The organism is Sporosarcina sp. USHLN248, assembly GCF_037144575.1.
In the GTDB taxonomy this organism is placed as follows: domain Bacteria; phylum Bacillota; class Bacilli; order Bacillales_A; family Planococcaceae; genus Sporosarcina; species Sporosarcina contaminans.
In genome coordinates this window covers 57,672-102,376 of sequence record NZ_JBBCZC010000007.1, presented here as the reverse complement: position 1 = coordinate 102,376, position 44,705 = coordinate 57,672, and the positions used below count along the sequence as shown (strand labels likewise).

Genomic DNA, 44,705 nt, shown 5'->3' with positions numbered 1-44,705 from the left:
ATCAGAAGTGGTCCTTATTTTTATTCAAAAATAATCAAAGCCTGTGAAATTTTACTCGTCGTAAAATTTCACAGGCTTTTTCATTTCAGAGGAGGGTTTTGTCCCAGCCTCTTTATTTTGCTGAATTTACTGGTAGAATGCTCTCTTCCATTCTCTTTAATGTATAGAATAGCACGTAACGTTGCATACCAACTGCATTGGCGACGGATTGATCCCTTTCAATACGAAAACGCCCACGATCTTTATTTTTCAGCGCTATAATTGCGCTCAATGAATGTTTCATCCACGGAACGGGCACTTTTGATAGAGTGGCAGCAGCAGCTTCTCTATCGTTTTTCATCGCATAGCCGATTCCGCGATAATAATCCTTGTACAACGGATTTGTCATTTGATCAGAAAAAGTAATAAGTTTTTGCCAATCTTTTTGGAAGATAGCCAAGTTTGCCTTGTACACTTCTTGTACCTCAGCTTGTGGATATGCCGCCAAGACACGCTTCAATGAATCAATCACTTCCTCATTATTTTCATGAGACAAAGCGTATGCATATTGAAAAATGGGCTTTTTCTTATGCGTTGTCAAATAACGGCCAATTAATTTCATGTTTTTGGATTTGTAAATGACGTAAAATGGATAACCGATCATTAAAGCAATGATGAATAGGATAATTATGATAATAATCAGCCACTCCGGCATCCCGAAAGTATAGAGAATATACGCGAAAAAAATACTTAATAGAATAACGATTGAATAATTAAAAAATTTATTATGCATTCGGGCACCTCGCATTTTCTTTTAGTATAGCAGAAAAGCTTCAAGAATAAAGGATGAATGTTGTATTTCATAGAAGAACATAATATAATCTAAATACATTGATAGAAAAGGATTTTTGATAATAATAATTCGGAAATGTCCTTCCCATAAATACATTTGCACAATAGGAGGAGTCACGATTGAAAAAGATCTTAGTTACGGGAGCGCTAGGGCAAATCGGATCAGAATTGATTACCAAACTCCAAAAAGAGTATGGTGAAAATAATGTTTTGGCGACTGATATTCGAAAACCCCAACAAGCGCAAAATGGTCCTTTTGCTATTTTGGATGTAACAGATGGCAAAAAAATGCATGAAGTAGCAAAAGAGTTCGGTGCCGATACAATTATGCATATGGCTGCATTGCTTTCGGCGAAAGCGGAAGAGAATCCGCTGCTCGCTTGGAATCTAAATATGGGCGGCCTCGTAAATGCATTGGAAGTTGCCCGTGAATTGAATTTACAATTTTTCACACCAAGTTCAATCGGCGCATTTGGTCCATCCACACCAAAAAATAATACGCCTCAGGATACATTGCAAAGACCGACAACGATGTACGGTGTAAACAAAGTGTCGGGAGAGTTGCTATGCGATTATTATTTCCATAAATTCGGCATCGACACAAGAGGTGTCCGCTTCCCAGGTCTTATTTCAAACGTGGCTCAACCAGGCGGAGGTACGACTGATTACGCTGTAGATATTTATTACAAAGCAATCGAAGAAGGGAAATATACTTCTTTCATTGCCAAAGATACCTATATGGATATGATGTATATGCCTGACGCGCTTCAAGCAATCGTGGACTTAATGGAAGCCGATCCTGCAAAGCTGATTCACCGAAACGCGTTCAATGTGACAGCTATGAGCTTTGAGCCGGAAGAAATTGCTGCTTCGATACGCAAGCATATTCCAAACTTCCAACTTACCTATGATGTGGACCCAGTGCGTCAAGCAATTGCAGAAAGCTGGCCTGATAGCATCGACCCATCGGCGGCAGTGGAAGAGTGGGGCTTTAAAGCAACATACGATTTAGATATGATGACAGCCGATATGTTAGAGCAACTGAAGAAGAAATTGAAAGCATCCTAAAGCCGCGATTACGCGGCTTTTTTGAATGCGGTGCTTTACGCATAAAGTTAAGCGACAGTGCATAAATGACGATTCGGAGCTCAAAAAACTTTATAAAAACTCATAAGGCGGCTGTTAAACCGCATTTTTCCGTCTAATACGCATAACGATCTCAACCCACTACATAAAGCCCCACTAAAGTATAAAAAACCCACCGAAGACCAACTCGGTGGGCAAAGGTCTATTAAAACAACAAATGTGCAACGCCTGCTACAATCGGCAAAGCGATCAATGTACGTAATAAGAAAATAACAATCAAATCCAAAATGTTAATTGGAATTTTCGTGCCTAATATTAATCCGCCGACTTCAGACATATAAATCAGCTGAACGACAGAAACTGTTGCAATGGTGAACAATGTAATGGGAGAAGTGATGACGCCGTCTGCCAAAATGACAGGCAAGAACATGTCTGCGAATCCGACGACCATTGATTGTGCAGCTGCAGCTGCTTCTGGAATGCCTAAAACAGACAGGATCGGTTCAAAAGGCTTTCCTAAAAATGTGAACACGCCTGTATATTCTGCTAAAATCAGTGCAACAGTACCGAATGCCATAACAACAGGTGCAACGCCTAACCACATATCCAATACATTTCGCATGCCATCCGTAAACACTTTGCCGATCGATCGGTTCTTCGATGCGGTCTCCAACGCGTTTTCCAAGCCATGGTTCACTACGTTGTAGCCAGCAGGAAGCTTCTCTTCTTCACCTGTGAATGGGCGGCCATCTATGTATTCCTCTTTTTTGCTGCGCAAAGGATAAATGCGAGGCATTACGAGCGCCAAAACGACTCCAGTTAACAGAATTGTCCCGTAAAACGGCAGGAAATATTGCGACATGCCAACCGTATCGATAATGACGAGAGAGAAAGTAATTGAAACGACAGAGAATGTCGTCGCAATAATTGAGGCTTCCTTTTGTGTGTAATGCCCCTCCTCATATTGTTTGCTTGTCAATAAAACCCCGATTGTCCCATCTCCAATCCAAGATGCCAATGCATCAATAGAAGAACGGCCCGGCAGTTTAAATAAAGGGCGCATAACCTTCACCATCATCGTTCCGAAAAACTCCAAAAGACCGAAGTTTAATAGAAGTGGTAAGAGTAACCCTGCGAATAAAAAGATAGTGAATAAGAAAGATACGAGTCCATCGGGTGCTAATAACAAGCCACCGGTATCCTCACTCCAAATCGCTTCAGGCCCGATTTGAAATGTCACCATAATTGCAAATATCGCCCCGACTACTCTTGTAATTGCCCAAAAAGGTGTTACTTTGAATAAGCTTTCCAAAAGAGTAGGAGCCCCTGTTCCGTCTGCTTTAGGGATGAACAAATAGATCAATGAGCCGATTGCTGCAATGCTAATCAAAATCATAGCTGTCATAGGCATCGCTGGCTCTAAAAAGCCTGACAGAATATCCGCTAATTTAGCGATTGGCACTTTCCATTCTTCACCGAACTTTAATGGAACCATGAATAAAACGATCCCAAGCAAAGAAGGAATTAAGAAGTAAAACCATGTTGATAAACGATGTTTTTTCAAAATATGATTCCCCTTGTTGAATAAATTTACGTATCATATGAATAATTATACATACTATACGTTTATTCGATTCTTGTAAATACAGTATCTCAAATTTTTACTTTTCAGTCACTACATAGTTTCCATAATTAATATAAAATTAGTATTTTATCTCCTTGCTCCGGTATTTTTACCCTATTTAACTTTGTTTCAAACGATGATGAATAGTAGAGCAGAAGGGATTTCAAAACAAAAAACCCATTGGCAACAAACTTTGCCAATGGGGAAGATCACTGTTATTCAAAATCACGGTCCCAGCGGTACGTATAGAAACGTTCATTATGAAGCCATTTGAACGCTTCGGGATCCTTTTCCGCGAGCCGTTTTTCCATGTCACGCATCATCCAAACGGTTTGAGAAGCGTGAGAGTTTAAAGTCGCCAGTTTTTTCTCGGCAACTGCTTCAACGTTGTGATGAACGTCCGGCTCGCCAATGAGCTCTTTTGTATTATTTGCAAAAGCGATTGTGTAAATCGTCGGCCGTTCGTTTTCATTCATCCTACGGACTGCCCGGATTACTGCTCGGCCGGTAGCATCGTGGTCCGGGTGTACAGACAGTCCAGGGTAGAATGTTATGATGAGGGAAGGGTTCGTATCTTCAACTAAATCGGTAACAAGCTGAATCATCTTTTCATCATCTTCAAATTCGATCGTCTTATCCCGCAAGCCCATCATTCGTAAATCCGTTAATCCCATGGATGCAGCAGCATTTTGCAGCTCCTGCTTGCGTATTTGAGGAAGCGTCTCCCGATTCGCAAATGGAGGATTGCCTAAGTTCCTCCCCATTTCACCTAACGTTAAGCAAGCATACGTAACAGGAACGCCCATTTCAATATAAGAAGAAATTGTTCCCGAGACGCCAAATGCCTCATCATCAGGATGCGGAAAAATGACAAGCACATGTCGTTCTTTTTTTAACATTTCAATAAACCTCCTTATGCCTCACATTCGCCGGAGGCTACCTTTGTTTAGCAAATCCATCAGCTATGTGGATTTGGTGGATGAAGCTTCTATTTTGAACACTATTTGTTAAATGAATACAAGCATCAATATGTAAACGGTGTCTCGCTAATCTCAAGCGCAACCGCTAACTTGCCATCCGGATCCAAACCAGCCATAAGCAGTCGATCATGCTCATCTACCGTATAATGCGTAATGCCTTGTGCATAAATCCAGCCAGAAGGTAATTTCAAGCCAATACGATGTGGTGAATCACCAGCTACCTTACCAAGCTCATATTTAACGACAACATTTCGAATAAACGCTCCCGCATTAAAAAAGCCTTCCTTAAAATGGGCAGCATATGCACCGTTTGTCGTTTCGAGATGGATATATACATCTTTGTTTGCATAAGAGTCAAGCAACTCCTGCAGCCGTTCAGGTTTTACGATTTCCATGACAATGCCCCTTTCGATCAATTACGCAACGTAATTGCTTTCGGATTTTTATAGATAAAGTAATAGATTACGTGGATTATGCAGGGATACTCAGAATGTACTGTACTCATTCCGCCTGCTTTATCGTTTGAAAATCCGTTACATCTTTCGGAACCTTCACTAAATTCGACTTGATGGTGTCCTGAAGCTGCACAAATGACTTCGACACGTATCCCTCAGTTAATTGTGGCGGGGACTTTCGCCGAATATAGTTAAAAGCCGATGCTTTTAGTATATAGAAAATGGACCGTGAATGCGATTGACGTGCTTTGAGTTTAAGATGTACATTGGTTTGCAAAGAAAAGTGTGAGGTTTGGCAGGTTAGCGAACGTCATGACGTACGGGTAAGCAATGTGAAAACAATATAACGTGCTTGTCTCACAATATGGTTTGCGCAACATAACATAAATTGTTCGCAACGCAATGTGGATAGAGGGCAACACAATATAAAGGTGTGTAATAAACGTAAGTCGTCCGCAGCGCAATGTAAAAGTTCCGAAACACAATGTAAAAGTTCCGAAACACAATGTAAAGGAGCGCAACACAATATAAAGTGCCCGTATCACAATGTAGTTCGTGCAACAAAACGTAAATCCTTCGCCGCGCAACCTGCCCGGTCTATATCCCACTATTGGCGATTCAATACAATAATGTCCCCGCAAACAAATAAAAAATCGAAAGAACGCAGCGCGCTCCTTCGACTCTTATCAAAGTTCTGTAATCGTAATTTCGGGAGCTCCGAACCGGTTTTTCGCTCCGTGCATAACTGGGCCGACATATTCGTTCAGTTTCCAGCCGTTTGCAATCGCTGCTGTAACGAATTGTTTTGCTTCAATCACTGCTTCTTTTACGTTAAGACCGTTTGCCAAGTTCGCTGTAATAGCCGCTGCGAACGTGCATCCCGCACCGTGGTTATAATGCGTTTCAGTTTTTTCAGCTTCCAATAAAATAAATGATTTACCGTCGAAGAATAGATCAGCAGCTTTATCGTGTTGAAGCTGTTTACCGCCTTTAATGACAACGTTGCGGGCACCTAATGAATGAATTTTTTCGGCAGCCGCTTTCATTTGTTCAATTGTAGAAGGGGTTTTCATTCCGGCTAGTTGTCCCGCTTCAAATAAATTTGGTGTCGCGATTTCGGCTTTCGGCAATAAATATTGAATCATTGCATCGACAGTACCTGGGTTCAACACTTCGTCTTCACCTTTACATACCATAACGGGGTCAATGACGACGTGGTCCAGTCCAGATTCGGCAATTGCCTCTCCGGCTGTTTGAATGACTTCTTCAGTGCTCAGCATGCCCGTTTTAATAGCGTCAATTCCTGTTGAAAGAGCTGTTTTAAGTTGCGCTTTCAATACGTCGATCGGAAGGGAGTAGACGCCATGACTCCAATGATTATCAGGGTCCATTGTCACAACTACTGTAACCGCAGTCATGCCATATGTGCCGTGCTCTTGGAATGTTTTAAGATCTGCTTGTATACCCGCTCCGCCAGATGTATCAGATCCGGCGATCGTCAAAGTCTTTTTCAATGTCATGTCGGAATTCTCCTTCGTGTTGGATTGCATTCACCTTTATCTTAATCAACTTGAAGAAAAAATACAATTGTCGGATATTATCGGATGCTCCGTTAAATATGCTACCGACTTATAGAGAACAGACACGACATGTTGTCGAATTCAGTTGTTTTCCATAAAATAACGGACAATAAAGTTGTTTGTTTAGTAACTTTTCGATAGTCTAAACGTACAACTATTAGCGAAGATTTGTAGAGAATACTTTTATAGGGTAGGTGAAGAGGGAATGAAAGATCACAATAGATCAAAAGAGCATAAAAAAGCAATGTCACAATTAGAAGCTTCCAAAAAGGAGTCAGCTGTAACTTTCGAAGAGGTGGCTGGCCGTAGAAGGCGAATTTGGCGTCCTATGAAAATTTTCTCTACGTGGAGAAAATCAATGATCGTTGTTGCAATTCTTCTCATTCTGTTTGTCCTTTCTCTTCCTTTCCTCACATTTAAATATTTAACATTAGGCAGCACATATACGGAGCAAAAGGGTGTGTTTTTAGAACGCATTCAAGACCTAAAGGAAATTGCGACTGCGGAAGCGTATACGAAAGTTATTATAGAAAGACAGGATAATCAGCTATTTGGACAAGACATCGGTATGGACTTGCCGGGCACGAAGCGGCAACTTTTAGTTGTTGTACCCGGATCGGTCAAGGCGGGTGTGGATTTATCCGGCATGACAGAACAAGACATAGTAGTAGATGAGAATAAGAAGACTGTGAAACTAACATTGCCAACTGCTGAGTTTTTAGGGGGAGCCGAAATTTATTTCGATCAAATTGAAATGTTTTCCTATGAAGGTCTACTCCGGAGCAAAGCTGATATTCAGGAAGGCTATGAAATTGCGGACGAGGCGAAAGATCTGATTATGGAAGAGGCTGCAGCGCAAGGTGTGCTCGATATGGCGAGGTATAATGCGGAGAAAACTTTGAAAGAGATGTTTTCATTCGCAGGATACGACGTGACAATCGAATTTAAGGAGTGAGCAACGTTGGCGAAGCAGATATTTGGAAACGATTGGGACAAAGTTATGGGGGATGAGTTTCAAAAGCCGTATTATCAGAGGCTACGGAAGTTTTTGATTGAAGAATACCGCAATGAAACCGTTTTTCCCTTAATGGAGGATATGTGGACTGCATTTAAGCTGACACCTTACAACAGGGTGAAAGTCGTTATTTTAGGACAAGATCCATACCATGGATTCGGCCAAGCGCATGGGCTTAGTTTTTCCGTAAAACCGGGTGTCAAACTGCCGCCAAGTTTGCGCAATATGTTTAAAGAATTGCAGCAAGACATTGGTTGCGAACTGCCTGAAAACGGTACGCTCACTGGCTGGGCGAAACAAGGAGTCCTAATGTTGAACACGGTTTTGACGGTTCGGGAAGGAAAAGCGCATTCCCATAAAGGCAAAGGGTGGGAGCTCTTTACGGACGAAGTCATCCGAAAATTATCAGCTCGGAAGGAACCAATCGTTTTTATCCTTTGGGGCAGACCGGCTCAAGAAAAAAAGAAGCTGATTGATTTGACAAAGCATGCGGTGATCGAATCGGTTCATCCGAGTCCGCTCAGTGCAAGTCGAGGTTTTTTCGGTAGCAAGCCTTATTCTGCGGCAAATCGTCAATTATTGGAATGGGATGAAAAGCCGATTGATTGGTGCAGGACGTTTTAGTAATGAAATGAAGAGGGATTAAAGATGGCTGTGAATTGTTTTCAATGCAAGTATTTTTATGTTACATGGGACCCGAAACATCCTCGGGGCTGCAAAGCATATGGATTTAAGACACGCGAATTGCCTTCTGTCGTTGTCCGGCGTTCATCAGGGATGGAGTGCATGAAATTCGAAGTGAAGGAAGGGAAGAGGTAAAAATGATTACAACAGATCGTATTCTATTAGAAATAGATCGGCAACTAAATAATGCCAAAGCAGCAAATGATGAGCGCGCGATTCGGGAGTCTTTAACTGCAATCCGATCGCTTTGTGAAGTAGTGCTCGGCAATGAACCTAAAAATGAAACGCCGCGACTGCTAAAAGCGACAGATGTTACGAGCGTACCAACAATCCAAACGGTTTCAGCATTGGAAGGCAAACCGCTTGAAGAAGAGGACGCTAACGGCGGATCAATATTTGATTTTTAATACGTACTTTCTACTTTTAACGCATAAATCGATTTAACAGCGCATAACCTGCTATGATCGACGCATAACTTGATTCTAAAACTCATAATTCTTTTTAAAAACGCATAAAGACTACTGTTGCGCGCATAACACTGCTTATTTCACGCATAAATCATTTAATGGACGCATAAACCGATGGGCGTTTTCTTGGGAATCTTTTTGCGGGGAGTTCATTCGGTTTGCATTTGCTGAATGCGATGAACTCGACTTGTAAACGAGTAATTTTGTGTTGCTTGGTGGGCTATATGCGGGTTGAGGCAGGTTATGCGTTCCAAATGATTATTTCGGACGTAATTATATTAAGCAATCTGAATGGACGGATATGTGGCAGCGGGCGATGAAATTGGATTATACGCCAATCGTGCATGTGGCGAAGGTGAAGCCGAAAGCGGAACGGTGTGGCCGCAGCGTGGGCGTTTTCCAAGCGGGTGCCGAAGCTTATCAGGCTGTTAGCTTGCAAACGCAGTCAAGGCGAATTACGTGGGGCCAGCGCCATAGTGAATGATAGAATGCGTTTTTCTTCCACTTCATGCGTTTTAGAGCAGCATCCCTCGTTCCAACTTCCCACTCCATTTATTAAACCATCCCGCTTCAACTTACATAGCAAAAGAGGTAGTATAGTATACAAGAATTTCATTTTCTGATGAAGAAAGAAGGAAGACAAATGCCATTTTTTATTATAGCAGGGGCAGTGAATGCGGCATTATCTGTCGCATTGGGCGCTTTTGGTGCGCATGCGTTGAAGGAACGCCTGTCTGAGCATTATCTAGCGGTTTGGGAAACAGCTGTGCAATATCAGATGTTCCATGCAATCGGACTCATTGCCGTCGGGATTCTAATGAGCTCATCGCTTCTTGGACCGTCGACCCAATTAAGCTGGGCAGGGTATTTATTGTTAGCGGGTATTATCATCTTTTCGGGAAGCTTGTACGTATTAAGCTTGTCTGGCATCGGTATTTTAGGAGCGATTACTCCAATTGGCGGCGTGGCGTTTATTATTGGTTGGATTCTGCTGATCATCGCTGCCATTCAGTTTGGTAAGTAAAATATAAAATTTCTTCATCCGTCAAGCGCATAATCGTTTGACGGATTTTTTCATAGCATTAAATAACACGGAATAGTCATCATGATGCGTTCACTTCTTTGATATAATAAGCGAAAAGGGAGGGATTCATATGGCTTTATCGAGCGTTTCATCGAAGCAGAAATGGTTGTTTCTTTTACTGTTTATCGTGCTCTTAAGTAATTTTGCTGTTTACAGGCTACCTGCCATTCCACTTCCACAAGATGCTAACGGAGTTGTTCTTGGTTCGTTGTTAGACCTTTCAATCGTTGCCCCATTGCTAATTCTATCGATTACAAGGAAAAAAGGGTACACTGTTAAAAGATTTTTCACCTTCATGGTTCTTGGTTTAGTTGCTGCTCGATTCATTATACCAGCAGAACATTTTGCGCCGTTTCAATTTGTTCCATTTATAGCGGTTGGCTTTGAAGTCGTCATTCTCATAGCGGAAATTGGGTTGCTTTTTCTATTGGCAAAGCATTTACCCGGCATTTTACGAGAGCTAAAAAAAGAAAAACTCAATGGTTTATTCGCTTTTCCAGCGATCGTGAAGGAAAGAGTGTCATCTCATCCGATCATTTCTATCATTTCAGCTGAAATGCTTATGTTTTATTATGCATTTGCCTCATGGAAACGAAAGCCTATTATTGGGGAGTCAACCTTCACGTTACACCAAAAAACAAGTTATATAGCTTTTAACATTATGCTCATCCATGCAATTGTTCTTGAAACGTTTGGTTTGCATTGGTGGCTGCATGATCAATCGATTCTTTTATCCGTTATTCTTCTCATATTGAACGTTTATTCCATCCTATTTTTCATTGGAGACATTCAGGCGGTTCGGTTGAATCCTCTGAAACTGAATCGTAATTATATGCAAGTCTCTTTAGGATTAATGAAGCGTATGGAAATCCCATATTCTAATATTGAAAACATACTTTGGGAAGAAAAGGCTGCTACTTTTTCATTGAAGCAGCGTGGAACGATTGACTTTATTGCCAAAGATTTTGAGGATGTGAAACCGCAATGTATACTTCAATTAAAGCGTCCGATAAAAGCTGTAATGTTTTTAGGATTTGAAAAGGAATTTCATACGGTTGCGCTCCGTGTCGATGAGCTAAGTAGATTTCGGCAACAGCTTGAACATAAAGTCAATGAAAAATCTTCCCGTGAATGATTCCGGGAAGATTTTTCATTGAAGCTTACGGTGTTTGATCGAAATAAGCGAGTTCTTCGTCGAACTCTGCATAGTCGAAGTAGATCATCGGGAAGAGGAATCGATGATCGGTGCCAATTTCACTAATAATGACGTGATCGCGGCCGGCAGCCTCCACTCTGCCGCGGACGGATATTGTGTTTTCTCCCGCTTCGACTGCATGTTCAAAAGAAAAATGAAATACGCCGGGCTTTCCCCTGTTTAGCCTTAGGATGTTTTCAATATAAGATTCTTCTCTGAATCTTCCCCGGCCGGTGGTTGGAACTGGTACTTGCGGCGGTACGACGGGCTGTTGGGGTTGTTGTGGAAAACCAGGGTACCAATAATACTGAACCATTTTTTCATCCTTTCAAAAGTTTGTGGGCAATCTTTTTCGGTAGGGGAATAGAAGCAATGTGCCTTATCTTTTAGGCATTCCATTCGTAATACCATTGGGCTGGGCATGCGTCGGTTGGTTCGAACAATTAGTGTACCGAGGTGTAGAATTTGAATGCACCCTGCCAGTGTTCGCTTCGTATTCCGTCCGTTTTGATAAAGGTAGCATTTTGTTGTTACTTTAAACCGATCAGCCTTTGAAAGGCTATCAGTTGCAACGGTCGGATATCTTTAAAATCCAGGCGGTTTCCGCATATTAGTTTACACCTACATGTTCCAACCATCAGCATTCTAAATTGCCCTTCACCCCTGCTTCAGCACGTAATTATTTTGCTAATACATCCACTTCCTTGTCAGTGGCTTTTAAAACTGCCACAGTTTAACCCCCTCGATAGAACAATATGCTTTTCTATCTTTAATCATGACTTGAAAATAGATATACTATGGGGAAAGGGGGTAATTGCATGAATATTGATAATACTATTCCTGTTTTCATATCTTTTTATAAAACGATTAAACAGTTCTCTTTGGACGATTTGAAAAAATTTCTTAACGACAATGATGCCGTTTATCAAGCATACTTCCCGAATCATTGTCCACGTACAGATGAACGCCTGCAACAAGCGGTAGATCAATATGGAAATAAAATAAGGGAGATCGAAGCTTTTTCGAAGCAATTTCCGGAAATTCTACAAGCTATCGAGCGTCGATTTCAAACTACATATGATTTCGATGTCCCATTACATGCTAAATTGATCGTTGGGACATTTGGATCAAATGCTTTTGTAACGAGTGACAATAAACGTGAATTGTATTTTGCAGCAGAGAAATTATCCGCTAAGCCTGATCATATGCGCGTAATTGCAGCGCATGAAATCGGTCATGTGAATCATTTTTCAATGGCGACAAAAGGAGGCATGGACTGGTCAAAAGTCGATTGGATGCATGGGTTGACGACACTTTATACTGAAGGGGCAGCAACTTACTTTTCTAAGCAGATTGTGCCAGATTTGAAGCAATCAATGTATTTTTCATTTGACGATGAAGGAGATCCTTGGGTGCAATGTTATGAAGAGAATAAAGAAGAAGTAAAACGGCGCTTTTTGCAAGATGCCTCGGCAGGGTGGGATATGCCGAAAGAGAAGGAATGGTTCCGTTTATCGGGTGGAAGTTATTTTGGTAGAAATCGTATCGGTTATTTACTTGGAACGGATTATATTGAAAACTTGGTTGAACGATTTGGAGAGAAAAAAGCATTAACGTTCTGGAACGGTAACGATTTGCATGCGGATGCGATGGAGTGGTTGAAAGCTTAAAAGCGAAGGGGAGTGCCCTTCGCTTATTTATAACTATAAACGGGTTTAAAACTTAAATGATCGTATCGTTTCTTGCAGATCTTCCGCCATTTTTGCCAATGTATCAGAAGCCGCTGAAATCTCTTGCATGGATGCTGTCTGCTCTTCCGCGGCTGCCGCAATATTTTGCGTGTGAGCTGCAGATGCAGTGGAAATCTCGTAAGTTTCGTCCACTATCATTGCGACGTTGTCGAACTGCTGGACATTGTCTTGTAAGGCGCGTGATACGTCCCCGATCTGGGACAATACGTTGTTGACACCTTCAGCGATTTGCTGGAATGCGTCGCCTGCATCATTCACCATGTTGATTCCTTCATTGACAGTGACCGCACTTTGGTTCATTGCAATGACGGAATGGTCGATGTCTTCCTGAATCGTCTTGATGAGTGAACTGATCTGACGTGCAGAGTCCGCTGATTGTTCCGCCAATAATTTCACTTCATTGGCAACGACTGCAAAACCTCGTCCGTGTTCGCCTGCCCGAGCGGCTTCAATTGCAGCATTGAGTGCGAGTAAGTTTGTTTGCTCTGCGACATTCGTAATCATTGATAGGATGTTTGTGATTTCCTTCGATTTGTTACCTAATTCATTGATAGCCAAGGCAGTTGATGTTGTCTCTTGCTGAATGGTTTGCATATGATTGATTGTTTGTGTAATGACTTTGTAGCCGCTTTGAGCAGTACGTGATGTTTCCGTGGAAGCAGCGTCCGTTCTTTTCATGGCGGTGGAAATCTGTTCTAATTCTTTCGCGATTCGGTTCATTGCATCGCTCGAGTCTTTTGTTTTCGCCATTTGAGCATCTGCACCCTCTGCTATGTCTTGAATGGAACTGGTAACCTGTTCAACGGATCGACTTGTTTGCTCGCTGCTAGCGGACAGTTCTTCTGATGTTGCCGCTACTTGCATAGAAGCTGTGGACACTTGCCCAATCATCTGCTTTAGATTGTCCGTCATGCGATTTGTATAACTTGCCAGCTCGCCGATTTCATCTTTATTGCGAATGTTCAGTTGTTCGGATAGCAAATTGCCGTCCGCCACTTTTCCAACCTTCTCTGTAACAAGTTTTATAGGTCTTGATAAATGATTTGAGAACCAGATAATAACGATCGTTCCAACGATCAAGGTGATGCCAAGGACGATGGATAGAGTGATGAGTAAATCATTTGCGCCGCTATTGAAATCTGTTAAATAAGTTCCGGATACGACAATCCATCCCCAAGCAGGGTCCATTTCCGCATATACAATTTTAGGAGAGATCTTTTCGCTATTAGGCAATTCGAAGTCGAATGTGACAAAGCCGCCTCCGTTTTTAGCAGCTTCAATCGTTTCTTTTGTCGTATACATACCATCCGGTGCTTGGGAATCGTACAAATTTTGGCCTTCCAAGGTCGGGTGGACAATGGCATTTCCGTCTTCATCCAACACGAAGTAGTAGCCGTACTCTCCCATGTCGACTCTGTTTTCCAGAGCGCGTGTCCCGTCTGCCAACATTGGACCGACTAACTTCTCCGCAGCTTTGCTTTGCGCCTCTTTTAACGTCAATGTTCCGTTTTGCACATCGTCATTTAGTACGGCAATCATATTAAGCGCCGACATTACATTGTTCTTAATGCCGGTAGTGCCGACTTCATTCAAATGGCTTTTAGCAGTTATGTAGCTGGATAGCCCGATTATCAAACTGGGAACGATTAACAGAGTTGCGGTAATGATGATAAGTTTGTTTCGAATCGTAAATTTCATAGTAAGCCCCCTCGTTTCTTATATCGGAAGAAAAAGTTTGTATGTAATAAAAAAAACTGATGGAGAAACAAAATGTTTCTCCATCAGTTTTATTTAACTCAAACGTTGAAAAACTCGACTTTTTTGTCTCCTTCTAACAACGTGCCGACGAAGAATGATCCGAATACGCCATAGCGCGCGCTCACTTCGTCAAACCTCATTTCATAAACTAATTTTTTGAACTGAAGAACATCATCAGAGAAAAGGGTTACGCCCCACTCGTAATCGTCGAAACCGACAGATCCTGAAATGATTTGTTTCACTTTTCCTGCATAACCGCGGCCGATCATGCCGTGGCTGCGCATCAGTTCTTTTCGGCGGTCCATGTCAAGCATATACCAGTTGTCGTCGCCTTCGCGTTTCTTGTCCATTGGATAGAAGCAAACGTATTGGCTGCGTGGCAATTCAGGATATAGACGTCCGCGCACGTATGGATTTTGGTAAGGATCCTCATTGGATTCGCCTGCAAGGTAATTGGATAATTCAACGACCGAGACGTAAGAATAAGCTGGAATTGTGTAATCTGCAATCGTTAATTTATTGAATTCCGCTTCCAGCTGCTGCAATTCATCCATTGTCGGGCGAAGTGTCATCAGCATGAAATCTGCTTTTTGGCCAACGACAGTGTAAAATGCGTGGCTTCCTGTTTTATTTTCATCTGCTTGTTGGAGCTTATCTAAAAAGGCCATGAACTCTTCAACCGCTTCTTGACGTTCTTCTTTTGAAATCAATTTCCAAGACGCCCAATCCATCGTCCGGAAATCATGTAGGACATACCATCCATCGAGTGTAATTGCTGCTTCGTTCAAGTGAATTCAAACTCCTTTTCGTGAATTTGGTTATACGGTTATTGTAGCACAAAGCATCGGAAAACATGTGATACAACGGCTGTTGTCATCAATTTGACATGATGTATATAATTGTTCCTATGAACAGAACTATTGTATGCTTAAAAGACACGATACTATTTAAAGAGGTGGATGGCAAGTGACGGATGTATTCAGCGAGATAAAACGAAAATTAAGCGGTAAGCGAAAAACGATCATTCTTCCAGAAGGTACGGATTTGCGCATAGTAGAGGCGGCATCCCGTTTGCATTCAGAAGGATTTGTGAAGCCTGTTCTGTTAGGGGATGAAACACAGATTGCGGATACCGCTAAAGGAGCAGGCATTGATTTGACGGATATAGAAATATTGGTGCCTGAGGCGGACCCTGAATTTGAGGAATTATGTGAACGATTCGTTGACCGGAGGAACGGCAAGGCTACGATTGAACAAGCCCGTGAGCTTTTAAAAGATCCGAATACATACGGCACGATGTTAGTATATACGGGCAGAGCGGACGGACTTGTCAGCGGTGCAGTCCATTCGACTGCGGACACAGTGCGACCTGCATTGCAAATTATTAAAACGAAGCCTAACATTTCAAGGACAAGCGGTGCTTTCATTATGATGAGGGGAGAAGAACGTCTCGTATTTGCAGATTGCGCAATAACGGTCAATCCGACTGCGCAGGAATTGGCGGAGATTGCCGTGGAAAGTGCTAAAACGGCTAGAGCATTTGGCATTGAACCGCGTGTTGCAATGCTTTCATTCTCAACGAAAGGTTCTGCTGTCACCGAAGAGACGACGAAAGTAGTTGAAGCCGCGGAAATTGCGAAGAAATTAGACCCGGAATTGTTGCTTGACGGAGAATTCCAATTCGATGCAGCATATGTGCCAGAAGTGGCAAAGAAAAAAGCTCCGGATTCAGTTATTAAAGGGGATGCGAATGTATTTATTTTCCCTTCATTGGAAGCGGGCAACATTGGCTACAAATTGACGCAACGCTTAGGGAACTATGAAGCGATTGGACCAATATTGCAAGGCTTGAACGCACCAGTAAATGATTTGTCGCGTGGATGCTCGGTCGAAGACGTCTACAAACTTTGCCTCATTACGGCAGTGCAAAGCTTACCAGATGAGGAACAATAAACAGTGGGAAATCGAGTGTCAGATGTTCAATTCAGTTTGCAAAAGAAACAATGGCGGCTCATAGACGAATCCATTTCCGCCAAAAAGCGATCAGCGCTTGAATCATTCGCTATGGACGACACACTTTGTCATTTAGTCGGTCAGCAAATGAGCGTGCCGACTGTTCGCACTTGGGTACATGACAATACAGTCGTCTTAGGCATCCAAGATCATCGGCTGCCCTATATTGGCGAAGCATTGCCTCACTTGGAGGAGTCGGGCTATCAATTTATCGTCCGCAATTCAGGCGGCCTTGCAGTCGTTTTAGACGAAGGTGTATTGAATGTTTCTCTCGTTTTATCGGAAAGAGAAGGATCGATTGATATTCCGGAAGGCTATGAAACGATGTTGGAGTTCGTCCGTTTACTCTTCCCGGAAGTTGGAGATAAAATCAAAGCTTACGAAATCGTTGGCTCCTATTGCCCGGGGACATATGATTTAAGCATAGAAGGACGGAAATTCGCCGGTATTTCACAGCGCCGCCTACGCCAAGGCGTTGCGGTGCAAGTGTATTTATGCGTTGAAGGCAGCGGGTCCGAAAGAGCTGAATTGATCCGCAAACTTTATAATGAAGGACTTCGGGGAGAACAAACAAAATTCACTTATCCGACGATCAAGCCGGAAGTGATGGCTTCCCTGTCGGAACTGACAGGAGAGCATCTCACGGTCAACGACATCGTCATTCGCATCCAAATGCTTTTGCGAGCTTTGTCGGAAGAAGAAATTCAAACGGGCGGGCTAACTGCAGAAGAAATGGAACTTTATTCGTTTTACTTGAAACGAGTAGTAGAGCGGAATCAGAAGATGTTGAAGTAGTGTAGCGGAGTAAGTGCCGAGTGAGGAACTTAGGCGTTTAAATAGTGCATATATGCACTATTTAAACGATTTATGAGTAGATTGGAAATCTTTATGAGCTTGTTGAGAGGGTTATGCGTATAGAGAGCAACTTATGAGTCATTAATTTGCTTTATTCGTTTTCAAAGCGACTTATGCGTCTACTGTAGACTTTATACGCAATTGCCATAAGTCATACGTTCATTAATGGGGAAATTGTATTGAATAGGAATGTTTATGGAAGTTTCTGCACTTTTGGTGGAATAGTATCGACAGCTGCTAAGTGAAGGCGCCCCCCAAGCGGAAGGCATCCGCCAGCGCTGAAGCGGTGCAGTTATAGGGGAATTGTATTGAATATAGACTCTTTGCAAACTTTCTATTCTTAAGGGGATGCGGTATCGACTTAACCGGAAGAGAAGGCGCCTCCCAAGCGGCAGCCGTAGCCATAAGACTGTCAGCGTGAAAACGCTGGCGAGTCTTATGGCGGAAGGCATCCGCCAGCGCCGAAGCGGTGCAGTTATAAGAGAATTGTATTGAATATAGGACTCTATGCAAGCTTTCTGCGCTTAAAGGATACGTATCGGCTTGTCCCTGTGCTCAGGAATAAGCGCATGCCCCTTCTAAGCGGTCCCGCTATAAAGTGCAATGCAAGCAGTCTATAAACGCGACAATAGCAATATATGCAAAAAAACCGCCGGATCAATGATTGATCGGCGGTTCTTTTGATACTAAATTTCCATTGCGCTCCATCGTGAAGACCGGCGCGGTCCGCTCCGACTCATCATCCAACGTCACAAGACGTCTTGCCCGGTTCATAATTTGGACAAATTGCTCATAATCATTGCGCAATGTTTTATTTTCTTGGCGAAGCTTCTCGATCTCTTTTTCAAGACCTTCCACTTTATCATTTGCGATTTTAGCAGTCTGCTTCCAACGCAGAGACTCCGAATCACTCGCTCCAGTATGATGTAAGCGAATCAAATAGGCGATTACCGTATCCAATGAAAGCGCAGATAGCGGTACAGCTACCTTTTCTTCATCACCAATCCCAACTGATGGATTGTATAATTGTTGGCTGCGTCGCTTGAAATCGGCGCCCAATACTCGCATCGCCTGTTTCCGCTCCTTCTTCGCCTCTGCCAACTCTTTCTCATACTCTCGGCGAACGACCGCATTCCATCTGAAACCGCATGCTGCGGCAGTCCGGTTCAGCTTATCGCCAACTTCCTCAAACGCACTTAACTGGGTGCTACCTTCCCGGACATGTCGCAGCACCGTTTCAGCTAATAAAATATCATTTTCCTCAAGCCATGCATCCTGTCTAACTTTCACCATCTCCATGCCTCCTGCCATGTTCATAGTCTCTTTCTACGAACAGTTTGGACAGGGTTCAATACTTTTATTCATCCAAATTGGACACTTTGAAAAAACCTTACACTATTTGAATAAAAACCTTTCTTTTCATCTACAGCTGCCCATCCTTTTTGCTATAATAAATAAAATGGACGTGGAGGTGGCGCAATGGATTATAAATATGAAAAGCTTTTCGAAGAGAAGGTGTTCAAAGATCCGGTGCATCGGTACATCCATGTGCGCGACAAAGTGATATGGGACGTGATCGGCACGCGCGAATTCCAAAGGCTTCGCAGAATCCGTCAGTTGGGGACGACATATTTAGTCTTCCATGGTGCGGAGCATAGCCGTTTCCAGCATTCATTGGGCGTCTATGAAATTGTGAGACGTATCATTGATGACGGGTTCAGCGGCAGGGAAGAGTGGAATGATGAAGAACGGCTATTGACGCTGTGTGCTGCTTTATTGCATGATTTAGGGCACGGTCCTTTTTCGCATGCGTTTGAAAAGGTATTTGCGCTTGATCATGAAAAATATACACAAGCTATTTTGACAGGGCCAACTGAAGTCAACGCGGTCCTCCGTCGAGTGTCGCCTGATTTTCCGCAAAAAGTGGCGGATGTCATCGGGAAAACGTATCCTGATAAATTGGTCGTCAGCTTGATTTCAAGTCAGATTGACGCCGACCGAATGGATTATTTACAGAGAGATGCTTATTATACAGGGGTTTCCTACGGCCATTTTGATATGGAACGGATTTTGCGCGTCATGCGGCCTGCGGAAGAGCAAGTCGTCATTAAGTTTAGCGGCATGCATGCGGTGGAAGATTATATAATGAGCCGGTACCAAATGTATTGGCAAGTCTATTTCCACCCTGTTTCTCGAAGTGCAGAAGTCATTTTGATCAAAATCTTGCATCGTGCGAAGCACTTACATAATAGCGGCTATGCGTTTGCGCAGGAGCCCGTGCATTTCAAGTCATTTTTCGATCAATCCATCGAGTTAGAAGACTACATATCTCTTGATGAGAGCATCCTATTAACGTATTTCCAATGGTGGCGAAAAGAAAATGATCCCGTATTGGCTGATTTATGTGATCGTTTCATTAACAGACGGCTGTTCCAATATGCTGAATTCGAACCGGCAACTGAATACCGGAAGGTTGTAGAGCTGGAGCAGTTGTTTAGAAAAGTGGGAATTGACCCGGAATATTATCTTGTCACGGATTCATCGTCCGACTTGCCTTATGATTTTTATCGGCCAGGTGAGGAGAACGAGCGTGTGCCAATCTATTTGCAAATGGCGAGTGGGGAGCTGCGCGAACTATCCCGGTCATCGGAAATTGTCGATGCGATATCGGGCAAAAGAAGGACAGACCATAAAATTTATTTTCCTGAGGATTTATTAGATAAAAAACAGGATGACCCGCACATCAATCAGATTTTGAAGATGCTGAGAGGATCGGAAGGAGTGGACGAGCTTGTTGATTGAACATGCCAAAATAGTGCAGTTCATTTCACTGGCGAATGAAGTGAACGGCCGGAAAAAGCTCCAAAAAATGGTGTACATCGCGAAAAAGATGGAGTTTCCGTTTGCCGAAAAATACGAGTTGCATATGTACGGCCCTTATTCGGAGGAGCTAACATTGCGAGTGGAGGAGCTTTGTGAAATGGGATTCTTGGCAGAGCGTTGCGAGGATAAAGGCTCCTATGTCCAATATAGCTACAATGTAACTGAAGAAGGAGAGCGCTTTGTAGAGATGGCGGGGGAACCCCATGATCTATTATCGGTTTGCATTGAGAAGATGAACGGCAAAAGCTCAAGATTTTTGGAATTGGTTTCAACTCTTTTATACTTCGATTATTTGCCGCAAGAAGAGCAAGTGGAGAAAGTCAAAATTGTGAAGAGCAAATTGAATTATACAGAAGAAGAAATCGAATCCGCTTTTGAATTTATTGAAGAGCTTCAAAAGGGTGCGGGCGTACCGAACAATATGTAACACTGTTAGAGACTGTAAAAAAGTAGCTATGCACTTTTTTACAGTCTTTTTCGGATTCAATACATTTGTTGATTTTTTGGTAGGAGACCTACCTCTTCAAAATGCTGCAGTAACTTTTCCAGAAACCTCTCAACTTCCTCATCAGATGGCACAGCGTTTAGTAAATCTTTCGGGGTGAATGCTTTACCACCTTTAACGACTAAGCTAATCTTTCGGGTATGCTTTATATCAACCAATGGATTGTTCTCCAATATTGCCAAGTCTGCCATATTGCCGACGATAATATTACCTAAATCTATGCGTTGTAAAGCTTTTGCGGCGTTGATTGTTGCGGCGGACAGCGCTTCAATTTCTGTAAAGCCACTCTCAACGAATAATTCCAATTCTCTGTGAAGCGCCATGCCAGGGAACGTGAAAATGCCTGCTGGCGTATCCGTTCCCGTGACAACCGTTCCGCCTGCTTGGTGATACAAGTAAGCGATCTTTTTAATGATTTTATGCTGCCTGCCGAGAAGCTCCAATCCTGCGGAATGTTGCAGGAACATTTGCCATTGACCGATCAATCCTTGATTCTCAAAAGCCTTGTCAATGACGGGGTGTGTTATTTTCCAATAATTTTCCAATAAACGTGCTTGATCGTAAAAGGCTATTGTTGGGCATAACTTGACGCCTTTTTTAATGAGATGTCGACAAATTTCAATAATGGAATCCTCATCCGGCTCATCCCAAGGAATTTCATTCCATACGTTTGCCTCTGCCTGCGTAGACCATTGCGGATACATCGCTTGTATAAAACCAGACGCATGTTCATTCCAGTCGATCCCCATATCAGCAGCATCGACCGCGTTTACTTGTGTGGAATGGATTAAATCGCAGCTAACTTCCTTATGATGCAATTTTGCTTCTTCGACGGCAGCCCGCATCGTTTCCGGCATTAACTTATTGTATACTTTTATGAAAGAGGCCCCTTCCTTCACTTGGCGCCGGACTTCTTCAATAACTTTTCGCTCATCATCTGTACTTAAATTAAAAGGTCCTGTTTCTCCCCATAAACTTTTAGAACCATCGATCAACCGATCAGTCGAAATTATGCGTGGAGTCGGTGCATCGGATGGCGCTTCAATCATGTTGTGCAGCTCGTATAAACTGCCTGCCATATTCCGAACTGTAGTAACGCCAGCTGCCGTAAAAAGGGGAGCAAACCCCATTTTTATGTGGACATGCATGTCGATAAGGCCAGGGATGATCCATTTGCCGCTGCAATCGATAATCTCTGAACCTGTTTGCAAATTTGTGGCTACAGCCAATATTTTATTTCCGTTAAGTAAAATATCTTTTTGCACAAATTGGCCTTTCTCAAAATCCAAAACTTGCCCGCCTTTTAATAGAACACTCATCATCCCATCCCCTAACGGCAAGGTTTTATAATTCTGATAATTAATGGATGCATATTAAAAAGCAATTGGAATGAACCAACCGCCTTATATGTTTTTATTCCCCGTCGCTTAAACGTTTGCCTCCGACGGCATAATGGTTTTTCGGCATTTCCTCAATAAAGACAACAACATTTTGCGCTGGTGCTCCTGTCGTTTCAGCTACAGCTTCCGTCACTTTTTCGCAAAGTGCCCGTTTTTGTTCCTCCGTGCGTCCTTCTAACATTTTAACAGTTACATATGGCATGTCATTTCCCCCTTTCGGTTAAACTTCGGTATAGTATATATGATAACAGAGTGGAAGGTGGTATTGGAATGACGAATGAACAGAAGCCAAAGAAGAAAATGGGATTTACAATTATAAAAAACGATCCGACAGATGGGCATAAAGGGTTCGGCATCGGATCTTTGTCATTGGAAAACGTATCGCCGGTCATTGTCGATATTGAAGAGGGAGAGGCCCGTATTGAAATTGGTGCCATGCACGCCCGAAGCGATACAGAACGGGGTGTCAAATTTACGACAAACCGAGAAGACTCGGAAGGCGGAAAACCGTATTGGCTCGTATGGGTTACGATCGATTTCAAGGAGTCCGGCCCGTATTACGCCGGAGTTACAGCTTGTGAAATGGTTGTAAATAAGGAAAAACGGCGTGGCTACAAAATTTTGGCCGACCATGTAAATAAAATGGATAAATCAATGAAGCGTCATATTATCGTTGACCATATGGATGAAAAATCGAAAAAGATTTTGGCTGACTTCCTATCAAGCCATAATAAAGAAATGTGGGATCGCAGTGAGCCAAAACTGCATATCGATTTAGGCGCCGACTCACCAGAATTATGAACAAACTGTGAAATTTGGCAGTAGAAGCGCTATCGAAGGTTGAATGTTACTCGTAAAGCAAGTACACTAAAAATACAGCTTGCAATTGTAGGCTAGGACAACCGCACGATACCATATTGTAGAAAGGGATTCACACCAACCCAAGCGAGAATCCTAATCTATAGTAGGCATCGCCGGAAAAAAGCTTTCCTCCCTGAACGATTCAGAGAGGAAAGCTTTTTTGATTGTCGTATTCTGTGCTTCGCAACACAATGTAGGCTTCGAATCATAAGGTAACTCGCCTGCAATGCTACGTAAAACAGCTTGCAACACAACTTCGACCTCGCATCTCAATGTAAATCGGTTTCAACGCAAGTGTCTCGAACAACATAGCTGCTATGCAACGCAACATGGAACTCACATTTCAATGTAAATCAGTCACAACGCAACGTAACCGTCTCACATTGCTACATAATTGTCCTGCAACACAATATAGCTCCAAAGTTCAATCATTCAAAAAATGAAAACGGGAAGAGCTCGAATGTGCCGTCCTCCTGCTCTTTGTTAGACCGTTCCTCACGCAACGATCGATCAGTGCAAAGTTTTTGTGGCATATCTTTATCTTTGACGTAAATTTGCCGCTGGTTTGGGCATTCGTTTACCGCAATGCCGCCGGTTTCGATGTCTACGATGACGCTTTGAACACCGCTTGGCGGGATGAACGGCTCCGGAGGCTTACCTTCATGGACTTTCTCCATGAAGTCGATCCAAATTTTCTTGGATGCCGATTTGTCGTCTAGATCGGTCAACTGTTTACCGACGTCGTAACCTGTCCAAATGCCGGCTGTGAGCGTTGGCGTGTAGCCAATCAAATATTGGTCCGAAATGGTTGTGCCCGATTTTGCAGCATATGGCCTCGTTTGCTTTGGCCGCATGGATAGTCCGGTAACGACTGAGTAGTCGTTAAAAACGGGATCAAACATACCCGTCAGTAAATGTGTCAAAACGAACGCGTCTTGCTCTGTTATAACCCGCTTTGTGCTTTTCTCCGGTCGTTCGTAAACAATATTCCCGTCAGCATCCTCAATCGATAAAATCGTCGTCGGCTCCACTTTCATTCCGCCCGAGGCGATCCGGTTATAGGCGTTTGTCATTTGCAGCAAGGTAACTTCGGAAGTACCCAATGCAACAGCTGGGGATTCTTGAAATTGTACGTCAATCCCTAAACGTTCCGCCATTTTATTGTATTTCTTATAACCGATTTCCTCTAACGTTTTCACCGCGTACACATTATCTGAAATGGCGATTGCTTGTGCCAACGATATCGGATGTCCTGCAAATTTTCCATTGACGTTTTTCGGTTCATAAGTTGCCCTTCCGTCATCATATGTGAAGATTGTCCGTTCAGTAGACAAAAATGTCATTGGGTTATAGCCGCTTTCAAGCGCGGCAGCATAGAGTACTGGCTTCATTGCAGATCCGGGCTGTCTTTTCGCTTGGGTTACCCGGTTGAAGGGGCTTTCTGCATAGTTCCGACCACCGACGAGGGCAGTGATTTCCCCGGTTTCTGGCTCGATCGACATAAAGCCTAACTGAAGTTCATTGTCAGGCATCCACCTTTCGATGATTTCCTCAGCAGTTTTTTGATGATGCGGATCGAGCGTCGTTCGGATTGTCCACCCGCCTTCAGCAGGATAGCGCCCTTTATTGCTTAAAATCTGTTCGGCTTCCCTCCAAACCTCATCTAAGAAATATGGCGCAACCCGTTTCGTACCTTGCCAATCTTCCGTCTTCAAATGAATTGCTACGTCCTTCGCACGCTCTTTTTGAATTTCGGTAATAAACCCTTGCTCCTCCATTAATGAAAGGATAAGTAGTTGCCGCTCCCTAGAACGCTCCGGATTATCAAGCGGCGAATAGATTGATGGCCCTTTGGCAATGGCTGCAATAACAGCGGATTCTTCCAACGTCAAATCTTTTGCGGATTTATCGAAATAAAACTTGCTCGCCGCCTCAACGCCATACATCCCATGGCCGAAATATACAGTATTCAAGTAGCCTTCCAAAATGACATCTTTGTCATAAAATCGTTCCAAACGATAGGCGATGAGCGCCTCTTTTATTTTCCGATTCCATGACTTTTCGGGAGTCAAAAACAAATTCCGGGCATACTGTTGGGTAATTGTACTTGCCCCTTCCACTTTTCGCATTGTTTTAATGTCGCGTAAAATAGCACCAGCAATCCTTTTATAGTCGAACCCGCCATGCTCATAGAAATTCCGGTCCTCTGTTGCAATGAAAGCGTCGATCAACAAAGGGGAAACTTCGTCTAAGTCGACCCAATACCGTCTTTCGGCAGAAAACCGGTCGCCGATCTGTCTGCCGTTCTTATCTAAGAAGACACTCGCTTTCGGAACGCTTAAAGAGGGTGCGCCGGTAATTTGCGCATATAATCGCAAGCAAAGCAAAACGGTAAACATTGCCGTTACGCATGTCACGCTAATGAGCAGCATTGAGCGGAAGATCTTTTTTCTTTTCCTTTTTTTAATATAATCAGCTCTTCTCATATAATCCCGTCCCCATATCAATCATTACAGACAGTATGCGACAGCAAGGAAGAGATTAAACGGTAATCATGTAAAAATACAAAACATAGTCAATAGATTTCAAAAGCCGTTTCTTCAATCATGCCGCAGTGAAGATACAAGAAGTCATATGAATATGACTCAGACTGTAGACAAAGTATTTTTTCACTTTGTCTACAGTCTTTTAAAGGTTTTTAGTTATGGGATAAGTGTTTGCCCAGCTTGGCTTGAAAACGCTTGCCAGACAAGGCGCGAAGTCGAGCGAAGACCCGAATAGAACTTAAGGTTCATGAGGGGACGAGCGAGACGAGCAACGCAGTATGCGAGCGTTTGTCAACAAGCTGAGTCATATGAATATGACTGAAATTCTGAAGCAGTATTGGAATAAACAACTGAAAAACGATATAATGAATAGATATTTTGAAAGTAAGGACGGTGTGCGTATGGAAACGGAAAACGGGCGCCATGTCAATGTGAAGCTTCATTCAACGATTAAGCACGATGAATCCTCTGCTGACACGCATGAATTGACGGCCAAGGGCAAACTGATTGAAAAGGGTGGAAAAACTTACTTGCGGTTTGAAGAAAGCCAAGACGGTCAAAAAGTGCACACAACGGTTAAACTGGACGAAGAAGATACGATTATCATGAGAAGCGGTGCAGTCAATATGCGTTTGCCTTTCACTGCAGGGAGCACGAGGTTAGGCAGTTATGGAGCAGGACCGGCTTCCTTTAATTTATTCGTAAAAACGGAACGTCTTCAAGTACAGGAAGGCAGCATCTTCGCGCATTACACATTGCATGCTGACGACACGCTCTTAGGTACGCATGAACTTACCATTACATATACGGAGGTACAATCATGAACGCAGTTGAACAAATTCAACAGGAAATAAAAGACGCTTTTCGCAAAGCGGTAATAGATGCCGGTTTGGCGGATGAAACGACAATTCCGGATGTAATTTTAGAAACGCCGAAAAACAAGGAGAACGGTGATTACGCAACGAATATCGCCATGCAACTGACGAAAATCGCGAAACAGCCTCCACGCGCAATTGCGGAAGCGATCCTATCAAAATTGGATGCTGACAAAACAGCGATTGATTCGATTGAAATTGCCGGACCAGGCTTCATGAACATCCGATTGAAAAATGATGTCCTCGGCGATGTTGTGAAAACGGTTCTTTCGCAAGGTGAAAATTATGGCCGTTCAACCTCAGGCAAGAATGAAAAAGTGCAAGTGGAATTTGTCTCTGCTAATCCGACGGGAGATTTGCATCTTGGACATGCACGTGGCGCGTCTTTAGGTGACTCGCTTTGCAACATCCTTGATTTTGCCGGTTATGATGTTTCCCGTGAATATTACATTAATGATGCAGGCAATCAAGTGAACAATTTGGCGCTGTCTGTTGAAGCTCGTTATTTCCAAGCATTAGGGCTTGAAAAGGAAATGCCGGAGGACGGCTATCATGGTCAAGACATTATTGACATCGGTAAGAAGTTGGCGGAAGAGTTTGGAGATCAATACGTTAACACTCCCGAACAAGAACGTCTTGAGTTTTTCAGGAAGTACGGCCTTGATTATGAATTGAATAAATTGAAAAAGGACCTTGAAGATTTTCGTGTCCGTTTCGATAATTGGTATTCCGAAACATCGCTCTATACGGACGGCAAGATCGGCGTTGCATTAGACAAACTGCGTGCGAATGGCCATGTATACGAAGAGGATGGAGCGACTTGGTTCCGTTCAACGACATTTGGCGATGACAAGGACCGTGTGTTAATTAAAAATGATGGAACGTATACGTATTTGACGCCAGATATCGCATACCATGAAGATAAAATACGCCGCGGCTTCGATAAGCTCATTAATATTTGGGGCGCAGATCACCACGGGTATATTCCGCGTATGAAGGCTGCGATAGAAGCATTAGGCTACGATCGCGACACATTGGAAGTGGAAGTTGCCCAAATGGTCCAATTGTACAAGGATGGCGAGAAGTTCAAAATGAGCAAGCGTACCGGCAAGGCGGTAACATTGCGTGAGCTCGTTGAGGAAGTTGGTCTCGATGCAGTCCGTTATTTCTTTGCGATGCGTTCTGGCGATTCGCAAATGGACTTCGATTTGGACCTTGCCATTTCGCAATCAAATGAAAACCCGGTTTACTATGCACAATACGCACATGCGCGAATTTCTTCCATTTTGCGCCAGGCCGAGGAAAAGAATTTTTCTGCTTCCATGGAAAACTTGAATTTACTGCAAACGGAAAAAGAACAGACATTACTGAAGAAAATAGGCGATTTCCCGCGTGTTGTAAGCGATGCAGCAAGACTTCGTTCTCCGCACCGCATCACAACGTATATACATGAGTTAGCAGCTGAATTCCACAGCTTCTACAATGCTGAAAAAGTATTGGATCAAGAGAACCGTGAACTATCCGAAGCTAGACTCGCACTCGTCACAGCAACAAGGACGACAATTGCGAACGCGTTGAAACTCATCGGCGTGCATGCGCCTGAAAGAATGTAAAGCAAAGAAAAAGGCTTGGAAACGTAAATGTTTCCGGGCCTTTTTTGATTGGGATAGAATGGGGGAAGTTATTTAGACGGTGTGCATTGCGGCACAATGTAGATCGTCTGTATCGCAATATAGAAGTTCGCAGCATAACAAACCTCAGGGAAATGTATAATAATTTTTCATTTGCACAGCATCAGGCATTTGGAAATCCATTCTATCGACAAGGAGAAAAACTATAGTATAATAGAGCCATACAAAATTACATATCCAAACATGAAGGTGCCCCAACGACGGGGTTAAAAGGGAAGCCGGTTGAATTCCGGCGCGGTCCCGCCACTGTAAGTGTTCGCAAACCGCCATACGCCACTGGACTTTGGTATTCCGGGAAGGCGCGGCAAGCAATGAGCACGAGCCAGGAGACCTGCCTTCATGAGTCACCCGTGCCTACGAGGATAGGTTTGGTGAAAATCGGCGTGCGTGGCCGTATTTTTACTGAACTCATTCCTCCGTTGTATGACGGGGGATTTTTATCTTTATTCAGCAAAAAGTTTCGTCTCAAAAGTGATCATCGAAGTGCATTGTTGCGCACTTTCCAATCGCTTGCTGAATAAGGTTAAAATCCAGACGCAATCACGCCATGGCGGATTGATTATTTGGAATCAACAGGAGGATTAGATAATGAAAAAGTTTTGGCAATTATGGCTAACAGCTGTCCTTGCGACATTTCTGCTAACAGCATGTGGCACTTCAGATGACGCAAAGAAGGATGAGACGACTCCGGCAACTGAAAAAACGGATAAGGCAGAGACTGAACAAGCTGTTGAAGAAGCATTTCCGGTTACATTGACGGATGCGGTAGGCAATGATATTACGCTTGAAAAAGCTCCGGAAACGATAGTTTCCATGATTCCAAGCAATACGGAAATTTTATTTGCACTCGGTTTGAATGAAGAAATAATCGGTGTCAATGATTGGGACGATTATCCCGAAGAAGCACTAAAAAAAGAAAAGATCGGCGGCATGGAATTCAACGTTGAAAAAATCATCTCGATGAATCCGGAAATTGTCTTTGCGCATGAATCCATGTTAGGCACTAGCGATGAAGGGCTGCAGCAGCTTCGTGATGCTGGTTTGAATGTATTTGTCGTGAAAAATGCAGCAGATTTTGAACAAACATATAAAACGATCGAAACGATAGGACAAGCGACTGGTAAAACAGAAGAAGCAGAAGCAATTGTCGACGAGATGAAAGCAAAAGTCGAAGAAGTCATTACAAAAACGCAAGCTGTGGAAAATAAAAAGCGTGTATTCGTCGAAACATCTGACGCACCTGAAATTTACGCCCCCGGTAAAAACACATTCATGCAAGAAATGTTGGATATGATCGGTGCTGAAAATATTGTGACAGGAGAAGGCTGGGTCATGATCAGCCCTGAAGAGATTGTAAATCAAGATCCAGACGTCATCATCGTCATGTATAGTTATGTGCCCGACATCGTTGAAAGTGTAAAAAAACGCGACGGCTTCAGCAACGTGACAGCAGTTAAGGAAGATGCGGTTGTTCAAGTAGATGAAAACTTGACGAGCAGAACAGGTCCGCGTCTTGCACAAGGCTTAGAAGAAGTCGCGAGAGCCATCTATCCGGAGGCTTTCGGTGAATAAAGCAACGATCGCTTACATCGTGTCAACCGCTACGCTCATTGTAGCGGTTTGGCTCGGTGTGACGATTGGAACCGTGAACGTGCCGATCAGTACGCTATGGGATTCATCGGATCAAACCGCAACGAATATTTTATGGAAAATCAGAATGCCACGTGTCATTTTAGCCGGCCTCGTCGGAGCATCACTAGCCATTGCAGGAGCTGCTTTCCAAGGTTTATTGAAAAATCCGCTCGCTGATCCATATACCCTCGGAGTGTCATCCGGCGCCTCAGTGGGTGCTGTCATGACACTCTTTTTTGGTTTGTCCATCCCACTGTTCGGCAACTTCACATTGCCTGTATTCAGCATGATCGGTGCAGGTGTTGTCATGTTTTTAGTGTTAGGTTTTGCAAAATTGGTCGACCGTTCTATGAAAATGGAAACGATCATTTTAGCAGGCATCATTTTCGGATCTTTCTTAGGGTCAGTGCTCTCTTTAATGATTGCTTTGACAGGAGAAGAACTGCGACAAATTATCGGCTGGCTATTAGGCAGCGTATCGATGCGCGGTTGGAACTATATCATCATGGTTCTACCGTTCGTCATCATCGGTTCTTTTATTTTATGGCTGAACAGACGTGAATTGAACGCGATGCTATTTGGAGAAGAACGGGCCCATTATTTAGGCGTCAACGTTAAACGGCGAAAATTCATGATTTTGATCGGAGGTTCGATATTGACAGGGGCAGCAGTGGCGGTGTCCGGAACGATCGGCTTTGTGGGTCTCGTCGTGCCTCATATGACACGTCTCATGTGGGGATCGGATCATCGGCATTTATTGATGCTTTCCTTTTTGAACGGTGCGTCATTGCTCATCATTTGCGATTTGATTGCACGCACGATCATTTCGCCTTCGGAATTGCCAGTCGGTGTCATTACAGCCTTCATCGGCGCACCGGTATTTGCATACATCTTTTACAGACAAAGAAGGAAAGGGGCGATGTGACATGTTGCATGTCAATAACCTTACGGGTGGCTATGGTAAAGAGCCGATCGTAAAAAATATCTCTTTCCAAGTAGCAAAAGGAGAAGTAGTAGGCATTTTAGGGCCGAATGGCAGCGGCAAATCGACCTTGCTCAAGCTAATATCAGGCATTTTGCCGAAACAGGATGGAACAGTAGAAGTTGACGGACAATCTGCAGAGTCGTACTCACAAAAGCAATTTGCAAGGAAAGTGGCTGTTCTGCCGCAGCTGCATGCACATGCCTTTTCCCATACTGTGAAAGACACTGTCGCTTTAGGCAGATATCCACATCAATCAGGACTATTCTCGACTTGGTCCGATGAAGATGAGCGCGCAGTTACAGAAGCGATGGAGTATACAGGCGTGTTACGCTACAAAGACACGGCAATTGAACTGCTTTCCGGTGGAGAACAGCAGCGTGTCTTCGTTGCACAGGCTTTATCGCAGGAGGCGCCCATTCTTTTATTGGATGAACCGACGAACCACCTTGATATCGCCCATCAGCAACAATTATTGGATACAATTCGTGATCATGCTTTGAAAAAAGAGACTACGATCCTATCTGTTTTTCACGATATTAACTTGGCATCCTTATATTGCGATCGCCTTTTATTGATGGATAAGGGAGAAATTTCAACGATTGGTACACCGTTGGACGTTGTTAAAGATACGACAATCGGTCCTGTTTATCATGCGCGCGTAAAAACGCAGCCCCATCCGGAATTGCCGAAGCCTCAAATGATGTTGCTGCCTCAGCAATTAAACAATGTCGATTCTATGAGAGTTACAAAAGAGCAATTTACCGTATCGAAGGAATTTGTCGCATTTCAGTCGAGGCAACCGTTGAAAACGTTGTCATCCGCTGTCCATAATCCGGGGATGGGCTGGTATCGAACTTTCGTCAATCGCCATGTCGATCAAAATTACAATATTGCCGATGCCAAGCAGGAAAACGCTAATTATTTAGAACGGCACGGTTTTCATTTAACTGAAACGGTCGGAATGATGACCGCAGTGATGACAGAGCATGTGGAGATTGGTGAGTATGAAGCGGATTTCGGCTCCATCCTTATTGCGGTGACAGCAGGAGTCGGCAATGCCGTTGACGCATCGAAAGCGATTGAGCGAGAACGAGAAAATCGAATCGGGACGATCAACACTTGGGTCATCATGAATGGCCAGTTGACGGAGGAAGCGTTCATTCAGGCGATGATTACAGCTACAGAGGCAAAAACGAAGGCGCTTCAAAATGAAAACATAAAAGATCCGCTAACAGGAACAATTGCAACAGGAACATCGACAGACAGCCTGTTAGTTGCGGCAACACAAACTGGAGAGATGCTTTCTTATGCAGGCCCGGTTAGTCCGTTAGGTAAATTGATCGGTCACGGCGTGTATGATTGCACGATCCGAGCGCTGAAAGCTTATAAAAAAGCAAAAGGCTGGACGGAATGATGGCAGCGCATTTCATTGCCATCGCCCTCGGCTTTTTTCTTGACCGAATTGTTGGCGATCCGCAGAATTGGCCGCATCCTGTCCGTTTGATCGGATCGCTTATTTCGACATTAACGAAGCGGCTAAATAAAGGAAAAGCACGCGTCATGAAAGGGACGATGGCGTTTTTCATTACTGTAGTAACTGTCACTGTGATTGTATTAACCGTTGTTTTTTTCTCGTACAAGCTGCACTTGTTTGCAGGCATTGTCGTTGAAACGATTCTCATTGCGGTTGGACTTGCCCAGAAAAGTTTGAAAGAAGCTGCTTTGGAAGTATATGAACCGTTAATAGAAGGAGATATGAAAGAAGCACGCAAAAAATTGTCTTGGATTGTTGGCAGAGACACGGAACGGTTAGGGGAAAGTGAAATAGCACGCGGAGCGATCGAAACGGTTTCTGAAAATACGGCTGATGGAATTACATCGCCTTTATTTTGGGCATTTCTTTTTGGTGCACCTGGTTTATGGATGTACAAATCGGTCAATACACTTGATTCGATGATCGGCTATCGTGATGAGCGCTATTACGAGTTCGGGAAGTTTTCTGCGCGTGCGGACGATGTATTGAATTTCATTCCTGCAAGAATGACCGGCTTGCTCATTCTGTTGTTCTCTCCGAATGAAGGGAAGATTCCTTTTGGCAAGCGATTTGCAGGCTGGAGGAAGGATGCACGTCGCCATCCGAGCCCGAACAGCGGATATTTGGAAGCCGCGACCGCGTGGCAACTGGGCGTCAAGTTAGGCGGAGAAAGCAGTTATCGGGGCGTTATTTCAAAACGGCCAGAAATTGGCCCGAATATGCGAAAGCTGGAAGCCGCCCATATTCAGACCGCGATCGTCCAAATGCACAGGGCGTCTTTTGCTTTCTTTTTATTGATGATGTTGATTGGAGTGGTACTATATGCAGTTGCCTGAGCATGGAGCGAACCCAAAGAAGTTATATGAGCGGCTCGGCATAGACGCGCCAGAGAAGCTGTTCGATTTCAGTGAGAACTGCAATCCGGCCGGCCCGCCGAAAGAAGTGCAAACGGTTTGGCCGTCTTTATTATCCAGACTGAAGCATTATCCTGATCCAGCAGGGGAGCCATTTTTGTCGGCGGCAGCAAAGTTCCACGGCGTGCCGGTAGAGAGGGTATTAGCGGGGAATGGTGCAGCGGAACTATTATCGCTCATCGCGGAAAGGTATCGGGGCAAGCGAGCGTTGATCGTTCACCCGACGTTTTCCGAATATGAAGCGACGCTCACCGCAAAAGGGGCTGAGGTGGTACGTATCATCGCCTCTGAAACGGACGGCTTTAAATTGCCAACAGAGCAAATTTTAGAAGCTTTACACCATGTCAATGTCCTTTATTTATGCACTCCGAATAATCCGACTGGCGTATTGCCACCACGTGACGAGCTTGACTTAATTATTCGAACAGCAGGCGAAACAGGCTGTGAAATCGTTTTGGATGAAGCATTCATTGATTTTGTAGATGAATCAGCTTCCTTTATTTCTGACATAGAGTGCTATAAGCATGTCATCATCGTCCGATCGATGACGAAAATGTATGCCATTCCGGGCATCCGGCTTGGGTATGTCGTTGCGCATCCTATAGTAATTGAATCGTTAAAAGCTGCAGCTCCGCATTGGAATGTGAATGGCTTCGCTGCTTTTATCGGAAAGATTTGCCTTGAGCAGATCGACTACCGTGAACGTGCAATCCGCCATGCAACAAAAGCTCGTGAGGAAATGAGCTTCTTTTTGAAGTCGAATGGCTGCGTCGTAACGGACTCGACTGCAAACTTCTTATCCTTCAAATTTGGTGGACAGACGAAAGAGCTGTATGAGCATTTGCTTGAAAAGGGCATGGTGCTCCGCCATTCGGAAAATTTCATAGGGATGGATGGAAATTGGCTTCGAATCGGCATGAAAGGCGAAGATGAGCTTCATTTGCTGAAAGAGGAACTGTCCAATTGGTTTGCGGTGCAAAATCGGTAAGGGGGGAAGCGCATGCTTACATTTATTAGCGGCGGCGTACGAAGTGGAAAGAGCGCTTATGCCGAAAAATGGTTAGTGGAGCAGGCGAATAGCTCAGGGGGCAGGCTCATTTACATAGCATCCGGGCAAGCGACGGACGATGAAATGCGTGAGCGGATCGCAAAACATCGCCATGATCGGGCAGATGCGGGCTGGCTAACTTTTGAACAGCCGATCGCAATTGCCGAGTTGTTGCCGCATATTCAGCCGGGAGATTATGTCCTTTGGGATTGCTTGACAACTTGGCTCGCAAATGAAATGTATACGACAAATCAAGACGGTATTTTTTGCGTCAACGTCCCGGGCTGTATGGAGAGAAAGTGCAGTGAGGTGGTAGCTGCGGTTGAAAATATGCGCGAAATCGCCACCCATGTAACGATCGTCTCCAATGAAGTATTGGATGAACTTCCGTCTCCATATGAAGAAACGAAGAGATATAGCCAATTGCTTGGAGACCTTCATTGCAAATTCGTGCAAATTGCCGACAATGCAATCGAAATGGACTATGGGTTTGCAATTGAGTGGAAAAAGGAAGGGCAGGTGTGCGTGCAATGAAAGGTATTATGGTGATGGGCACGGCGTCCGATGTTGGCAAAACGATGATTTGCACGGCGCTTTGCCGGATTTTATCAGATGAAGGACTGAAAGTTGCCCCGTTCAAATCGCAAAATATGTCTGGCTTTTCCATAGCGCTCAACGATGGCAAAGTGATGAGCCGTGCGCAATATTTACAAGCGGAGGCAGCAAGGACAAAACCCCTTATTGAAATGAACCCGATTTTATTGAAGCCGACAAAAAATATGAAGTCGGAAGTCTTCTTATTAGGGGAGCGCTTCGGCGAAATCGGCGGGATGGATTATCGGAAACGCTATTTTGAGACCGCATTGCAAACAGTGGAAGCAGCGCTTGCGAAAATCGAGTCCGAGTTTGAAATGATCGTCATCGAAGGGGCAGGCAGCCCTGCCGAAGTGAATTTAAATGACCGAGAGATCGTCAATATGCGCATAGCGGACATGGCAGACGTTCCTGTTCTATTAGTCGCTGATATTGAGCGCGGCGGAGCGATCGCCTCGATCGTAGGGACAATCATGCTATTGGAGCCGGAGCATAGAATGCGTATAAAAGCGATTGTTGTGAATAAATTCCACGGAGATCCGGCTTTATTTAAAGAGGGTGTTGAATTTATTGAATCGTATACGAATATTCCGGTCGTAGGCATCCTCCCTTATATGAAAGATCATGGCATCGAAGAGGAAGATATGGATAGGCCGACAGCTGCTGTATCTGATGATCGGGACGTTTACGATGAGTGGGCAAGGCATGTGAAAGCCCACTTGAACTGGCCACTACTGAAAGAAATTATGTCGGGTCGGGTGAAAGAATGAAGGGATTCGTACTGTCTTTACAGTTTTTCACTTCTATTCCAATTAAAAAGGAGCTCCCTATGGGCAAAAAAGAAGTCACCTCGATGTATATCGCTTTGCCAATTATTGGAGGTCTCATCGGGCTGTTCACTTTCGGGGTAGCGATGCTGTCGGAAACAATTAACTTCAGTCCGTTGTTAACAGCTGTGCTTTTATTAATCGTGATGACCGGCTTGACTGGCGGTCTCCATCTTGACGGTTTTGCGGATACAGGAGACGCTTATTTTTCCTATAGAGATTTAAAAAAGCGCCATGAAATTTTAAACGATCCACGTATAGGTGCTTTTGGAACGATGGCAATGGTTTTCTTGCTGTTGTTGAAAGCGGCATTGCTTTATGAGTTTTTGAGCGGCAATGCTAGCGGGTTTGCTGTTTTTATTGCCATTCCATTGCTTGCCCGGGCGGGGATGAATGTTTATTTTGCACTTACCCCTCTCTCGAAAGAAGAAGGAATTGCCCACTTTTTCAAAACGAAAATGAATGGCCGTATAGTAAATTTGGGTTCTTCGCTAATCGGGCTTGCAACGTTAATTGCAACTATCTTTGCTTTGTCGACAATTTTGCTGCCAATTGTTTGGTTCGTCGTTCTTGTGCTTGGAGTGCTTTTATTTAACAGATGGTCTTTGAAGCATTTTGGAGGCGTTACCGGAGATTTATGCGGCGCATTTATCGAAGGGATGGAGGCGGTTTTATGGATCGTGGTCATAGTTTGTATGTAATACGCCATTTTCCAACTGAGGGAAATGAAAAGAAACAATATATTGGCTGGACAAATGAGCCGATCATTCCTTTAGAAATGAATCCACTTTCTATTGACGTGTCGACCGTCTATGGCAGTGATCTCCTTCGTGCAAAGCAGACTGCTAAGATTTATTTCCCAAACGCTTCCTACTCCGCAGATGAACGCCTTCGTGAATGTCATTTCGGGGCATTTGAAGGGAAAACGTACACGGAATTGGAGACGGATCAACAGTATCGGAACTGGATTGGCGATCCACACCGCTATGCGCCCACAGGCGGGGAAAGTTTGAAGGAAATGCGGTTGCGGGTAGTGGAGGCACTTCGATCGTTGCCGAATGAAGCATTTGCCGTAACGCACGGAGGACCGATCCGGATGATGATGGCGCAATTCGCTCCGGAGGAAAAACCTTTTTGGTCATGGATTGTCCCGCACGGTTCCATTTGGAAATTTAGATGGAAAAACCGGGCTGATTTGGAGGAGGGAAGAAGATGCATGTCGTTGTCGGAGGTGCGCATAACGGAAAACGGGCATATGTCAGAGAACTGATCGGTACAGATGAAGATTATCTATTCGCAGATCGTCCTGAAATGATCGATGCACTGCCGGATTGCGAGAAAGTGGTCGTCGCTAATATTGAGGAATGGCTTCTTCAGACGAAATTGTCGGAAGCGGAAGCGATATCGCATATACTGAAAATAACTGAAGGGCGTGAAGTCATCTTCATTTTGACGGATATTGGCAGAGGAATTGTGCCGATGGACGCCGAACAACGTAGAGTAAGAGATGCATGCGGCCGTCTTTATCAAAGGCTATTTCGGGAAGCAAATGTAGTGACGAGAGTTTGGTACGGTTTGCCACAAACTTTAAAGAAAAGGGGAGAGTAAGTATGAAAATTTATACGAAAACAGGCGATAAAGGAAAAACGAGCTTAATCGGCGGGCGTGTCGATAAGGATAGCCTTCGCGTAGAGGCATATGGCACGATCGATGAATTGAATTCGTTCATCGGAAAAGCGATGACCGAATTAGACAGCGCTAAATTCGGGGATATTCTTGAAGATTTGGAAGCGATTCAAAACGAATTATTCGATGGAGGCGGCGATCTTGCAAATGTCATGAAAGAGCGCCATTACAAATTAGCAGAAGGCCCGATTGAAGTGTTAGAGCAGCGAATCGATGCATTGATGGAAGAGGCACCACCGCTTGAAAAATTCATTTTGCCTGGCGGATCGCCAGCAGCAGCTACGCTTCATATTGCACGCACGGTTACGAGAAGAGCTGAACGATTGACAGTGACGCTAATGAAAGCGGAAGAGGAAGTGCCGGCAATTGTCCAACGTTACTTGAACCGGCTTTCAGACTATTTATTCGTCGCGGCGCGCATTGTCAATGCACGCTTAGGTGTTCCGGATAATGAATATGTGCGAAGTGCAAAAGTATTCAGGACTGACAAGAAGAAAGGGGAATAATGAATTGAAGCTTAAAAGGATGACATTGACCGCATTATTTGCTGCACTTTGTGTCATCGGCGGGCTAATTAAAATTCCATCAGGAGTCGGTTCATTGGCGTTGGATACAGTGCCTGCGCTATTGGCTGTTTCATTTTTGCCACCTGTATTTGTCGGCATCGCATCTTTAATGGGGCATTTAGCTTCGACAATGTATGCGGGCTTCCCATTAGGCCCTTTTCATTTGCTCGTCGCTGCTGAAATGTTTGTCATTTTGTATCTGTTTGCCCGGCTGCACCGTGCAGACCGCCATGTGCTGAAATGGGCTTTCTTCATTATTGCAAACGGTGTGTTGGCTTCATTGCCCTTTTTTTTTCTTCTATCTCCAGCAGTCTTCGTTGGCCTATTGCCATCCGTTTTGATGGCGACCGTATTGAATGCTGCAGTGGCGGCTGTTGTAATGCCTGCATTGCGCAAAGTGGCTGTTAAACGATTCGGTGCAAGCAATTGAGAAATGCCATGGACATCGGTGGAGGGCTGATCCTCACGACAGACAACTCAGGTGGCATCGGTGAAAAGCCTGCTGATCTCATACATGTACCGGATGAAGTAACTGCCTATTTCGCCGCCCGCGTTGCTTTAGTGGAGCAATGGGCGGCAAATGCCGAGCCGGTTACGGTGTTAATTCACAATTTCAGTGGTGAGAATAGTTGGAATCGCTATGTTGCAGGAGTCGAAAAAGCCTTTTCGGAATCAAGCATGGCGTTGCCAAAAATTACAGGAAGCACTGAAACAAATATGGAAATGGTGCAATCCGCAGTTGCAATTACAATGATCGGTAAGCAGTCGGGATTAATTTCACCGATTGAAGGGCTCATTTGGAGAATATACGGTACCCCGCTTGTAGGAGACGAAGTGGTGGAACGAGTGGGAGAAATTGCTCAATTACAAATCTTGCACGATGCATATCGCAACAGAATCATCGAGCGGCTATGGCCTGTCGGCTCGAAAGGCATTTTACATGAAATCCAGAAAATAACCGGAACGGAAAACGTTCAAGTGCAGACGGAATTGGAGATCGAAAAATCAGCCGGCCCAGCGACCGCTGTATTGCTCGGTATCCGTCCAGATAGGCTTAAGCAGGCAGAGCAGCATTTTGGAAACCATCTGCATCGGTTGGAAATTAAATAATAATTATAGCTGTCCTAATTAGGGCGGCTTTTTTTGCAGTGGAGATGTGGCTGAATACGTTCAGTCTTCGCCAGTAAATCCACAATGCACGCCAGTAAACGCATAGTCTTCGCCAGTAAATCCACGCTTCACGCCAGTAAACACACAGTCTTCGCCAGTGAATCCACAATTCCAACCAGTCATAATAATGCCCGGCGAATAAACCGAAAAATCCTATCAATACACCACAAAGCTAATAAGTCTGATTCCGCGATTAAATAATTCGTAAACCGCTTGAAATTGAGGTGGAGTCTATAAGAAAGAATGGACCTCCTGCAATCCATGCCAACATTCCGTTACTTTCAATAGGAAATCATCTAAAAAGTATTGCAAAATAAAAAAATACGTTGACTGAATGCTCATTCATATCTTAGACTATTAAATAGAACATCGACACCGTATCTAATTTCTACTACACTATTCGTAACGTTCATACAAAGGGAAGGAGAGAGATGGCATGAAGGCTTTATTAATCGCCAATTGGGTATTGTTTTTAGTTGTTACCGCTTATGCTTTGGCGTTATTTACGTATTTGATTAAGTCACGTGTCGAATTCGTTAAGTTGGGGAGAAAAGAAGAATTCGATAATAATGTCTCTAAGAGGCTGAGAGAAGTTTGGGTAAATGTTTTTGGGCAGAAGAAATTATTGAAGGATAAGAAAAGTGGTTCAATCCACGTCATGTTCTTCTATGGATTCCTTCTCGTTCAGTTCGGTGCGATTGACTTAATTTGGAAAGGATTGAAGCCGGGGTCCCATTTACCATTTGGGCCGATTTACAGCGGGTTTACTTTTTTCCAGGAAATCGTTGTGGCCGTTATTTTAGTCGCAGTCGTTTGGGCATTCCACCGCCGTTATGTTGAGAAGCTTGTCCGTTTAAAGCGCGGCTGGAAGTCGGGGCTTGTTCTTATTTTCATTGGAACGCTCATGTTGTCGACGCTTGTCGCAAACGGAATGAATATGATATGGCAAGGCCATGAAACGACATGGACGGAACCGATGGCGTCAGCAATTGCAACCGCTTTCAGCTTCATGTCGCCAACAGCTGCAGCTGTAGTGTTCTTCGTAGCTTGGTGGATTCACTTGCTAACTTTGCTAACATTCTTAGTGTATGTGCCTCAATCGAAGCACGCGCACCTAATTGCAGGACCGATCAACACGTATATGATGCGGTTTGATCGCAGAGGTAAATTGGCGCCTATCGATTTTGAAGCGCTTGAGGAAGTTGAAGATGAAGACGAAATGCCTGCGTTAGGAGTTGGCAAAATTACTGATTTCACGCAAAAGCAGATGATTGACTTCTATGCTTGCGTTGAATGCGGTCGCTGTACGAATATGTGTCCTGCGACAGGGACAGGTAAAATGCTATCTCCGATGGATTTGATAACAAAGCTTCGTGATAATTTGACGAATACAGGTGCCTTAGTGACGAAGAAACAGCCGTGGGTGCCGACATTCGCTTTTAGCAATACGAAAGGCAATCAAATTGCGCTAGCAGCAGGTCTTGAAGGTGCTTCAATGGATGATATTTACAATCCATCGCTAATCGGTGACGTGATTACAGAAGAGGAAATTTGGGCTTGTACAACTTGCCGTAACTGTGAGGATCAGTGCCCGGTTATGAACGAACACGTCGATAAAATTATTGACCTTCGTCGTTATCTTGTCATGACGGAAGGTAAAATGGATGCGGATGCACAGCGCGCAATGACTAACATTGAGCGCCAAGGAAATCCTTGGGGTCTTAACCGGAAAGAAAAAGAGAATTGGAGAGATGCGCGCCCAGATCTTCATATTCCAACTGTCAAGGAAATGAAAAAGGCGGGCGAGGAGTTTGAATATTTATTCTGGGTCGGCTCAATGGGAGCATTCGATAACCGATCTCAAAAAATCGCACTTTCATTTGCACACCTTCTGAATGAGGCGGGCGTCAAATTTGCGATTTTAGGAAATAAAGAAAAGAACTCTGGAGATACACCACGTCGTTTAGGGAATGAATTCTTGTTCCAGGAATTGGCCACGGCCAATATCGCAGAGTTCGAAAAGGCGGGCGTCAAAAAAATCGTCACGATCGATCCGCATGCATACAATATTTTCAAAAATGAGTATCCAGATTTCGGATTCAATGCACTTGTCCTTCATCACACGGAATTGCTTTATGACCTTGTCATGGCAGGGAAGCTGAATCCGAAACATGAAATTAACGAAACGATCACGTTCCATGATTCTTGTTATTTAGGCCGTTACAATGATGTGTACGATGCTCCACGGGAAATTTTGAAAAAGATACCGGGTGTCAATTTGGTCGAAATGAAGCGGAATCGCCAGGATGGTATGTGCTGTGGCGCAGGCGGCGGATTAATGTGGATGGAAGAGGATGCTGGTCACCGCATAAACGTGGCACGAACTGAACAAGCGATGGAAGTAAGCCCGGGCATCATTTCTTCAGGCTGTCCGTACTGCTTGACGATGCTTTCCGACGGAACAAAAGCGATCGAAGTAGAAGACAAAGTTGGTACGTACGATATTGCGGAACTTCTTGAACGTTCCATTTTTGGTGAAGAGCATGAGCCGGCTGTGACAGAGGAAGAATCGCCAATTTTACAATAAGTCAATTGCGCCGTTAAAGGAATAGAGTTATAATATAGAAAACTATGATTGATTTATGAAAATTAATAGGGAGTCTTAGCACTCCCTTTTTCTTTGAAATAGGACTGAGCGAGCGTTCAGTCGTAATTCAATCAAGAAATGTAAACGCTATCAAAATGGAATGGGGGAGAAGTTATGACGAAAACAGTTATTTTGGACGGTGCAAGAACGCCTTTTGGAAAATTTGGCGGAGGGCTATCGTCGAAAAGTGCTTCGGACTTAGGGGGAATTGCCATTAAAGAAGCGTTGTACCGTTCAGGAGTAGCAGTGCAAGAAGTGGATGAAGTCATTATGGGAACCGTTTTACAGGCGGGCCAAGGTCAAATCCCTTCACGGCAAGCTGCGACAAAAGCTGGGCTTCCATGGTCTGTCAAAACGGAAACGATCAACAAAGTTTGTGCATCTGGCATGCGAAGTGTCACGTTGGCCGACCAGCTTATACGATTGGGTGATGAAGAGGTGATCGTTGCTGGAGGCATGGAATCGATGTCCAATGCGCCTTACTATCTTCCGAAAGGCAGATTTGGCCTGAAAATGGGGGACGCACAGCTATTGGACGGAATGATTTATGACGGCCTCTCTTGCGCTTTTTCACCGGAACGCGTTCATATGGGGACGTATGGCAATCAAACGGCAAACAGTTTTTCATTAACACGCGAGCAGCAGGATGAATGGTCGCTCCGAAGCCATGAACGGGCATTGGCCGCAATGGAGGAAGGAAAGTTTATGGAAGAAATCGTAGCGGTTGAAATTCCGCAGCGAAAAGGTGATGCCATTCAAGTGGATGCGGATGAAGCGCCTCGCAAAGATACATCTCTTGAGTCACTCGCAAAATTGCGACCAGCTTTTGATAAGGACGGAACGATTACAGCAGGCAATGCACCAGGGGTTAATGATGGTGCTTGTGCACTCGTCCTCATGAGCGAAGAGCGGGCTAAAAAGGAAGGGAAACAGCCGCTCGCAACGATTATCGATCATGCGGAAGTAGCCGTTGAACCTGAAAATTTCCCGCAAACGCCGGGGCTTGTCATTAACGCGTTGTTAGAGAAAACGGGCAAGCAATTGGCGGATATTGATTTATTTGAAATAAACGAAGCATTTGCAGCTGTGGCGCTCGTTAGTTCACAAATCGCTGAACTTGATCCTGAAAAAGTGAACGTCAATGGTGGAGCGGTTGCGCTTGGCCACCCGATAGGAGCGAGCGGAACACGCATTATTTTGACTCTGGCATATGAATTGAAACGCCGTGGGGGCGGAATTGGAATTGCCGCGATTTGTTCAGGCGGCGGGCAAGGCGACGCAATCATGATTGAAGTGAAATAAGGGGGAGCAACGAGTATGGAAATTAAAAAAGTGATGGTCATCGGTGCAGGGCAAATGGGAGGCGGCATCGCTCAAGTATGTGCACAAGCCGGATTTGAAGTGAAATTGAACGATATTAAAGAAGAGTCCTATACGAAAGGGATCGGCGTCATTTCAAAAAATCTATCACGTAATGTAGAAAAAGGCAGAATGACCGAAGATGAAAAAAATGAAGTGTTAGGACGCATAACGAAATCATTGGATTTGCAAGATGCATCTGATGTGGACATCGTTATCGAAGCAGCCGTTGAAAATATGGAAGTGAAAAAGTCTATTTTCGCACAGCTTGACGGTATTGCGCCAGAACATGCGATTTTGGCTTCGAATACGTCATCACTTCCAATTACGGAAATCGCAGCAGCAACGAACCGTCCTGAAAAAGTGATCGGCATGCACTATATGAATCCGGTGCCAGTCATGAAATTGGTCGAAATCATCCGCGGGCTTGCCACTTCCGATGAAGTGTACGAAGCGGTCGAAGCGATGACTTACAAACTATCCAAAACGCCGGTAGAAGTGAATGATTATCCTGGTTTCGTCGCAAACCGCGTCCTTATGCCAATGATCAATGAAGCGATCTATACGTTGTACGAAGGTGTAGCTACAAAAGAATCGATTGATGAAGTGATGAAATTAGGCATGAACCACCCGATGGGCCCATTGCAATTAGCTGATTTCATCGGCCTCGATACTTGCTTATACATTATGGAGACGTTGCATGAAGGGTTCGGCGATTCGAAATACCGCCCATGTCCATTGCTACGCAAGTATGTGAATGCAGGGTGGTTAGGGAAGAAATCCGGCCGCGGCTTTTATGAATATTGATTTGCCGGATAGGCGTTGTTAGTGGATGTACACATTTTTGAAGTAGGCTATGCGTGTTGCGATAGGATTTCCGCGTTGGTTGCATTGCAATATGCCAATATATGTGCGGGATGACTGGGCATAGTTGAATGTGCAAGTTCGCGACAGATGCCTTTGACTAACGTAAGGGTTTAGTAGAAAGAGCTATCGTTTGAATGATGAATTATGAGCTTTTTAAATAACTTATGCGTTTGACCTGATAGCTTATGCGCGAAAGAAACTATTTATGTGTTTTTTTAATGAATTATGCGTGCGTAAAGGAAAATATGCGCTTTTAAAAATATTTAAGCGGGTTTGACGTAATTTAATTGGCTTGCAAAGACCGGTTAGCATGGGAATGGGTTTTGTTGATATCAACTTAAAGGGGTTAGTCGAATGCATTTACAATTCACCGAAGAACAGCAAATGATGCGTGCGATGGTAAGGGATTTTGCAAAGAGCGAGATTGAGCCATTCATTCCACGGATGGAGGCTGGAGAATTTCCGAGGGAGATTCTTATAAAGATGGGCGAGATCGGATTGATGGGCATAACGGTGCCAGAGGAGTACGGCGGTTCGGAAATGGATTTTGTTTCGTACATTATCGCCATCCATGAGCTGTCGAAGGTTAGTGCAGTGATGGGGGTTATCCTCTCTGTTCATACGTCAGTTGGCACAAATCCGATTTTGTATTTTGGCACTGAAGAGCAAAAGCAGCGTTACATACCGAAAATGGCTTCAGGCGAATATTTAGGGGCATTTTGCCTGACGGAACCGGC

Annotated in this window: 46 protein-coding genes, 1 pseudogene and 1 riboswitch (1 of these 48 only partly in view); of the genes and pseudogenes, 34 read left to right on the top strand and 13 right to left on the bottom strand. The window is 44.0% G+C overall.

Annotated features, from left to right (window positions below; genetic code table 11):
• Nucleotides 1-112 precede the first annotated feature (112 nt).
• Nucleotides 113-772: a hypothetical protein gene (locus WFH04_RS04545; protein WP_336822878.1), complete on the bottom strand. Its 660-nt coding sequence runs from the start codon at nucleotides 770-772 to the stop codon at nucleotides 113-115.
• 179 nt (nucleotides 773-951) lie between these two features.
• Between WFH04_RS04545 and WFH04_RS04540 the strand changes: the two genes are divergently transcribed.
• Nucleotides 952-1,899 carry an L-threonine 3-dehydrogenase gene (locus tag WFH04_RS04540; protein WP_336822877.1) on the top strand — a complete coding sequence of 316 codons (948 nt, stop codon included), beginning with the start codon at nucleotides 952-954 and terminating at the stop codon, nucleotides 1,897-1,899.
• Between the two features lie 223 nt (nucleotides 1,900-2,122).
• Here the strand turns inward: WFH04_RS04540 and WFH04_RS04535 are convergent, their stop codons facing one another.
• The 4 genes from WFH04_RS04535 to thiD form a co-directional block, all read right to left on the bottom strand.
• Nucleotides 2,123-3,481: a YjiH family protein gene (locus WFH04_RS04535; protein WP_336822876.1), complete on the bottom strand. Its 1,359-nt coding sequence runs from the start codon at nucleotides 3,479-3,481 to the stop codon at nucleotides 2,123-2,125.
• A gap of 275 nt (nucleotides 3,482-3,756) precedes the next feature.
• Nucleotides 3,757-4,440, bottom strand: coding sequence for a bacillithiol biosynthesis deacetylase BshB2 (gene bshB2 / locus WFH04_RS04530; RefSeq protein ID WP_336822875.1), 684 nt, complete (start codon nucleotides 4,438-4,440; stop codon nucleotides 3,757-3,759).
• A 125-nt stretch (nucleotides 4,441-4,565) separates the two neighbouring features.
• Entirely contained in the window at nucleotides 4,566-4,916 is a 351-nt protein-coding gene (locus tag WFH04_RS04525; RefSeq protein ID WP_336822874.1) for a YojF family protein, read from the bottom strand.
• 746 nt (nucleotides 4,917-5,662) lie between these two features.
• Entirely contained in the window at nucleotides 5,663-6,496 is an 834-nt protein-coding gene (thiD, locus tag WFH04_RS04520; RefSeq protein ID WP_336822873.1) for a bifunctional hydroxymethylpyrimidine kinase/phosphomethylpyrimidine kinase, read from the bottom strand.
• Between the two features lie 265 nt (nucleotides 6,497-6,761).
• Here thiD and WFH04_RS04515 point away from each other — a divergent pair, with 265 nt between their 5' ends.
• From WFH04_RS04515 to WFH04_RS04485, 7 genes and pseudogenes are all read left to right on the top strand, one after another.
• Nucleotides 6,762-7,511, top strand: coding sequence for a DUF4230 domain-containing protein (locus WFH04_RS04515; RefSeq protein WP_336822872.1), 750 nt, complete (start codon nucleotides 6,762-6,764; stop codon nucleotides 7,509-7,511).
• Between the two features lie 6 nt (nucleotides 7,512-7,517).
• Complete coding sequence (locus WFH04_RS04510; protein WP_336822871.1) at nucleotides 7,518-8,195, top strand: uracil-DNA glycosylase; 678 nt, start codon at nucleotides 7,518-7,520, stop codon at nucleotides 8,193-8,195.
• A gap of 24 nt (nucleotides 8,196-8,219) precedes the next feature.
• Nucleotides 8,220-8,390 carry a uracil-DNA glycosylase gene (locus WFH04_RS04505; RefSeq protein ID WP_336822870.1) on the top strand — a complete coding sequence of 57 codons (171 nt, stop codon included), beginning with the start codon at nucleotides 8,220-8,222 and terminating at the stop codon, nucleotides 8,388-8,390.
• Nucleotides 8,391-8,392: 2 nt separating this feature from the next.
• Complete coding sequence (locus WFH04_RS04500; RefSeq protein ID WP_336822869.1) at nucleotides 8,393-8,662, top strand: YwdI family protein; 270 nt, start codon at nucleotides 8,393-8,395, stop codon at nucleotides 8,660-8,662.
• A gap of 313 nt (nucleotides 8,663-8,975) precedes the next feature.
• Nucleotides 8,976-9,206: pseudogene (locus WFH04_RS18320) on the top strand (protein rep); the annotation flags it as partial.
• A gap of 159 nt (nucleotides 9,207-9,365) precedes the next feature.
• On the top strand, nucleotides 9,366-9,746 hold the full coding sequence (locus WFH04_RS04490; RefSeq protein WP_336822868.1) for a DUF423 domain-containing protein: 381 nt from the start codon (nucleotides 9,366-9,368) through the stop codon (nucleotides 9,744-9,746).
• Between the two features lie 130 nt (nucleotides 9,747-9,876).
• Nucleotides 9,877-10,941 carry a beta-carotene 15,15'-monooxygenase gene (locus tag WFH04_RS04485; RefSeq protein WP_336822867.1) on the top strand — a complete coding sequence of 355 codons (1,065 nt, stop codon included), beginning with the start codon at nucleotides 9,877-9,879 and terminating at the stop codon, nucleotides 10,939-10,941.
• Nucleotides 10,942-10,966: 25 nt separating this feature from the next.
• Here the strand turns inward: WFH04_RS04485 and gerQ are convergent, their stop codons facing one another.
• Nucleotides 10,967-11,317, bottom strand: a complete 351-nt coding sequence (gene gerQ, locus WFH04_RS04480) for a spore coat protein GerQ (protein ID WP_336822866.1) — start codon at nucleotides 11,315-11,317, stop codon at nucleotides 10,967-10,969.
• A gap of 502 nt (nucleotides 11,318-11,819) precedes the next feature.
• Here gerQ and WFH04_RS04475 point away from each other — a divergent pair.
• Nucleotides 11,820-12,671 carry an aminopeptidase gene (locus tag WFH04_RS04475; RefSeq protein WP_336822865.1) on the top strand — a complete coding sequence of 284 codons (852 nt, stop codon included), beginning with the start codon at nucleotides 11,820-11,822 and terminating at the stop codon, nucleotides 12,669-12,671.
• Nucleotides 12,672-12,716: 45 nt separating this feature from the next.
• Here the strand turns inward: WFH04_RS04475 and WFH04_RS04470 are convergent, their stop codons facing one another.
• On the bottom strand, nucleotides 12,717-14,450 hold the full coding sequence (locus WFH04_RS04470; RefSeq protein WP_336822864.1) for a methyl-accepting chemotaxis protein: 1,734 nt from the start codon (nucleotides 14,448-14,450) through the stop codon (nucleotides 12,717-12,719).
• A 98-nt stretch (nucleotides 14,451-14,548) separates the two neighbouring features.
• Entirely contained in the window at nucleotides 14,549-15,298 is a 750-nt protein-coding gene (gene hemQ / locus WFH04_RS04465; protein ID WP_336822863.1) for a hydrogen peroxide-dependent heme synthase, read from the bottom strand.
• A 178-nt stretch (nucleotides 15,299-15,476) separates the two neighbouring features.
• Here hemQ and pta point away from each other — a divergent pair, with 178 nt between their 5' ends.
• Together pta and lipL are read left to right on the top strand one after the other, a co-directional pair.
• Entirely contained in the window at nucleotides 15,477-16,463 is a 987-nt protein-coding gene (pta, locus tag WFH04_RS04460) for a phosphate acetyltransferase (protein WP_336822862.1), read from the top strand.
• A gap of 15 nt (nucleotides 16,464-16,478) precedes the next feature.
• Nucleotides 16,479-17,318, top strand: a complete 840-nt coding sequence (gene lipL, locus WFH04_RS04455) for an octanoyl-[GcvH]:protein N-octanoyltransferase (protein ID WP_336822861.1) — start codon at nucleotides 16,479-16,481, stop codon at nucleotides 17,316-17,318.
• 717 nt (nucleotides 17,319-18,035) lie between these two features.
• Here the strand turns inward: lipL and WFH04_RS04450 are convergent.
• Nucleotides 18,036-18,671, bottom strand: a complete 636-nt coding sequence (locus WFH04_RS04450) for an RsfA family transcriptional regulator (RefSeq protein WP_336822860.1) — start codon at nucleotides 18,669-18,671, stop codon at nucleotides 18,036-18,038.
• Nucleotides 18,672-18,857: 186 nt separating this feature from the next.
• Here WFH04_RS04450 and WFH04_RS04445 point away from each other — a divergent pair, with 186 nt between their 5' ends.
• Nucleotides 18,858-20,180, top strand: a complete 1,323-nt coding sequence (locus WFH04_RS04445; RefSeq protein ID WP_336822859.1) for an HD domain-containing protein — start codon at nucleotides 18,858-18,860, stop codon at nucleotides 20,178-20,180.
• Nucleotides 20,170-20,688, top strand: a complete 519-nt coding sequence (locus WFH04_RS04440; RefSeq protein WP_336822858.1) for a YwgA family protein — start codon at nucleotides 20,170-20,172, stop codon at nucleotides 20,686-20,688. Before WFH04_RS04445 ends, WFH04_RS04440 begins: the two co-directional genes overlap by 11 nt.
• A gap of 56 nt (nucleotides 20,689-20,744) precedes the next feature.
• Here WFH04_RS04440 and WFH04_RS04435 read toward each other — a convergent pair whose 3' ends face one another.
• A complete protein-coding gene (locus WFH04_RS04435; protein WP_336822857.1) occupies nucleotides 20,745-22,085 on the bottom strand; it encodes an amidohydrolase family protein in 1,341 nt (446 codons plus the stop codon).
• A 94-nt stretch (nucleotides 22,086-22,179) separates the two neighbouring features.
• Entirely contained in the window at nucleotides 22,180-22,368 is a 189-nt protein-coding gene (locus WFH04_RS04430; RefSeq protein WP_336822856.1) for a 2-hydroxymuconate tautomerase, read from the bottom strand.
• A 68-nt stretch (nucleotides 22,369-22,436) separates the two neighbouring features.
• On the opposite strand from WFH04_RS04430, the gene WFH04_RS04425 reads away from it, so the two are divergent.
• Complete coding sequence (locus WFH04_RS04425; RefSeq protein ID WP_336822855.1) at nucleotides 22,437-22,967, top strand: YwhD family protein; 531 nt, start codon at nucleotides 22,437-22,439, stop codon at nucleotides 22,965-22,967.
• Nucleotides 22,968-23,455: 488 nt separating this feature from the next.
• Here WFH04_RS04425 and WFH04_RS04420 read toward each other — a convergent pair whose 3' ends face one another.
• Nucleotides 23,456-25,513: a transglycosylase domain-containing protein gene (locus tag WFH04_RS04420; protein ID WP_336822854.1), complete on the bottom strand. Its 2,058-nt coding sequence runs from the start codon at nucleotides 25,511-25,513 to the stop codon at nucleotides 23,456-23,458.
• Nucleotides 25,514-25,974: 461 nt separating this feature from the next.
• Here WFH04_RS04420 and WFH04_RS04415 point away from each other — a divergent pair, with 461 nt between their 5' ends.
• The 16 genes from WFH04_RS04415 (at nucleotide 25,975) to WFH04_RS04340 (ending at nucleotide 39,035) form a co-directional block, all read left to right on the top strand.
• Nucleotides 25,975-26,397: a YwiB family protein gene (locus WFH04_RS04415; protein WP_336822853.1), complete on the top strand. Its 423-nt coding sequence runs from the start codon at nucleotides 25,975-25,977 to the stop codon at nucleotides 26,395-26,397.
• Nucleotides 26,394-28,061 (top strand): arginine--tRNA ligase, encoded by a 1,668-nt coding sequence (gene argS, locus WFH04_RS04410; RefSeq protein ID WP_336822852.1) that lies wholly within the window; start codon nucleotides 26,394-26,396, stop codon nucleotides 28,059-28,061. Before WFH04_RS04415 ends, argS begins: the two co-directional genes overlap by 4 nt.
• Nucleotides 28,062-28,309: 248 nt before the next feature.
• A riboswitch (cobalamin riboswitch) is annotated at nucleotides 28,310-28,492 on the top strand.
• Between the two features lie 15 nt (nucleotides 28,493-28,507).
• On the top strand, nucleotides 28,508-28,660 hold the full coding sequence (locus WFH04_RS04405) for a hypothetical protein (RefSeq protein WP_336822851.1): 153 nt from the start codon (nucleotides 28,508-28,510) through the stop codon (nucleotides 28,658-28,660).
• 67 nt (nucleotides 28,661-28,727) lie between these two features.
• Nucleotides 28,728-29,711: an ABC transporter substrate-binding protein gene (locus tag WFH04_RS04400; RefSeq protein WP_336822850.1), complete on the top strand. Its 984-nt coding sequence runs from the start codon at nucleotides 28,728-28,730 to the stop codon at nucleotides 29,709-29,711.
• Nucleotides 29,704-30,696 carry a FecCD family ABC transporter permease gene (locus WFH04_RS04395; RefSeq protein WP_336822849.1) on the top strand — a complete coding sequence of 331 codons (993 nt, stop codon included), beginning with the start codon at nucleotides 29,704-29,706 and terminating at the stop codon, nucleotides 30,694-30,696. Before WFH04_RS04400 ends, WFH04_RS04395 begins: the two co-directional genes overlap by 8 nt.
• A 1-nt stretch (nucleotide 30,697) precedes the next feature.
• Entirely contained in the window at nucleotides 30,698-32,170 is a 1,473-nt protein-coding gene (locus WFH04_RS04390) for an adenosylcobinamide amidohydrolase (RefSeq protein WP_336822848.1), read from the top strand.
• A complete protein-coding gene (gene cbiB, locus WFH04_RS04385) occupies nucleotides 32,170-33,126 on the top strand; it encodes an adenosylcobinamide-phosphate synthase CbiB (RefSeq protein ID WP_336822847.1) in 957 nt (318 codons plus the stop codon). The genes WFH04_RS04390 and cbiB overlap by 1 nt, the downstream gene beginning before the upstream one ends.
• A complete protein-coding gene (gene cobD / locus WFH04_RS04380) occupies nucleotides 33,113-34,192 on the top strand; it encodes a threonine-phosphate decarboxylase CobD (protein ID WP_336822846.1) in 1,080 nt (359 codons plus the stop codon). The genes cbiB and cobD overlap by 14 nt, the downstream gene beginning before the upstream one ends.
• 12 nt (nucleotides 34,193-34,204) lie before the next feature.
• Nucleotides 34,205-34,786: a bifunctional adenosylcobinamide kinase/adenosylcobinamide-phosphate guanylyltransferase gene (locus WFH04_RS04375; RefSeq protein ID WP_336822845.1), complete on the top strand. Its 582-nt coding sequence runs from the start codon at nucleotides 34,205-34,207 to the stop codon at nucleotides 34,784-34,786.
• A complete protein-coding gene (locus tag WFH04_RS04370; RefSeq protein ID WP_336822844.1) occupies nucleotides 34,783-35,616 on the top strand; it encodes a cobyric acid synthase in 834 nt (277 codons plus the stop codon). The genes WFH04_RS04375 and WFH04_RS04370 overlap by 4 nt, the downstream gene beginning before the upstream one ends.
• Nucleotides 35,617-35,675: 59 nt before the next feature.
• On the top strand, nucleotides 35,676-36,374 hold the full coding sequence (gene cobS / locus WFH04_RS04365; RefSeq protein ID WP_336822843.1) for an adenosylcobinamide-GDP ribazoletransferase: 699 nt from the start codon (nucleotides 35,676-35,678) through the stop codon (nucleotides 36,372-36,374).
• The gene (locus tag WFH04_RS04360; protein WP_336822842.1) at nucleotides 36,347-36,943 is read left to right on the top strand and encodes a histidine phosphatase family protein; all 597 of its coding nucleotides are present in this window, start codon (nucleotides 36,347-36,349) and stop codon (nucleotides 36,941-36,943) included. The genes cobS and WFH04_RS04360 overlap by 28 nt, the downstream gene beginning before the upstream one ends.
• Complete coding sequence (locus tag WFH04_RS04355) at nucleotides 36,886-37,281, top strand: bifunctional adenosylcobinamide kinase/adenosylcobinamide-phosphate guanylyltransferase (RefSeq protein ID WP_336822841.1); 396 nt, start codon at nucleotides 36,886-36,888, stop codon at nucleotides 37,279-37,281. Before WFH04_RS04360 ends, WFH04_RS04355 begins: the two co-directional genes overlap by 58 nt.
• 2 nt (nucleotides 37,282-37,283) lie before the next feature.
• Nucleotides 37,284-37,865, top strand: coding sequence for a cob(I)yrinic acid a,c-diamide adenosyltransferase (locus tag WFH04_RS04350; RefSeq protein ID WP_336822840.1), 582 nt, complete (start codon nucleotides 37,284-37,286; stop codon nucleotides 37,863-37,865).
• A gap of 4 nt (nucleotides 37,866-37,869) precedes the next feature.
• Nucleotides 37,870-38,355: an ECF transporter S component gene (locus WFH04_RS04345; RefSeq protein ID WP_336822839.1), complete on the top strand. Its 486-nt coding sequence runs from the start codon at nucleotides 37,870-37,872 to the stop codon at nucleotides 38,353-38,355.
• A complete protein-coding gene (locus WFH04_RS04340) occupies nucleotides 38,352-39,035 on the top strand; it encodes an alpha-ribazole-5-phosphate synthase (protein WP_336822838.1) in 684 nt (227 codons plus the stop codon). The genes WFH04_RS04345 and WFH04_RS04340 overlap by 4 nt, the downstream gene beginning before the upstream one ends.
• Before the next feature lie 60 nt (nucleotides 39,036-39,095).
• Here the strand turns inward: WFH04_RS04340 and WFH04_RS04335 are convergent, their stop codons facing one another.
• Nucleotides 39,096-39,218 (bottom strand): hypothetical protein, encoded by a 123-nt coding sequence (locus tag WFH04_RS04335; RefSeq protein WP_336822837.1) that lies wholly within the window; start codon nucleotides 39,216-39,218, stop codon nucleotides 39,096-39,098.
• 313 nt (nucleotides 39,219-39,531) lie between these two features.
• On the opposite strand from WFH04_RS04335, the gene WFH04_RS04330 reads away from it, so the two are divergent.
• The 4 genes from WFH04_RS04330 to WFH04_RS04315 all read left to right on the top strand — a co-directional run.
• The gene (locus tag WFH04_RS04330) at nucleotides 39,532-41,682 is read left to right on the top strand and encodes a (Fe-S)-binding protein (RefSeq protein ID WP_336822836.1); all 2,151 of its coding nucleotides are present in this window, start codon (nucleotides 39,532-39,534) and stop codon (nucleotides 41,680-41,682) included.
• Nucleotides 41,683-41,856: 174 nt separating this feature from the next.
• Nucleotides 41,857-43,044, top strand: coding sequence for an acetyl-CoA C-acetyltransferase (locus tag WFH04_RS04325; protein ID WP_336822835.1), 1,188 nt, complete (start codon nucleotides 41,857-41,859; stop codon nucleotides 43,042-43,044).
• Between the two features lie 15 nt (nucleotides 43,045-43,059).
• A complete protein-coding gene (locus tag WFH04_RS04320) occupies nucleotides 43,060-43,908 on the top strand; it encodes a 3-hydroxybutyryl-CoA dehydrogenase (protein ID WP_336822834.1) in 849 nt (282 codons plus the stop codon).
• A 414-nt stretch (nucleotides 43,909-44,322) separates the two neighbouring features.
• Nucleotides 44,323-44,705, top strand: the 5' portion of a protein-coding gene (locus tag WFH04_RS04315) for an acyl-CoA dehydrogenase (RefSeq protein WP_336822833.1). It continues 754 nt past the right edge of the window; only the first 383 of its 1,137 coding nucleotides appear in the window; it begins with the start codon at nucleotides 44,323-44,325; its stop codon lies beyond the right edge, outside the window.

Bases quoted from the DNA above. Each gene is read 5' to 3' on its own strand.
- WFH04_RS04415 (WP_336822853.1), top strand. From the start codon at position 25,975: ATGGAAACGGAAAACGGGCGCCATGTCAATGTGAAGCTTCATTCAACG.
- WFH04_RS04430 (WP_336822856.1), bottom strand. From the start codon at position 22,368: ATGCCATATGTAACTGTTAAAATGTTAGAAGGACGCACGGAGGAACAA.
- cobD (WP_336822846.1), top strand. From the start codon at position 33,113: ATGCAGTTGCCTGAGCATGGAGCGAACCCAAAGAAGTTATATGAGCGG.
- argS (WP_336822852.1), top strand. From the start codon at position 26,394: ATGAACGCAGTTGAACAAATTCAACAGGAAATAAAAGACGCTTTTCGC.
- WFH04_RS04450 (WP_336822860.1), bottom strand. From the start codon at position 18,671: ATGGTGAAAGTTAGACAGGATGCATGGCTTGAGGAAAATGATATTTTA.
- cbiB (WP_336822847.1), top strand. From the start codon at position 32,170: ATGGCAGCGCATTTCATTGCCATCGCCCTCGGCTTTTTTCTTGACCGA.
- gerQ (WP_336822866.1), bottom strand. From the start codon at position 11,317: ATGGTTCAGTATTATTGGTACCCTGGTTTTCCACAACAACCCCAACAG.
- WFH04_RS04335 (WP_336822837.1), bottom strand. From the start codon at position 39,218: ATGACTGGTTGGAATTGTGGATTCACTGGCGAAGACTGTGTGTTTACT.
- WFH04_RS04500 (WP_336822869.1), top strand. From the start codon at position 8,393: ATGATTACAACAGATCGTATTCTATTAGAAATAGATCGGCAACTAAAT.
- WFH04_RS04470 (WP_336822864.1), bottom strand. From the start codon at position 14,450: ATGAAATTTACGATTCGAAACAAACTTATCATCATTACCGCAACTCTG.
- WFH04_RS04420 (WP_336822854.1), bottom strand. From the start codon at position 25,513: ATGAGAAGAGCTGATTATATTAAAAAAAGGAAAAGAAAAAAGATCTTC.
- thiD (WP_336822873.1), bottom strand. From the start codon at position 6,496: ATGACATTGAAAAAGACTTTGACGATCGCCGGATCTGATACATCTGGC.
- WFH04_RS04485 (WP_336822867.1), top strand. From the start codon at position 9,877: ATGGCTTTATCGAGCGTTTCATCGAAGCAGAAATGGTTGTTTCTTTTA.
- bshB2 (WP_336822875.1), bottom strand. From the start codon at position 4,440: ATGTTAAAAAAAGAACGACATGTGCTTGTCATTTTTCCGCATCCTGAT.
- WFH04_RS04360 (WP_336822842.1), top strand. From the start codon at position 36,347: ATGGATCGTGGTCATAGTTTGTATGTAATACGCCATTTTCCAACTGAG.
- WFH04_RS04350 (WP_336822840.1), top strand. From the start codon at position 37,284: ATGAAAATTTATACGAAAACAGGCGATAAAGGAAAAACGAGCTTAATC.
- WFH04_RS04490 (WP_336822868.1), top strand. From the start codon at position 9,366: ATGCCATTTTTTATTATAGCAGGGGCAGTGAATGCGGCATTATCTGTC.
- WFH04_RS04545 (WP_336822878.1), bottom strand. From the start codon at position 772: ATGCATAATAAATTTTTTAATTATTCAATCGTTATTCTATTAAGTATT.
- WFH04_RS04390 (WP_336822848.1), top strand. From the start codon at position 30,698: ATGTTGCATGTCAATAACCTTACGGGTGGCTATGGTAAAGAGCCGATC.
- WFH04_RS04330 (WP_336822836.1), top strand. From the start codon at position 39,532: ATGAAGGCTTTATTAATCGCCAATTGGGTATTGTTTTTAGTTGTTACC.
- WFH04_RS04400 (WP_336822850.1), top strand. From the start codon at position 28,728: ATGAAAAAGTTTTGGCAATTATGGCTAACAGCTGTCCTTGCGACATTT.
- WFH04_RS04325 (WP_336822835.1), top strand. From the start codon at position 41,857: ATGACGAAAACAGTTATTTTGGACGGTGCAAGAACGCCTTTTGGAAAA.
- cobS (WP_336822843.1), top strand. From the start codon at position 35,676: ATGGGCAAAAAAGAAGTCACCTCGATGTATATCGCTTTGCCAATTATT.
- WFH04_RS04445 (WP_336822859.1), top strand. From the start codon at position 18,858: ATGGATTATAAATATGAAAAGCTTTTCGAAGAGAAGGTGTTCAAAGAT.
- WFH04_RS04435 (WP_336822857.1), bottom strand. From the start codon at position 22,085: ATGAGTGTTCTATTAAAAGGCGGGCAAGTTTTGGATTTTGAGAAAGGC.
- WFH04_RS04370 (WP_336822844.1), top strand. From the start codon at position 34,783: ATGAAAGGTATTATGGTGATGGGCACGGCGTCCGATGTTGGCAAAACG.
- WFH04_RS04425 (WP_336822855.1), top strand. From the start codon at position 22,437: ATGACGAATGAACAGAAGCCAAAGAAGAAAATGGGATTTACAATTATA.
- WFH04_RS04505 (WP_336822870.1), top strand. From the start codon at position 8,220: ATGGCTGTGAATTGTTTTCAATGCAAGTATTTTTATGTTACATGGGAC.
- WFH04_RS04475 (WP_336822865.1), top strand. From the start codon at position 11,820: ATGAATATTGATAATACTATTCCTGTTTTCATATCTTTTTATAAAACG.
- WFH04_RS04320 (WP_336822834.1), top strand. From the start codon at position 43,060: ATGGAAATTAAAAAAGTGATGGTCATCGGTGCAGGGCAAATGGGAGGC.
- WFH04_RS04525 (WP_336822874.1), bottom strand. From the start codon at position 4,916: ATGGAAATCGTAAAACCTGAACGGCTGCAGGAGTTGCTTGACTCTTAT.
- WFH04_RS04375 (WP_336822845.1), top strand. From the start codon at position 34,205: ATGCTTACATTTATTAGCGGCGGCGTACGAAGTGGAAAGAGCGCTTAT.
- WFH04_RS04515 (WP_336822872.1), top strand. From the start codon at position 6,762: ATGAAAGATCACAATAGATCAAAAGAGCATAAAAAAGCAATGTCACAA.
- WFH04_RS04355 (WP_336822841.1), top strand. From the start codon at position 36,886: ATGCATGTCGTTGTCGGAGGTGCGCATAACGGAAAACGGGCATATGTC.